Source organism: Kitasatospora sp. NPDC036993 (genome assembly GCF_055607525.1).
Window position 1 is genome coordinate 1 of sequence record NZ_JBVJRP010000022.1, and the last position, 57,671, is coordinate 57,671.

Annotated in this window: 42 protein-coding genes, 2 tRNA genes, 1 pseudogene and 1 riboswitch (1 of these 46 running past the window's edge); of the genes and pseudogenes, 11 read left to right on the forward strand and 34 right to left on the reverse strand. The window is 73.7% G+C overall.

The features are described from left to right. Window positions 1-97: pseudogene (locus ACZ7C5_RS33330) on the forward strand (ABC transporter ATP-binding protein); the annotation flags it as partial. A 56-nt stretch (window positions 98-153) separates the two neighbouring features. Then, a complete protein-coding gene (locus ACZ7C5_RS33335) occupies window positions 154-2,712 on the forward strand; it encodes an ABC transporter permease (RefSeq protein ID WP_401091481.1) in 2,559 nt (852 codons plus the stop codon). Window positions 2,713-2,912: 200 nt separating this feature from the next. Here the strand turns inward: ACZ7C5_RS33335 and ACZ7C5_RS33340 are convergent, their stop codons facing one another. From ACZ7C5_RS33340 to ACZ7C5_RS33370, 7 genes are all read right to left on the reverse strand, one after another. Beyond that, window positions 2,913-4,280 carry an NAD(P)/FAD-dependent oxidoreductase gene (locus ACZ7C5_RS33340; protein WP_401091483.1) on the reverse strand — a complete coding sequence of 456 codons (1,368 nt, stop codon included), beginning with the start codon at window positions 4,278-4,280 and terminating at the stop codon, window positions 2,913-2,915. A gap of 429 nt (window positions 4,281-4,709) precedes the next feature. After that, window positions 4,710-5,651 carry a Ppx/GppA phosphatase family protein gene (locus tag ACZ7C5_RS33345; RefSeq protein WP_401091485.1) on the reverse strand — a complete coding sequence of 314 codons (942 nt, stop codon included), beginning with the start codon at window positions 5,649-5,651 and terminating at the stop codon, window positions 4,710-4,712. Next, window positions 5,648-6,316 (reverse strand): DUF501 domain-containing protein, encoded by a 669-nt coding sequence (locus ACZ7C5_RS33350; RefSeq protein WP_470324121.1) that lies wholly within the window; start codon window positions 6,314-6,316, stop codon window positions 5,648-5,650. The genes ACZ7C5_RS33345 and ACZ7C5_RS33350 overlap by 4 nt, the downstream gene beginning before the upstream one ends. Further along, a complete protein-coding gene (locus ACZ7C5_RS33355) occupies window positions 6,288-6,785 on the reverse strand; it encodes an FtsB family cell division protein (protein WP_470324122.1) in 498 nt (165 codons plus the stop codon). Before ACZ7C5_RS33355 ends, ACZ7C5_RS33350 begins: the two co-directional genes overlap by 29 nt. Before the next feature lie 203 nt (window positions 6,786-6,988). Next, complete coding sequence (gene eno, locus ACZ7C5_RS33360; protein WP_401091491.1) at window positions 6,989-8,275, reverse strand: phosphopyruvate hydratase; 1,287 nt, start codon at window positions 8,273-8,275, stop codon at window positions 6,989-6,991. A 254-nt stretch (window positions 8,276-8,529) separates the two neighbouring features. Further along, window positions 8,530-9,423, reverse strand: coding sequence for a LysM peptidoglycan-binding domain-containing protein (locus tag ACZ7C5_RS33365; RefSeq protein WP_470324123.1), 894 nt, complete (start codon window positions 9,421-9,423; stop codon window positions 8,530-8,532). A gap of 5 nt (window positions 9,424-9,428) precedes the next feature. Then, window positions 9,429-9,594, reverse strand: a riboswitch (cyclic di-AMP (ydaO/yuaA leader). 220 nt (window positions 9,595-9,814) lie between these two features. Next, window positions 9,815-11,155, reverse strand: a complete 1,341-nt coding sequence (locus tag ACZ7C5_RS33370) for a cytochrome P450 family protein (RefSeq protein WP_470324124.1) — start codon at window positions 11,153-11,155, stop codon at window positions 9,815-9,817. Window positions 11,156-11,411: 256 nt separating this feature from the next. On the opposite strand from ACZ7C5_RS33370, the gene ACZ7C5_RS33375 reads away from it, so the two are divergent. After that, the gene (locus tag ACZ7C5_RS33375; RefSeq protein ID WP_188301758.1) at window positions 11,412-11,834 is read left to right on the forward strand and encodes an SDR family NAD(P)-dependent oxidoreductase; all 423 of its coding nucleotides are present in this window, start codon (window positions 11,412-11,414) and stop codon (window positions 11,832-11,834) included. Between the two features lie 11 nt (window positions 11,835-11,845). Here the strand turns inward: ACZ7C5_RS33375 and ACZ7C5_RS33380 are convergent, their stop codons facing one another. The 4 genes from ACZ7C5_RS33380 to ACZ7C5_RS33395 form a co-directional block, all read right to left on the reverse strand. Beyond that, window positions 11,846-12,868 (reverse strand): nucleoside triphosphate pyrophosphohydrolase, encoded by a 1,023-nt coding sequence (locus ACZ7C5_RS33380; protein WP_401091496.1) that lies wholly within the window; start codon window positions 12,866-12,868, stop codon window positions 11,846-11,848. A 347-nt stretch (window positions 12,869-13,215) separates the two neighbouring features. Beyond that, the gene (locus ACZ7C5_RS33385) at window positions 13,216-14,862 is read right to left on the reverse strand and encodes a protein kinase domain-containing protein (protein ID WP_470324125.1); all 1,647 of its coding nucleotides are present in this window, start codon (window positions 14,860-14,862) and stop codon (window positions 13,216-13,218) included. Continuing rightward, on the reverse strand, window positions 14,859-15,575 hold the full coding sequence (locus tag ACZ7C5_RS33390; RefSeq protein WP_470324126.1) for a hypothetical protein: 717 nt from the start codon (window positions 15,573-15,575) through the stop codon (window positions 14,859-14,861). Before ACZ7C5_RS33390 ends, ACZ7C5_RS33385 begins: the two co-directional genes overlap by 4 nt. Window positions 15,576-15,729: 154 nt before the next feature. Next, on the reverse strand, window positions 15,730-17,952 hold the full coding sequence (locus tag ACZ7C5_RS33395) for an N-6 DNA methylase (protein WP_470324127.1): 2,223 nt from the start codon (window positions 17,950-17,952) through the stop codon (window positions 15,730-15,732). A gap of 206 nt (window positions 17,953-18,158) precedes the next feature. Between ACZ7C5_RS33395 and ACZ7C5_RS33400 the strand changes: the two genes are divergently transcribed. Further along, entirely contained in the window at window positions 18,159-18,803 is a 645-nt protein-coding gene (locus tag ACZ7C5_RS33400; RefSeq protein ID WP_470324128.1) for a DUF4352 domain-containing protein, read from the forward strand. Window positions 18,804-19,015: 212 nt separating this feature from the next. Here the strand turns inward: ACZ7C5_RS33400 and mfd are convergent, their stop codons facing one another. The 6 genes from mfd to ACZ7C5_RS33430 all read right to left on the reverse strand — a co-directional run bounded on the left by mfd (window position 19,016) and on the right by ACZ7C5_RS33430 (window position 31,561). After that, window positions 19,016-22,675 carry a transcription-repair coupling factor gene (mfd, locus tag ACZ7C5_RS33405; protein ID WP_470324129.1) on the reverse strand — a complete coding sequence of 1,220 codons (3,660 nt, stop codon included), beginning with the start codon at window positions 22,673-22,675 and terminating at the stop codon, window positions 19,016-19,018. Between the two features lie 832 nt (window positions 22,676-23,507). Next, a complete protein-coding gene (locus tag ACZ7C5_RS33410; RefSeq protein ID WP_470324130.1) occupies window positions 23,508-25,010 on the reverse strand; it encodes a coiled-coil domain-containing protein in 1,503 nt (500 codons plus the stop codon). Window positions 25,011-25,277: 267 nt separating this feature from the next. After that, window positions 25,278-28,037 carry an SUKH-4 family immunity protein gene (locus ACZ7C5_RS33415; RefSeq protein ID WP_470324131.1) on the reverse strand — a complete coding sequence of 920 codons (2,760 nt, stop codon included), beginning with the start codon at window positions 28,035-28,037 and terminating at the stop codon, window positions 25,278-25,280. Between the two features lie 76 nt (window positions 28,038-28,113). Beyond that, entirely contained in the window at window positions 28,114-29,115 is a 1,002-nt protein-coding gene (locus tag ACZ7C5_RS33420; protein WP_401091510.1) for an SMI1/KNR4 family protein, read from the reverse strand. A gap of 113 nt (window positions 29,116-29,228) precedes the next feature. Beyond that, window positions 29,229-30,371, reverse strand: coding sequence for a DegT/DnrJ/EryC1/StrS family aminotransferase (locus ACZ7C5_RS33425; protein ID WP_401091512.1), 1,143 nt, complete (start codon window positions 30,369-30,371; stop codon window positions 29,229-29,231). Between the two features lie 29 nt (window positions 30,372-30,400). Beyond that, window positions 30,401-31,561: a Gfo/Idh/MocA family protein gene (locus tag ACZ7C5_RS33430; protein WP_401091514.1), complete on the reverse strand. Its 1,161-nt coding sequence runs from the start codon at window positions 31,559-31,561 to the stop codon at window positions 30,401-30,403. A gap of 374 nt (window positions 31,562-31,935) precedes the next feature. Between ACZ7C5_RS33430 and ACZ7C5_RS33435 the strand changes: the two genes are divergently transcribed. Next, window positions 31,936-32,397, forward strand: coding sequence for a YwqJ-related putative deaminase (locus ACZ7C5_RS33435; protein WP_401091516.1), 462 nt, complete (start codon window positions 31,936-31,938; stop codon window positions 32,395-32,397). 60 nt (window positions 32,398-32,457) lie between these two features. After that, window positions 32,458-32,985, forward strand: coding sequence for an SUKH-3 domain-containing protein (locus ACZ7C5_RS33440; RefSeq protein ID WP_470324169.1), 528 nt, complete (start codon window positions 32,458-32,460; stop codon window positions 32,983-32,985). A 64-nt stretch (window positions 32,986-33,049) separates the two neighbouring features. Here ACZ7C5_RS33440 and ACZ7C5_RS33445 read toward each other — a convergent pair whose 3' ends face one another. Beyond that, window positions 33,050-34,318: a sensor histidine kinase gene (locus tag ACZ7C5_RS33445; protein ID WP_401091518.1), complete on the reverse strand. Its 1,269-nt coding sequence runs from the start codon at window positions 34,316-34,318 to the stop codon at window positions 33,050-33,052. A 269-nt stretch (window positions 34,319-34,587) separates the two neighbouring features. Here ACZ7C5_RS33445 and ppc point away from each other — a divergent pair, with 269 nt between their 5' ends. Next, window positions 34,588-37,386: a phosphoenolpyruvate carboxylase gene (gene ppc / locus ACZ7C5_RS33450; RefSeq protein WP_401091520.1), complete on the forward strand. Its 2,799-nt coding sequence runs from the start codon at window positions 34,588-34,590 to the stop codon at window positions 37,384-37,386. A 67-nt stretch (window positions 37,387-37,453) separates the two neighbouring features. Here the strand turns inward: ppc and ACZ7C5_RS33455 are convergent, their stop codons facing one another. The 6 genes from ACZ7C5_RS33455 to ACZ7C5_RS33480 all read right to left on the reverse strand — a co-directional run bounded on the left by ACZ7C5_RS33455 (window position 37,454) and on the right by ACZ7C5_RS33480 (window position 42,330). Then, window positions 37,454-37,777, reverse strand: a complete 324-nt coding sequence (locus ACZ7C5_RS33455) for a hypothetical protein (RefSeq protein ID WP_401091522.1) — start codon at window positions 37,775-37,777, stop codon at window positions 37,454-37,456. A gap of 145 nt (window positions 37,778-37,922) precedes the next feature. Next, the gene (gene pth / locus ACZ7C5_RS33460; RefSeq protein ID WP_188294707.1) at window positions 37,923-38,501 is read right to left on the reverse strand and encodes an aminoacyl-tRNA hydrolase; all 579 of its coding nucleotides are present in this window, start codon (window positions 38,499-38,501) and stop codon (window positions 37,923-37,925) included. A 116-nt stretch (window positions 38,502-38,617) separates the two neighbouring features. Next, window positions 38,618-39,205, reverse strand: coding sequence for a 50S ribosomal protein L25/general stress protein Ctc (locus ACZ7C5_RS33465; RefSeq protein WP_188294708.1), 588 nt, complete (start codon window positions 39,203-39,205; stop codon window positions 38,618-38,620). Window positions 39,206-39,481: 276 nt separating this feature from the next. Further along, on the reverse strand, window positions 39,482-40,459 hold the full coding sequence (locus ACZ7C5_RS33470) for a ribose-phosphate diphosphokinase (RefSeq protein ID WP_188294709.1): 978 nt from the start codon (window positions 40,457-40,459) through the stop codon (window positions 39,482-39,484). A gap of 202 nt (window positions 40,460-40,661) precedes the next feature. Beyond that, window positions 40,662-42,116, reverse strand: coding sequence for a bifunctional UDP-N-acetylglucosamine diphosphorylase/glucosamine-1-phosphate N-acetyltransferase GlmU (glmU, locus tag ACZ7C5_RS33475; protein ID WP_470324132.1), 1,455 nt, complete (start codon window positions 42,114-42,116; stop codon window positions 40,662-40,664). A gap of 143 nt (window positions 42,117-42,259) precedes the next feature. Continuing rightward, a tRNA-Gln gene (locus ACZ7C5_RS33480) sits at window positions 42,260-42,330 on the reverse strand. Between the two features lie 248 nt (window positions 42,331-42,578). Between ACZ7C5_RS33480 and ACZ7C5_RS33485 the strand changes: the two genes are divergently transcribed. Further along, the gene (locus tag ACZ7C5_RS33485) at window positions 42,579-43,640 is read left to right on the forward strand and encodes an acyl-CoA desaturase (RefSeq protein ID WP_470324133.1); all 1,062 of its coding nucleotides are present in this window, start codon (window positions 42,579-42,581) and stop codon (window positions 43,638-43,640) included. A 212-nt stretch (window positions 43,641-43,852) separates the two neighbouring features. Next, window positions 43,853-44,455 carry a TetR/AcrR family transcriptional regulator gene (locus ACZ7C5_RS33490; protein ID WP_030259955.1) on the forward strand — a complete coding sequence of 201 codons (603 nt, stop codon included), beginning with the start codon at window positions 43,853-43,855 and terminating at the stop codon, window positions 44,453-44,455. Window positions 44,456-44,527: 72 nt separating this feature from the next. On the opposite strand, the gene ACZ7C5_RS33495 is transcribed toward ACZ7C5_RS33490, so the two are convergent. Next, complete coding sequence (locus ACZ7C5_RS33495; RefSeq protein WP_470324134.1) at window positions 44,528-45,319, reverse strand: methyltransferase domain-containing protein; 792 nt, start codon at window positions 45,317-45,319, stop codon at window positions 44,528-44,530. A 111-nt stretch (window positions 45,320-45,430) separates the two neighbouring features. Here ACZ7C5_RS33495 and ACZ7C5_RS33500 point away from each other — a divergent pair, with 111 nt between their 5' ends. Further along, window positions 45,431-45,928, forward strand: coding sequence for a MarR family winged helix-turn-helix transcriptional regulator (locus tag ACZ7C5_RS33500; RefSeq protein ID WP_401091531.1), 498 nt, complete (start codon window positions 45,431-45,433; stop codon window positions 45,926-45,928). 96 nt (window positions 45,929-46,024) lie between these two features. Here ACZ7C5_RS33500 and ACZ7C5_RS33505 read toward each other — a convergent pair whose 3' ends face one another. The 9 genes from ACZ7C5_RS33505 to ACZ7C5_RS33545 all read right to left on the reverse strand — a co-directional run bounded on the left by ACZ7C5_RS33505 (window position 46,025) and on the right by ACZ7C5_RS33545 (window position 56,244). Continuing rightward, complete coding sequence (locus ACZ7C5_RS33505; RefSeq protein ID WP_401091532.1) at window positions 46,025-47,038, reverse strand: LuxR C-terminal-related transcriptional regulator; 1,014 nt, start codon at window positions 47,036-47,038, stop codon at window positions 46,025-46,027. 373 nt (window positions 47,039-47,411) lie between these two features. Next, window positions 47,412-48,374 carry a UDP-glucose 4-epimerase GalE gene (gene galE / locus ACZ7C5_RS33510; protein ID WP_470324135.1) on the reverse strand — a complete coding sequence of 321 codons (963 nt, stop codon included), beginning with the start codon at window positions 48,372-48,374 and terminating at the stop codon, window positions 47,412-47,414. Between the two features lie 234 nt (window positions 48,375-48,608). Continuing rightward, window positions 48,609-49,277 (reverse strand): LuxR C-terminal-related transcriptional regulator, encoded by a 669-nt coding sequence (locus tag ACZ7C5_RS33515; RefSeq protein WP_188294716.1) that lies wholly within the window; start codon window positions 49,275-49,277, stop codon window positions 48,609-48,611. A gap of 171 nt (window positions 49,278-49,448) precedes the next feature. Further along, window positions 49,449-49,524: transfer RNA gene (locus tag ACZ7C5_RS33520), tRNA-Thr, on the reverse strand. 120 nt (window positions 49,525-49,644) lie between these two features. Further along, window positions 49,645-50,979 (reverse strand): MFS transporter, encoded by a 1,335-nt coding sequence (locus ACZ7C5_RS33525; RefSeq protein ID WP_401091536.1) that lies wholly within the window; start codon window positions 50,977-50,979, stop codon window positions 49,645-49,647. 198 nt (window positions 50,980-51,177) lie between these two features. Further along, window positions 51,178-52,500, reverse strand: coding sequence for a S8 family serine peptidase (locus ACZ7C5_RS33530; RefSeq protein ID WP_470324136.1), 1,323 nt, complete (start codon window positions 52,498-52,500; stop codon window positions 51,178-51,180). 70 nt (window positions 52,501-52,570) lie between these two features. After that, window positions 52,571-53,962, reverse strand: coding sequence for a S8 family serine peptidase (locus ACZ7C5_RS33535; RefSeq protein ID WP_470324137.1), 1,392 nt, complete (start codon window positions 53,960-53,962; stop codon window positions 52,571-52,573). A 99-nt stretch (window positions 53,963-54,061) separates the two neighbouring features. Continuing rightward, window positions 54,062-55,672 carry a WXG100 family type VII secretion target gene (locus ACZ7C5_RS33540; protein WP_470324138.1) on the reverse strand — a complete coding sequence of 537 codons (1,611 nt, stop codon included), beginning with the start codon at window positions 55,670-55,672 and terminating at the stop codon, window positions 54,062-54,064. A gap of 95 nt (window positions 55,673-55,767) precedes the next feature. After that, complete coding sequence (locus tag ACZ7C5_RS33545) at window positions 55,768-56,244, reverse strand: hypothetical protein (protein ID WP_401091544.1); 477 nt, start codon at window positions 56,242-56,244, stop codon at window positions 55,768-55,770. A 391-nt stretch (window positions 56,245-56,635) separates the two neighbouring features. Between ACZ7C5_RS33545 and ACZ7C5_RS33550 the strand changes: the two genes are divergently transcribed. After that, a protein-coding gene (locus ACZ7C5_RS33550) for an FUSC family protein (RefSeq protein ID WP_470324139.1) crosses the window boundary here: on the forward strand, window positions 56,636-57,671 show its 5' portion. It continues 962 nt past the right edge of the window; 1,036 of the gene's 1,998 nt are visible here — the first part of the coding sequence; the start codon lies at window positions 56,636-56,638; the stop codon falls past the right edge of the window.

Here is a 57,671-nt window from a genome sequence, read left to right on the forward strand (position 1 = left end):
CGCCGACGGCCGCATCGTCGACGAACTCCACCACCCCACCGCCGACACCGTCCTGGACCGCATGCGCCGCTTCGACGCCAAGGGCCGCACCAGCTAGAGCCAGCACCAGCCAGGGCCCGGCAGCCCGCTCTCCGACCCTTCCCAGGACACCCCATGTATCGCACCGCACTGCGCAACGTGCTGGCCCACAAGGGCCGACTGCTGATGACGGCACTGGCCGTCATGCTGGGCACCGCCTTCGTGGCGGGCACCATGGTCTTCTCCGACACCTTCGGCAAGGCCATGCGGGACAGCAACTCCAAGAGCTACACGGACATCTCGGTCCAGGTGGTGGACCGCGCGGCCGGCTCCAACGCCTCCGCCCGGCAGAAGAGCGAGGCCGGCTCGGCCGCCCTCACCGACGCCACCGTCCAGCAGCTGGCCGCCCTGCCGGGCACCGCCGCCGCCCGCGGCGTGGTCAGCGGCTTCACCGGCGTGGCCGACAAGAAGGGCAACCTGATCGGCCAGGTCTGGGCCGCCAAGGGCGCCAACTTCGCGCCGGGCCAGGACGGCAGGGACCCGCGCTACCCGATGGCCGAGGGCCAGGGGCCGAAGAACGCCAAGGAGGTCGCGCTCGACCGCAAGACCGCCGACAAGGCGGGCTACAAGGTCGGCGACACCGTCAGGGTCGCCGCCAACGGCCCGGTCGTCGAGGCGAAGCTCACCGGCGTCTTCACCACCGACGACCCGGTGGTGAACACCGGCGGCACGCTCACCCTGTTCGACCGGGCCACCGCCCAGCAGACCCTGCTGGAGCCCGGCCGCTACAGCAGCATCGTGCTCACCGCCAAGCCCGGCACCAGCCAGGACGCGCTGCTCGCCGAGGCCCGGCCCAAGGTGCCCGCCGACGACCGGTTCGAGGCCGAGACCGGCGCCAAGCTGAACGCCGACGAGCAGGAGATGATCACCAAGGGCACCAGCAACATGCGCACGATGCTCCTGGTCTTCGCCTTCATCTCGCTCTTCGTCGGCATCTTCATCATCGCCAACACCTTCACCATGCTGGTCGCCCAGCGCACCAAGGAACTGGCCCTGATGCGCGCCATCGGCGCCAGCCGCAAGCAGGTCACCCGGTCCGTCCTGATCGAGGCCCTGCTGATCGGCACCGTCTCCGCCGTGGCCGGTCTGCTGGCCGGCATCGGGATCGGCGCCGGGATGCAGTCGCTGATCGGCGCGATGGACGAGAACATGCCGAGCAGCTCGCTGGTGATCAAGCCGCTCACCGTCGCGGTGACGGTCCTGGTCGGTGTCGTGGTGACGGTCATGTCGGCCCTGCTGCCCGCCATGCGCGCCTCCCGGATCGCCCCGGTGGCCGCGATGAGCAGCGGCGACCAGCCGGTCTCCCAGAAGAGCCTGGTGGTCCGCAACACGATCGGCTCGGTGCTCGCCGGCGGCGGTCTCGCCCTGATCGGCTACGGCGCCTCCACCGGCGACGACAGCGGCCGGATGCCGGTCGGCCTGGGCGCCTTCCTGGCCCTGATCGGCGTGTTCGTCCTGCTGCCGCTGCTCTCCCGCCCGGTGGTCGCGCTGGTCGGCCCGCTGCTGCGCGGCCTCGGCGGAATGCCGGGCAAGCTCGCCCAGCAGAACGCGGTGCGCAACCCGCGCCGCACCGCGGCCACCGCGGCCGCACTGACCATCGGTCTGACCCTGGTCACCGGGCTCACCGTGATCGGCGCCTCGGTGTCCGACACCATCGACCGGGCCGTCACCAGCTCGATGAAGGCCGACTTCATCGTCGGGGCCGCCAACGGCATGAGCCTGTCCGAGCAGGTGCCCGCGCAGATCGCCAAGGCCCCGGGGGTGGCCGCCTCCTCGGCGAGGACCACCTCGTACTGGGAGCTCAACGGCACCACCAAGGCGGTCAGCGGCGTGGACGCCGCCGTCCTGGAGCAGCTCTCCGACGTCGAGCTGACCAGCGGCTCCGCCGCGGGCTTCGGCAAGGGCCAGCTGCTGGTCGACGAGGACGTCGCCAAGAAGCTGGGCATCGCCGCCGGCTCGGTGCTGAAGGTGTCCTTCCCTGACGAGTCCACCGGGCAGCTCACCGTGGGCGGCGTGTACAAGACCGGCGGCATGCTCGGCCCGGTCCTGCTGGCCAGCAGCGAGGTCGTCAAGCACGAGCCCAAGCCGTACATCTCCGACGTCCTGGTCAAGGGCAAGAACGGTGCCACCGACGGCCTCAAGCAGGCCATCAAGGACGCCACCGGCGCCAACCCGGTGATCGAGGTGAACTCCAAGCAGGACGTCAGGGACGAGTTCAGCCAGACCATCACCTTCGCGCTGAACCTGATGTACGGCCTGCTGGGGATGGCGGTCCTGATCGCGATCCTGGGCGTGGTCAACACGCTGGCGATGTCGGTCTTCGAGCGCAAGCGCGAGATCGGGATGCTGCGGGCGATCGGCCTGGACCGCGGCGGCATCAAGCGGATGGTCCGTCTGGAGTCCGTGGTGATCTCGCTGTTCGGCGCCGGCATCGGCCTGCTGCTCGGCTGCTTCATCGCCTGGGCGATCAACGGCACCCTGAAGTCCAGCCTCTCCGGCCTGACCACGGTCCTGCCGTTCGGCCAGCTGGCGCTGTTCCTGGCGCTGGCCGGGGTGGTCGGCCTGGTGGCCGCGATCTGGCCGGCCCGCCGGGCGTCCAAGCTGGACATCCTGGAGAGCATCAAGACCGACTGACCGACGTTCCGGGACCGGCCGACCGGTCCCGGAACGAGAGAGGTCCCCTGCCGGAGGGTTTCGGCAGGGGACCTTCTACTTCTGTACTCCGCCCGGTCGCACGGCCGGCTGAGCACCACGGAGGTCGTGGTCCGGCAACGCTGCCGGGCGGAGGGCCTCCGACTCATACCCCGGTGCTCCCACACCGGGGTCTCAGCCGCCTACTTGCTCGCGAGTTCCTTGTCGGCGGCCGGCTTGGCGGCCTCGACGGGCTTGGTGGGCGGAGTGACCTCCTGGATCGGCAGCTGCGGCTTCTCCATCTGGGCCAGGCCGACCATCTCGCGCTTGAGGAACATCGCGAGGGTCCAGTCGGTGAAGACCCGCACCTTGCGGTTGAAGGTCGGCACCATCGCGCCGTGGTACAGGCGGTGGAACCACCAGGCCGGACGGCCCTTCAGCTTGTACTTGCCGAAGAGGATCGCCACGCCCTTGTGCAGGCCGAGACCGGCGACCGCACCGAGGTTCTTGTGCTTGTACTCCTTCTGCGGGAAGCCGCGCATGCCGGAGATCACGTTGTCGCCGAGGACGACGGCCTGGCGGCAGGCGTGCTGCGCGTTCGGCGGGCACCAGGCGCCCTCGCCGGCGGCGAGGTCAGGCACCTGGGCGTTGTCGCCGGCGGCCCAGACGTAGTCGAAGCCCTGGACCTGGAGGGTCGGCGCGGTGTCGACGTGGCCGCGCGGGCCCAGCGGCAGACCGAACTCGGACAGCACCGGGTTCGGCTTCACGCCGGCCGTCCACACGATGGTGGAGGCGTCCGCCTCCATGCCGTTCTTCAGCACGACGTGGCCGTCGACGCAGGAGTCCATGGAGGTCTCGATGTAGACCTCGATGTTCCGCTCCTCGAGCTTCTCCTTGGTCCACAGACCGAGGTCCGGGCCCATCTCGGGGAGGATGCGGTTGGCCGCCTCGACGACGACGAAGCGCATGTCGTCGCGGCTGACGGTCTTGTACAGCTTGGCCGCGTCGCGGGCCATGTCCTCGATCTCGGCGACCGTCTCGATGCCGGCGAAGCCGCCACCGATCACCACGAAGGTCAGCGCCTTGCGGCGGATGTCCTCGTCCGTGGTGGACTCGGCCTTGTCGAGCTGGGCCATGACGTGGTTGCGGAGGCCGATGGCCTCCTCGACCGTCTTCATGCCGATGCCGTTCTCCGCCAGACCCGGGATCGGGAAGGTGCGGGAGACCGAGCCGGTCGCGACGACCAGGTACTCGAAGGGCAGCTCGTAGCTGTCGCCGGCCGCGGGCTGGATGGTGGCGACCTTGCGGGCGTGGTCGACGCCGGTGACGGACCCGGTCAGCACCTCCGCCTGCTTGAGGGCGCTGCGCAGCGGCGCGACGAGGTTGCGGGGCGCGACGTTGCCGCCGGCCGCCTCGGGGAGGAAGGGCAGGTACGTCATGTACGACCGCGGGTCGACGACCGTGACGGTCGCTTCGCCGTAGCGCATCTTCTTGAGGATGCGCATCGCGGCATACAGGCCGACGTAACCACCGCCGACAATGAGGATGCGAGGACGCTCCGTGGTGCTCATATCCGAAAGTATCCAGCACCGTCCGGAGCAGCCTTCGTGAGCCCGGTCACAAGTTGACGGACCCCCCGTGCTACACTGCGCGGCCACAAAATCGGGCCCGGCACGGGAACCCGCACCCCTGGGCGGCCCCGCGCGAACACGCGCCGGAGCACTACCGGCCTGAGCAGCAACGATCCGCACAACGCCCGGGTTCCCGCACGTGATTTCGATTTTCAAACCTCGGGCGAGGCCTGACCTGCGATCCCATGGGCCGGCCCGCCACCAGGCCTTCGGTCCCACATTTCGGACGTAGCGGGCCGACCTGTACGACGAATGACCGGATCGCCATGTGAAGAAATTCACGAACTTTTCCGCCCCCACCCGGGCGCGCCCCGGCCCCGGCCCCCCGAAAGGGGTGCCGGGGCCGGTTCGGGTCATCCCCGAAAGGGGTCAGGAGGCAATGCCCCAGGCGATTCCGTCCAGGATGTCGTGCTCGCTCACGACCACCTCGGCGGCGCCGGTGCGCTCCATGATCTCCAGCAGCTCCAGCGCCCCGGCCGCGATCACGTCCACCCGGCCCGGGTGCATCGACGGGATGGCCGCCCGCTCGGCGTGGGTGGCGGCGAGCAGCTCCCGGGTGATCCCGGCGACCCGCTCCCGGCTGATCCTGGAGTGGTGGATCGCCGCCGAGTCGTAGCCGGGCAGGTCCTGGGCGATCGCGGAGACCGTGGTGACCGTCCCGGCCAGGCCCACCAGGGTGGCCGCCCCGGTCAGCGGGACGACCTCCTCGGCCCGGTCCAGCTCGGCGCGCACGTGCTCCCGCGCGGCCGCGATCTGCTCCGCGGAGGGCAGCTCGGCGTCGCCGAAGTACCGCTCGGTGAGCCGCACGCAGCCGATGTTCACCGAGCGCGCCGCCCGCACGTCGTCCGCGCCGAGCACGAACTCGGTGGAGCCGCCGCCCAGGTCGAACACCAGGTAGGGAGCGGGGAACTGACCGCCGGCCAGCTCCTTGGTGGCGCCCACGAAGGAGAGGTGGGCCTCCTCCTCGCCGCTCACCACCTCGGGCTCGACGCCCAGGATGTCGCGCACGCCCTTGACGTACTCGTCGCTGTTCTCGGCGTCCCGGGAGGCGCTGGTGGCGACGAAGCGCAGGCGCTCGGGGCCGACGCCGAAGCCGGAGATGATCTCCTGGTACTCCCGGCAGGCCGCGAAGGTGCGGGCCAGCGCGTCCGGGTGCAGCCGGCCGGTCTGGTCCACGCCCTGGCCGAGCCGGTTGACGATCATCCGGCGGTCGAGGTCGGCGATCTCCCCGGTCGCCGGGTCGAGGTCGGCGACCAGCAGACGGATCGAGTTGGTGCCGCAGTCGATCGCGGCCACGCGGGTCGTGCTCACTCGGACTCCTGCTCCGCCCCGGCCTCCCCGGCGGCGCGCTTCGCGGCGCGCTCGGCGGTCTTCTGCTGCTTGGCCGCGATCACCGCGTCGTGGTCCTGCTCCTTGGCGCGGTTACGGGCGACCCGCTCACCGGCGGCCTGGACCTCGGCCGGGGACACGCACGGGCCCTTGGCCCACCAGTCCTCCAGCATGCCGATCGCCTCGTCGCCGAGCGGATTGACGCCCTCACCGGCCGCCAGCGAGTGGCCGACCAGCACGTGCAGGCACTTCACCCGGTCCGGCATGCCGCCGGCGCTCGGGAAGCCCTCCAGCACCTCGATCGCGTCGCGCCGGGCGATGTAGTCCTCGTGCGCCTTCTGGTAGGCCGCGGCCAGCTCCGGGTCCTCGGCGAGCCTGGCGGTCTGCTCCTTCATCACGCCCTCCGCCTCCAGGGTGCCGATCAGCGAGGCGGCCTTGGGGCAGGTCAGGTAGTAGAGCGTGGGGAACGGAGTGCCGTCCGGCAGCCGGGGGGCCGTCTCCACGACGTCCGGGTTGCCGCAGGGGCAGCGGTGGGCCACGCCGCGCAGGCCGCGCGGTACCCGGCCGAGCTGGGCGGCGATGGCCGCGACGTCGGCGTCGGAGACGGCGGGGTGGTTCTCAGTGGTCATGGGGGGAGGTGTCTCCAACGGGGGACGGTGGGAGCGGAACGGGGGTGGCGTGGGGCGCCGCGGCGGTGTCGGCGGCGTCCACCGAGTCCCAGATGCCGGCGTACCAGGGCTTGGCGGCGTTCGCCCGGCCGGCCGCGGTGCTTCCGGGAACTACGTTCGGGGAAGCCGCCGCGCCGACCGTGGAGGAGGAGGGCGGGGCGCCCTGGCGGGCCGGATCCACCGCGATGTACGGGGTCTCCCCCGGCACCGCGTAGTGCAGCCGGGCGCGGGCCTGCGCCTTGACGTACTCCGGGTCCTGCCAGCGGGCCTTCTCCCGGCGCAGCTGCTCGACCTGCTGGCGGGCGTGGTCGGCCTTCGCCCGCTGGGCGGAGATCTCGGCGCGCTGGGAGATGAACTGCCGCGTCGGGTAGGCGAGGATCGCCACCAGCGAGCAGAGCACCAGGACGAGGACGGTCGCCCGGCTCGTGAACCGGGGCCGGGCCGCCAAGCCCGGGATCCTCCAGCCAGCCATCTCCCGTATCCCCTCCTGGTCGCGACGGTGCCCCGCCGTCCACCCTACGGGGTGAACGGCGGGGCACCGGTCAGGCGTGCGCTACCGGGAGCGCGCGGCCCTCGTGCTCGCCGTGCCGACTGCTTGATTGCTCCGCAGCGCGGCTGTGCCTGATTACTCCGCGGAGCGGCTGTGCCTGATTACTCCGCGGAGCGGAACCGCGGGAAGGCGCCGCGGCCGGCGTACTCGGCGGCGTCGTCGAGGATCTCCTCGATGCGCAGCAGCTGGTTGTACTTGGCGACGCGCTCGGAGCGGGCCGGGGCACCGGTCTTGATCTGGCCGCAGTTGGTGGCGACGGCCAGGTCGGCGATGGTGACGTCCTCGGTCTCACCGGAGCGGTGCGACATCATGCAGCGGTAGCCGTTGCGCTGGGCCAGCTCGACGGCGTCCAGGGTCTCGGTCAGCGAGCCGATCTGGTTCACCTTCACCAGCAGCGCGTTGGCGGTGCCGGTCTCGATGCCGCGGGCCAGGCGCTGCGGGTTGGTGACGAACAGGTCGTCGCCGACCAGCTGGACCTTGTCGCCCAGCTTGACGGTCATGGCCTTCCAGCCGTCCCAGTCCGACTCGTCCAGCGGGTCCTCGATGGAGACCAGCGGGTAGGCGGCGACCAGCCCGGCGTAGTACTCGATGAGCTCGGCCGCCGAGAGGGCCTTGCCCTCGAACTGGTAGGCGCCGTCCTCGTAGAACTCGGAGGCGGCGACGTCCAGGGCCAGCGCGATGTCGCGGCCGGGCACGTAGCCGGCCTTCTGGATGGCCTCGGTGATGAGGTCCAGGGCCTCGCGGTTGCTGTCCAGGTTCGGCGCGAAGCCGCCCTCGTCGCCGAGGCCGGTGGACAGGCCGCGCTCCTTCAGCACGCCCTTGAGGGTGTGGTAGACCTCGACGCCCCAGCGGACGGCCTCGGAGAAGGACTCCGCGCCGATCGGGGCGATCATGAACTCCTGGATGTCGACGTTGGAGTCCGCGTGCGAGCCGCCGTTGAGGATGTTCATCATCGGGACCGGCAGGACGTGCGCGTTCGGGCCGCCCAGGTAGCGGAACAGCGGCAGGTCGCTCGCCTCGGAGGCGGCGTGGGCGACGGCCAGCGAGACGCCCAGGATGGCGTTGGCGCCGAGCGAGGACTTGTCCGGGGTGGCGTCCAGGTCCAGCATGGCCTGGTCGATCAGGCGCTGCTCGGTGGCGTCGTAGCCGACCAGCTCCGGGCCGATCTGCTCGATGACGGCCAGGACGGCCTTCTCCACGCCCTTGCCGAAGTAGCGGTTCTTGTCACCGTCGCGCAGCTCCAGCGCCTCGAAGGCACCGGTGGAGGCACCCGACGGAACAGCGGCACGACCCGTGCTGCCGTCGTCGAGGCCGACCTCGACCTCGACCGTGGGGTTGCCGCGGGAGTCGAGGATCTCACGGGCTACGACGACATCGATGGACGGCACGAGGCATCTCCTTGCGGAAGCAGGGTCCGGTCTGACGGGGGGTGCTGTCAGCAGGACGATTGCGGAGTCGTTTACGACCAGAGCCTAACCGCCCGGGCTCCCGGGACCACGTCGACCTGGGTTCCGTCTCAGCGTGTGGCCCTCCTACCCGCCGGTAGTTCACCTGCTTGTCCCAGCTTGTCCCCCTGGAGCGGGCGAATACGGACGAAGGGGACCGGTAGGACCGGTCCCCTCCGCGCGTCGGGCGTGGCGGCTCAGCCGAGGTGCAGCACCTGGCCGGGCATGATCAGGTTCGGGTTGCCGCCGACGGTGGCGTGGTTCTGCTCGTACAGCGCGCTCCAGCCGCCGGACACGCCCTGGGCGGAGGCGATGGTCGACAGGGTGTCACCGGCGCGGACGGTGTAGTCGTGGCCCGCGGCCTGCGCGGCCGGCTGGGCGGCCCGCGGGGCGGCCTGCGGCTGGGCGGCGGTCTGGCCGGCGTACTGCTGGTAGACGCTCTGGTGGCTGGTCCAGTACCAGCCGCCGTTGTTCTGGTACCAGTACACCTTCGCGTCGGCGTCCCAGCCGGCCTTGCCGGAGAAGCCCTGGGCCTGCGGCTGCGGGGCGGCCTGCTGGACCGGCTTCGCGGCGGGCTTCGGTGCGGCCTGCTGCTGGGCGGCCGGCTTCTCGGCCGGCTTGGCGTGCTTCGGGACCTGCTGCTTCGGGGCCTGCGGCTTGGGAGCCTGCTGCTGCTTGGCGTCCGAGGAGGTGTCGACCGCGGCCGGGGCGCCGCCCTTGGTCAGACCGGCCTTCTGGGAGCAGACCGGCCAGGCACCCGGGCCCTGCGAGGCGAGGACCTTCTCGGCGACCGATATCTGCTGGGCCTTGCTGGCCTGGTTGGCCTGCGCCGCGTAGGCGTTGCCGCCGTACGCCTTCCAGGTGCTGGAGGTGAACTGGAGGCCGCCGTAGAAGCCGTTGCCGGTGTTGATGCTCCAGTTGCCGCCGCTCTCGCACTGCGCGACCGCGTCCCAGGTGGAGACCGGTGCGGCGGAGGCGCCGGTGGCGGTGAGGAGCGGCATCGCGAGTCCGACGCCGGCCACACCGGCGACGGCGATGGCCTTCTCGGCCTGGGTGCGACGACGGTGACGGCCAGTTCCAACGAGCAGCATGAAGAGGTCCCTCTCCGTACGCCTGCGAGGTGAGCTGTCGGGTTCGGACCGGGAGGTGGCCCGGCCGCCGTGTGCGGAGAGATCCCGCTCGGGCGGCTTCACCCCAAGCCGTGGGGACGGCAACAAACCTGGTTCCCCCGCCCCTGCCCAGGGTTCTGGTCGGTTTCCCGTGACGCGGCGGGCAGGATTCGGCGTTCCGCGTACGAGGTCCGCAGCTGCGAACTCCAGGGAGAGTAGACAGATCATCAGACCAATCACAAGCTCATATCGCCGATATCACACATAAATTACGGCGCGTGTCCGACCGCCTACCAACGGCGGCGATATGTCCTGATTGATGGCTGTTCACACCACCGCCGAGGGCGATCGACGACGTCCCGTCAGCGTGACCTCAGGGCATCGGCGGCTCGGCGGGGGCGTGCGGAGGGGCGTGCGGGGAGCGGCTCTCCGGACTGAATTCCACCGGGAGTTCGCGCAGCCCACGCATGATCAGGCCACCTCGCCACCGCAGATTCTCCGGGCTTTCCGCGAGCCGCAGATCGGGCAGCCGGGAAAGCAGGGTGGCCAGTGCGGCGCGCCCCTCCAGCCGCGCGAGCGGGGCGCCGATGCAGTAGTGGATGCCGTGCCCGAAACCCAGGTGGGGATTGTCCGTCCGGGCCAGGTCGAGGGTGTTCTCGTCCGCGAACCTGGCCGGGTCGCGGTCCGCCGCGGCCAGCACCACCAGCACCGGGTCACCGACCGGGATGTCCACCCCGCCGACGGTCAGCGGCTGCGTCGCGAACCGCCAGGTCGCCATCTCCACCGGCCCGTCGTAGCGCAGGAGTTCCTCGATCGCGGTGTCCAGCAGCGCGCTCTCCCCGCGCGCCACCGACTCCTGCAACAGCCGGCGCTGCCCGGGGTTGCGCAGCAGCGCGTAGGTCCCGTTGCCGATCAGGTTCACGGTCGTCTCGAAGCCGGCGAAGAGGAGGATGAAGGCCATCGCCGCGGCCTCGTTCTCGGTCAGGTGCTCACCGTGGTCGCTCGCCCGGATCAGGCCCGAGATCAGGTCGTCCCCGAGGTCCGCGCGCTTGCGGTGGATCAGCTCCAGCAGGTACGCCCGGATCCGCTTCACCGCCCGGCCCACGCCGCCGCGCTGACCGCCGCCCTGGCCCGGCTTCGTGTGGCGCACCATCATTCCGGCCCAGTCGCGGAAGTCGTCCTGGTCCTCGGCCGGCACGCCCAGCATGTCGCAGATCGCGTAGATGGGGAGCGGGAAGGCGAACTCGTGGATCAGGTCCGCCGAACCGCGCCGCGCGAAGCCGTCGATCAGCCGGTCGGTGAGCTGCTGCACCCGCGGCTCGAACTCGGCCACCCGGCGCGGGGTGAACGCCTTCGACACCAGTCGGCGCAGCCGGGTGTGGTCCGGCGGGTCGATGTTCAGCAGGTGGGTCATCAGGTCCGCCTGCCGCTCCCCCGGGATGCCCACCCGGCCGGTGCGGTGCGCCTGCCCGCTGTGGTGCGCCGGGTTCTTCGACAGCCGGCCGTCCGCTAGCGCCTGCCTGGCGTCCGCGTACCGCGTCACCAGCCAGGCCTCCACGCCGCTCGGCAGCGTGGTGCGGTGCACCGGGGCGTGCTCCCGCAGCCAGGCGTAGGCGGGGTACGGATCGGAGGCGAACTCCCAGGTGAACAGCTGGGGGCCGGTGGCGTCGGACGGCGCGGCGGCGGGCCTGGCGGGGTCGGGCTGAGCTGGCATGGACCGACCGTATCCGGTGCGCCGGGCACGCCCCTCCCCGACGGCGCGCGCCTGCCCGCGGACGGTGCGCCGCCGGGGTGCCGGCCCGGGGTGCCGACCCTCCGTGGACGGCTCTTGGACAGCTCTTGTCCGGAGCGTGGGCGTGAGCCTGGTCACCTGAGGGGTAACCACTGTTGCGGAGGGTCAGGACGTGCCTACGATCCTCCGCAATACGCGTGGGCGCCGGTGCGGTGTCGCCCACAGGGAGGAGCAGGCCATGCGGATCAGCGGGTCAGTCATCGTCATCGCGGTCCTCGACGGCGGGTCGGGCGCGGGCCTCGCCCGTCGGTTCGCCGCGGCCGGCACCGCCGGAATGCTGATCGCGGACCAGCACGTCGGCATCGCCGAGGACCTCGCCGCCGAACTCGACCGGCCCGGCTGCCCCGTCGTCGGCGTCTGCGGCGACATCCGCCGCCCCAGCGACGTCGCCGCCCTCGTGGACACCGCCGAGAAGCACCTCGGGCCGATCGACCTGTTCGCCGTGGCCGGCCCCGGCGGCGAGCGAATCGTCTCGCTCGCCGACCTGCCCGCCCACCTCGACCTGGAGCGCCTCGCCGAACTCGTCGTCCTCGTCGGCGAGGCCATCGGCGAACTCGTCCCGCCGCAGCGGCGCCCGGCGAGCGCCGCCACCGCGGCCTGAGACCCGCACCGTCACTCCGGCTTGAGGCCCTCGGCCGCGCGCACCGCCTCCCGGTACCCGCGCGCGGCCGACCGCAGCGCGGCGTCCACGTCCACCCCGGCGTCGTGCGCCCGCTGCGCCACCGCGAGCAGCAGCCGGCCCGCCGAGTCCGCGGTCAGCTCGGCCGGCAGCTCGTACGACTCGTCCGGCACCTCCGTGAAGCCCGCCCGGCGCACCCGGGACACCAGCTTCGCCGCGTACGCCAGCGCGGGCAGCCCGGCCGGCACCCCGTCCAGCACGGACTCGCGGTCCGCCTTCTCGGCCGCCTTCAGCTGCTCCCAGTTCGCCTCCACCTCGGCGGCGCCCTCGGCCTCGACGTCCCCGAACACGTGCGGGTGCCGGTACACCAGCTTGTCGACGATGTCGCCGGCCACGTCGTCGATCGTGAACGGCCCGGTCGGGTGCTCCTCGGCGATCCGGGCGTGGAAGAACACCTGGAGCAGGACGTCGCCCAGCTCCTCGCGCAGCGTCTCCCGGTCCCCCTCCTCGATCGCCTCGACCAGCTCGTACGCCTCCTCGACCAGGTACTTCACCAGGCTCTCGTGCGTCTGCTCGGCGTCCCAGGGGCAGCCGCCCGGGGAGCGCAGCCGGTCCATCACCGTCACCAGGTCGAGCAGCCGGGACCCGGGCAGGTCGTACGAGCCGGGCAGCACCTCGATCTCGGGCACCTCGCCCGCGTGCTCCACCGCGAGGCGCGCCAGCGCGTCGGTCAGCCCCGGATCGCCGTCCGGGCCGCCCAGCCACACCGTCGGCCCGGCCCCGTCGGGCTGCCCGGTCAGCAGCCGCGCCAGCCCGGGCGCCGACCCTGGCTCCACCACCTCCACCGTCACCCCGGCCTGCCGCACCGCGGCCACCTGCGGGTGCCCCTCGTCCCCCACCAGCACCCGCCCCGCCGACCGCAGTGCCTCCCAGGCCGGCCACGCCAGCAGGCCGGGAGCCACCCGGTGGGTGGTGGTCAGCAAGATCAACTTCGCGCCCGGAACATTCGTCGTCACACCCCGAACCTACCCCCGGCCCCCACCCCCGGGGCCGCGGGACGGCGGCCCGGCCGACTTCCCGGTCCTGGACGGCGGCGACCCCGCGGCAGCGGCGGCGGCAGGCGTGTTCAAGAGGAGGCCCCGACGACCGGGACACGACGGCTGGGGCTCGTCTTCAAACCCTCGTCGTCCGCCCGTAGGGCGGGCGGGGCGGCGTTGGGGTGCGTGCATCGCAAGGCGGAGGTGGGGGCACCTCCCGGCCGAAGGCTGGGGGCGGAGTCCATGCGGAGCATCGGCGACCGACGACAACGCGGCGAGGTGCGTGCCCTGGCGTCGCCCCGCAGGCGGGGGTTTGAAGACGGGCCCTAGGGGCGGGCCGGGGGCCAGGGGGTGGAGGCGGGGGTGAGGGTGGCGAGGGACTGGCGGAGGCGGCGGACGGCGGGGTGGTGGGGGCCGTCGCGGCGTTCGCGGTCGAGGAGCAGGGGCAGCAGCCACTGCCAGGCGTTCTGCGGGTCGCCGGCGGCGGCGAGGTGGAGGCCGATGCGTTCGCGGAGGTCGTGGCTGCGCTCGGGGTCGGTGTCGAGGCCGGATTCGAGGCGGGCGGTGTGGGCGGCGAGGAGGGCCTGGTACTCGGCGAGGGCCTCGGGGCCGTGGCCGAGGCGGTCGAGGCAGATCGCGGCGCGGTACCGGTGGTCGAGGCCCTGGGGGCCGTGCGGGCCGCCGTCGGCGGTGGCGGCGAGCCGGCGGTACTCGGGCAGCGCCTGCCGGAGGTGGCCCTCGTGCAGGAGGGTGCGGGCGTAGATGGTGCGGATGGTGCGCACCAGGGGCGCGGCGTCGCCGAGTCCGGCCTCGGCCCGGGGCAGCAGGCGGGCCGCGAGGCCGAGCACCTCCGGGTGGCGGCCGGCGTCCACCAGGTCGGAGAGGTGGGCGCACTCCGCGCCCAGGTCCGGGCCCGCGGGGACGACCGGCGGTGCCGAGGGGGCGGGCGGGAGGAGGAAGGGCCTCGGCTCCGAGCGGACCACCGGCGCCGCGGTGGCCACCGCGGCCACCGCGGCCATCACCGCCGACGGCTGCGGCTGGTGCGGGAAGCGGTACGGCCGGGCCGGGTCCGGCAGCGGGGCGTAGCGGGGCTGCGGGGCCCGTTCGGCCGGGGGCAGCAGCGGGAGCAGCCGCGCGTACACGGTCTGGGCGTCGGCGGGACGGTCGGCGGGCTGCTTGGCGAGCAGGTCGAGCACCAGCCGTTCCAGCGGCTGCGGCACCTCGGGCCGCAACTCCCGCAGCGGAACGGGCGGTTCGTCGACGTGCCGGCGCAGGACGCCGAGCGCGGTGGGCGCCCGGAAGGGCTCCTCGCCGGCGAGCATCTCGTGCAGCAGGCAGCCGAGCGCGTAGAGGTCGCTGCGCGGGTCGGTGGTGGCGGCGAGCGCCTGTTCGGGGGCCATGTAGGAGGGACTGCCGACGGGCACGCCGGTGAGGGTCAGCCGGGTGGTCTCGGTGTCGAGGGCGGTGGCGATGCCGAGGTCGAGCAGGACGGTGCGGCCGTCCTCGCGGACCATGACGTTGCTCGGCTTGAGGTCGCGGTGGACCACCGGGATGGCGTGGACGGCGGCCAGCGCGGTGCACAGCTGCGCCGCGACGGCCGCCGCGCGTTCGATCGGGAAGGGCGCGTCCTCGGCGATGAGGTCGGCCAGGCTGACGCCGGGGATGCGCTGCATGACGAGGTAGAGCTCGCCCGCGTCCTCGCCCGCGTCGAAGACGGTGACCAGCCCGGGGTGGTCGAGCGCGGCCGTGACCCGGCACTCGCGCAGGAAGCGGCGGCGCAACTCGTCGCCCTGGCGGGCCCGTTCGCCGCCGGAGCCGGTCCCGCCGGGGAGCAGGTGCTCGGGTCGGAGCAGCTTGACCGCGACCGGGCGGTGCAGCCGCTCGTCCTGGCCGGCCCAGACCTGGCCCATGCCGCCGTGGCCGATCTTCTCGGTGAGCCGGTAGCGGCCGGCGATCAGCCGGGTGACGGTCACGGGCGGTCCTCACGGGCCTGGCGGCGCAGCAACTCGCCCAGCTCGCGCAGGTCGTGGGCGGTCTCGGGGGCCGTGGCCGACGGGGCGCCGGTCTGGGGAACAGCAGCCGGGGGAACAGCGGCCGGGGGCGGCACGGGTCCGGCCGGAGCGGGTGCGGGCGCGGGCACCCCGTACCCGGGCACGGTCGCCCCGTACGGCGAGGCGTTCGGCACCGCGTACGGCGAGGCGGCCCGCGGCAGGACCGGCGGCGCGGCCCGCGGCCCGGTCGGCCCGGCCAGCCAGACCGCGCGGCTGTCCATCGCCAGGAAGTGCGGCGTCGGCAGGAACCACAGCACGGCCAGCGTGATCTGGCCGGTGGTGTCGGCGGCCGGGTTCTTCAGGCTGCCCGCGACCCCGGCGGAGACGATCAGGGTCAGCAGCAGCGCGCAGAACACCACGGCGCCGACGACGTCGTACGCCCGCCGGCGCCGGACCGCCAGCAGCAGCGAGGGGACGGCCCCGAGCAGACCGAAGGAGAGCAGCGGGGCCAGCGCGCACAGCACCCGCGGGACCGTCCCGAACCGGCCGGGAACCGGCACCTGCCGCGGCACCGCCACCGGCCCTGGGACCGCACCCGGCAGCGGGCCGCCCGGCAGCGGGCCTGGACCGTACCCCGGCCCGTACGGCGTTGCGCCGGGCGGCGGCCCGAACTGCCCGGGGTACTGCCCTGACATGCGCGCTCCTGAGCTGGTGAGGACCGGCACCGAGGGCGGTGCGAGCGGTACCGCACACCGTACCGTCCGGCCAGGCCGGTCCGGAGGCCTTCCGTCCGCCCGCCGCCGCATCGGTATCGCACCGCTACTGAGCCGCTGCTGAGCCGGGATCACCTCAGCCGGCCGGCGGCGCCAGGGTGCCCGTCGCCAGGGCGTCGGTGGCGCCCTGGGCGAGGCTGCGGCCGAGGGCGGCGGCCTGGCCGAGGGCGGTGTCGAAGGCGGCGAGGCGGGCGAAGGCGGCGCCGAGCCGCTGCTGGGCGGGGAGCGGGAGGCGGGGCAGCTCGACCCGGCGGATGTCGAGGCGGGCGGTGGTGGTGGCGTGGCTGGCGGCGCGCCGGGTGCCGGCGGTGGAGCGGAAGTGGCCGGCCAGGAACTCGGGGTCGAGGACGGCCGGGTCGGGCCGCAGCAGGTGGAGCTGACGGCCGAGGGCGGCGCCGACCAGCGGGCCCTCGGCGGGGACGACCCTGGCGGTGCCGCCGCCGAGGGCGGGGACCAGGACGTCGCCGGGGCGGGTGCGGACGTCCCCGGCCGGACCTGCCCCGGTCGCACCGGACCCGGCCTGACCCGACCCGATCGAACCCGGCCCGGCCTGACCCGACCCGGCCTGCCCCGACCCGGCGGCCGGGACGGCACCGGGCACGGCACCGGTGGCGAGGTCCTGGTCGGTGACGACGCGGGTACCGCCCGCGCCCGCACCGGACGGCCTGGTGGCGGCGCCCGTGCCGGAGGAGTACACCTCCAGCGCGCCGCCCCGGACCAGTTCGCCGATGGTGACCACGCCGGCGGGGGTGGCGCCGAGCTCGTCACCGGGCCGCGGCAGCAGCGTGGCCGGGTCGGGCAGGCCGGCCAGCAGCTCGGCCAACCGGCCGCCGAGGTGGGAGAGTTCGGCCGCGCCGCCGAGCGGGGCCGCGGGCGGCACGTGCCGGGCCGGGGAGAGGTCGGTCTCGTCGTCGAGCAGGTCGATGGCGGCCATGGCCCGGTGGACGCCGGGGCGGTCGGCGGGGACCGGCAGGCCCTCGCGCGCGGCCAGGTCGAAGCCGCGCCAGGCCTCCAGGACGGTGCGGCGCAGCTCGGGCCAGTCGACCTTGTCCCGGCCTCCCTCGGCGGTCGGCGCCCCGGCGGCCCCGGCCGGGGCGGAGAGCGCCGCCCCGGCGTCGAGCAGCAGCACCTGGCGGAAGTCGCTCCCCGGCTCGGGCGCGCGCAGCACCCACAGGTGCAGCGGGACGCCGTACGGCGGGGCGGCGCCGGCGGGCAGCGCGATGACGGCCCGCAGCGCTCCAAAGCGGAGCAGTTCGGCCCGGATGCGGCGGCCGGCCCGGCGGGCGGCGACGGTCGGGGGGAGCAGCAGGGCCGCGAGGCCGCCCGGCCGGGTGTGCGCGAGGCAGTGCAGCACCCAGGCGAGTTCGGACTCGCCGCGCGGCGGGACGAGCCCGCCGGGCCAGCGGGTGTCGAACTGCAACTCGTCGTGGCCCCAGTCGCGTTCGTTGTACGGGGGCTGGCAGAGCACGGCCTCGAAGGTGTCGCCGGGGAAGCCGTCGGCGCGCAGGGAGTCGCCGGACCGCAGGTCGAGCGGGAGCGGCCCCGGCTCGTCGGCGGGGGTGTGCAGGGCGAGCCGGAGCCGGGCGAGGGCGGCGGTGACCGGGTCGGCGTCCTGGCCGTAACGGCCGGTGGTCGGCGGGTGGGCGAGCAGGGCGGCGCCGAGGCCGACCGCCGGGTCGAGCACGGTGGCGGGGACGCCGGCGACGGCGGCCAGCAGCTCGGCGGCCTCCGGCGGGGTGGGGCTGAGCTGTCGGGTGTTGGCCTCGGCGTACCGGGTGAGCAGCTGCTCGTACGCGCCGACCGGGCCGGCCTGGGCGGCGAGTTCGGCGAGCAGCCGGGCGAGGTCCAGCTGGGTGCTGCCGAGCAGGCCGGGGAGGCCGAGGGTGCGGGCGCCGTCCGGGCCGAAGGCGTGCACGGCGGTGCCGGCGACGGCCCGGGGCAGCGCGAGGGCGAGCCGGGTGTCCGGGCGGCCGGCGAGGTCGGCCCAGTGCCCGGGCTCGCGGTGCAGCAGCAGGAGCAGGGCGCCCGCCTCGACCAGCGGGGCGGCGGGGTGGCCGGCCGGATCGCGGAGGGTATCGAGGAGCTGCCAGGCCCGTTCCAGCAGCGGGAGTTCGGCGATCTTGCCCTGCGCGCGCAGCCAGGACTCGACCTCGGCGAGCGCGAAGGCCGGGCTGGCGTCGGTGCCGCCGACCGGGCGCGGGAAGTCGGGGTGGCGGCGGCGCCAGTTGCTGACCGCGGCCCGGCCGACGCCGGCCAGCCGAGCGATCTCGGCGGCGGTCACTTCGGGTCGGTCCGGCACGGGGGCTCCTTCGGTGGGCTGCGACCGCACAGCGGGGCACTGTGACCGCACAGCATAGCGATGCGTCTCGCGACCCCAGTTCACATGTGAACAGAATTCTTTTGTGAAATCGCATTGACATGATTCACGGCCGAGTGGTGTGATCTCTCCGTCGCCACCGAGCGAGGGGCGGCACAGGGAGCACCACCGATCACCGGGAGACACCCATGTCCGCGAACGCCCGTCGCACCGCCGTCCGCCACACCGCCGCCCGCCGCGGCACCACCCGTCGCGCCGCCGTCCTGCTGCTGGGCGCCGCACTGGTCGCCCTCGGCGCGACGGCGTGCGACTCCCCCGACGGCTCGACCGTCTCGACCGAGGCGAAGCAGACCGCGGCCGGCACCGGCTCCGAGGCCGCCAAGCCGGCCGACGCCGCCAAGGCCCCCGCCAAGGCCCCCGCCAAGGCCGGCGACACCATCGCGCTCAAGGGCAACGACCCGGCCGACACCGCCGACGTGACGCTGGTGAAGGTGGTCGACAACGCCGAGGGCGAGGACGAGTTCACCCACCCGGCCGACGGCAAGCGCTTCGTCTCGGTCCAGTTCCGGATCAAGGCGAGCGGCAAGAAGGCCTACAGCGACGTCCCCGGCAACAGCGCCAAGGTGGTGGACGCCCAGGGCCAGGCCTTCGGCAGCACCGTCGCGAACACGAAGGCCGGCCCCGGCTTCCAGATCCCCGCCAACATCGCCCCCGGGGAGAGCGCCCTCGGCTTCGTCACCTTCGAGGTCCCCAAGGACGCCAAGCTCGACAAGGCCCAGTTCGGCCTCGACAGCGGCTTCGCCCCGCAGACCGGCCAGTGGAAGCTCGGCTGACCCGCGCACCGGCCGGTCGCCGGCGCCCCCACGCCGGCACCCCCGCACCCCCGTCGGCCTCACCGCCCCGCCGGCCTCGCGCCGCCGACACCTCCGTTCACAGCCCCGATGGTCGCGATGCGTACGTCAACCGCCGCGACCGCCCGTACACACGGAACGGCGGCCCCGGGCCGGGCCCGAGACCGCCGTGCACCGCCCCGGGCGGGCGGACGCTACTTCTTCGCCCCCGCCAGGTCGTCGAACATCGCCGACAGGAACTCCCTGCACCAGCCCAGCAGCTCCCGCCCGACCAGCGGCTTGCCGCCGATCCGCCCGGTGCTCGGGCGCGGCACCAGCAGCTGCCGGGCCGCCGCCTTCACCTGGCTGCGCGGGTAGAGCCGGTTCAGCCGCAGCTGCTGGGACTCCCGCAGCTCCACCGGCCCGAAGCGGACGTTGGTGCCCTGGAGGGTGATGTCCGAGATCCCGCACCGCCGGGCGTACAGCCGCAGCGCCGCGACCAGCAGCAGGTTCTCCACCGGCTCGGGCAGCTTGCCGTAGCGGTCCACGAGCTCGTCCCTGACCTGCTTGATGTCCTCCTCCGAGTTGACCGCGGCGATCGAGCGGTACGCCTGCAACCGCAGCCGCTCGCCGGGCGCGTAGTCGTGCGGCACGTGGGCGTCGACCGGCAGCTCGATCTTCACCTCCAGCGGCTCCTCCTCCGGCTCCCCGCCGCCCGCCAGCGACTCGCGGAACTCCGCCACCGCCTCGCCGACCATCCGCATGTAGAGGTCGAAGCCGACGCCCGCGATGTGCCCGGACTGCTCGCCGCCGAGCAGGTTGCCCGCCCCGCGGATCTCCAGGTCCTTCATCGCGACGTACATGCCGGCGCCCATCTCGGTGTGCTGGGCGATGGTGGCCAGCCGCTCGTGCGCGGTCTCGGTGAGCGGCTTCTCCGGCGGGTACAGCATGTACGCGTAGCCGCGCTCGCGACCGCGCCCGACCCGGCCGCGCAGCTGGTGCAGCTGGGAGAGGCCGAAGGTGTCGCCGCGCTCCACGATCAGGGTGTTGGCGTTGGAGATGTCGATGCCGGACTCCACGATCGTGGTCGACACCAGGACGTCGAACTCCTTCTCCCAGAAGTCGACGACGACCTTCTCCAGCTGGGTCTCCCCCATCTGCCCGTGCGCGGTGGCGATCCGCGCCTCGGGCACCAGGTCCTTCAGCCTGGCGGCCGCCTTGTCGATCGACTCGACCCGGTTGTGGATGTAGAACACCTGGCCCTCGCGCAGGAGTTCACGCCGGATCGCGGCCGAGATCTGCTTCTCGTCGTACGGCCCGACGAAGGTCAGCACCGGGTGCCGCTCCTCCGGCGGGGTGGTGATGGTGGACATCTCGCGGATGCCGGTGACCGCCATCTCCAGGGTGCGCGGGATCGGGGTCGCGGACATGGTGAGCACGTCCACGTTGGCGCGCAGCTTCTTCAGCTGCTCCTTGTGCTCGACGCCGAAGCGCTGCTCCTCGTCGACGATGACCAGGCCGAGGTCCTTGAACCTGGTCTCGGAGGAGAACAGCCGGTGGGTGCCGATGACGACGTCCACCGAGCCCTCGAACAGCCCCTCCAGCACGGCCTTGGCCTCGGTGTCGGTCTGGAAGCGGGACAGCGCCTTCACCGTCACCGGGAAGTTGGCGTAGCGCTCGGCGAAGGTCGAGAAGTGCTGCTGCACCAGCAGCGTGGTCGGCACCAGCACCGCTACCTGCTTGCCGTCCTGCACCGCCTTGAACGCGGCCCGCACGGCGATCTCGGTCTTGCCGTAGCCGACGTCGCCGCAGATCAGCCGGTCCATCGGGACGGACTTCTCCATGTCCGACTTGACCTCGGCGATGGTGGTCAGCTGGTCCGGCGTCTCCGCGTACGGGAAGGCGTCCTCCAGCTCGCGCTGCCACGGGGTGTCCGGGCCGAAGGTGTGGCCCGGGGCGGCCATCCGCGCCGAGTAGAGCCTGATCAGGTCGGCGGCGATCTCCTTGACCGCCTTCTTGGCCCGCTGCTTGGTCTTCGCCCAGTCCGCCCCGCCGAGCCGGTGCAGCGTCGGGGCCTCGCCGCCGACGTACTTGGTGACCTGGTCGAGCTGGTCGGTCGGCACGAACAGCCGGTCGCCGGGGTGGCCGCGCTTGGCCGGGGCGTACTCCAGCACCAGGTACTCACGGGTGGCGCCCTGGACGGTGCGCTGCACCATCTCGACGTACTTTCCGACGCCGTGCGCCTCGTGGACGACGTAGTCGCCAGCCGCCAGCGCCAGCGGGTCGATCGCGTTGCGGCGACGCGAGGGCATCCGGCGCATGTCCTTGGTGGAGGACTTCTGGCCGGACAGGTCGGTCTCGGTGATGACCGTGAGCTTCAGGGCCTCGTCCACGAAGCCGTGCTCGATCGAGCCGCAGGAGACGTGCACGACGTCCCGGGTGGGCGCCTCGGCGAGGTCGGCGACCAGGCGGGCCGGGATGCCCTCGTTGCCCAGCACCTCGGCCAGCCGGGAGGCCGGGCCGTGGCCCTCGGTCACCATGACGACCCGCCAGTCGGCGGCCAGCCGCTCCTTGGCGTCGGCGATCGCCCGGGCGGTGTCGCCCCGGTAGGCCTCGACGGCGTGCATGCCGAGGGTCAGGGTGTTGGCGTCGAACTCCAGCACCTCGTTCACCGAGGACTCGCTGGTCGCGAACGGGCTGACGGACCACCAGGGCAGCCCGATATCGGCGGCGTGCTCGCGCACCTCGGCGAGCGAGCGCAGCGAGGCGGCGGAGACGTCGATCGCCTCCAGGTCGATCGGCCGGTCCCCGCCCGAGGCGGCCGCGACCCAGGAGGCGTGCAGGAACTCCTGGCTGGTCGCGACCAGGTCGGCGGCCCGGGTGCGGACCCGCTCCGGATCGCAGACCACCGCGACCGAGCCGAGCGGCAGCACGTCGACCAGCAGCTCCATGTCGTCCACCAGCACCGGCGCCAGCGACTCCATGCCCTCGACCGCGATGCCCTCGGCGATCTTGTCCAGGATCTCGGCCAGCCCGGGGTGCCCGGCGGACAGCTCGGCCGCCCTGGCCCGCACCTCGTCGGTGAGCAGCAGCTCACGGCAGGGCGGCGCCCACAGGCCGTGCTCGGCGATCTCCAGCGAGCGCTGGTCGGCGACCTTGAAGTACCGGACCTCCTCGACCTCGTCGCCCCAGAACTCCACCCGCAGCGGGTGCTCCTCGGTCGGCGGGAAGACGTCCAGGATGCCGCCGCGGACGGCGAACTCGCCGCGCTTCTCGACCAGTTCGACGCGCGCGTAGGCGGCGGCGGAGAGCCGGCGGGCGATCTCCTCCAGGTCGTACGACTCACCGCGGCGCACGGCCACGGGCTCCAGCTCGGCCAGCCCCTTCACCTGCGGCTGGAGCACCGAGCGGACCGGGGCGACGATCACCTGCACCGGCCCGGCCGCCGGGTCTGCCCCAGCCTCCGACTGGGAGGTGCCCCCGTCGAGCCGCGGGTGCACGATCCGGCGCAGCACGGCCAGCCGGCGCCCGACGGTGTCCGAGCGGGGCGACAGCCGCTCGTGCGGCAGGGTCTCCCAGGCCGGGAACTCGGCGACGGCGTCGGCGGGCAGCAGCGAGCGCAGCGAGGCCGCGAGGTCCTCGGCCTCCCGGCCGGTCGCGGTGACGGCGAGCACCGGTCGGCCCCGGTCCCCGGCGGACTGCCCGGCGAGCGCGCGGGCCAGCGCGGCGATGGCGAACGGCCGGGCGGCGGGCGGCCCGACCAGGTCCAGGTGGCGGCGTCCGCCGGCCGCGGCGCCGACGGCGGTGGCCGCCTCGATCGCCTCGGCGAGCGCCGCGTCCCGCGCGACGACATCGAGCAGTCCGGTCAGACTCATCTGGGGTCTCTTCTTCGTCCCGTGGCTGGTGCTGCCCCCGGGCGGCGAAGGCCCGCCGGGGCAACGCGAACGGCCCGGCACGCCGAGCGGCCGGGGGTCTCCAGCCTACGCCGCGGCACGGGCACACACGTGGTCCTCGGCGCCCGCGGGGCCCGGCCGGGGCTTCGGCGGAGCCCGACCAGGGCATCGGCCGGGGTTTCGGTGGGAGCTTCGGCGGGGCTTCGGTGGGGCTTCGGTGGGGCTTCGGTGGGGCTTCGGTGGGGCTTCGGTGGGGCTTCGGTGGGGGGGGGACCGGGGGCTCCGATGCGGCCCGCCCGGCCGGCCTCCCGCCCGTCGCGCCGCCGATTCTGTCAGGAGCATGTCCGGGAACGAACCACCGGACCGGACACCGGACCGGCCGGTGGACGAACCAACGGGGAGCCGCACCGAACCGGGCACGGCTATCCGCCACGAACTGGACATACTCCTGTCACTGGCCGTCCATGGAGATCGCGCACCATGGTGAACGTGCCCGCCGCACCCAACCGTGGGGGATGGCTGTGGGGGCACTGTCGCACCCCCGATGGGGGTCGGAGGTGCGAGGCCGGGCGACCCTGGGTGGGGGCGCCCGCCCAAGCGCCGGGAACCGTGGCGCCCTTTCCTGGAGGGCGCCACGGGTCTCGGCCTCTTTCGTCTGCGGGGGCTTACCCCGCCGGGCGCCGTCCTATCCCGCGGACCCGTCCGTTTTCCCGGCCGCCCGCTCCACAAGCTTCGGCGCCGGACACGGCGCGAGGGCCCCGGCCGCCCGGGGGAGGCGGTCGGGGCCCTCGCGACGCGTGGTCGGGCGGCCGGGTCAGCGGCGGCGGTAGCTCACCGTGTGGGGGGTCGCGTAACCGCTGCCGTCGTCCACGATGATGATCTTCGGGACGATCCGGGTCTCGTCGTCCGACCGGCCCTCGGCGGCCTTCCCGTCGGTGACGTTCTCGTCCGCCGCGTTCCCGTCCACGACCCGCTCGTCCGCTGCCGCCTCGTCCACGGCCTTCCCGTCGACCGCCTTCGCGACGACCGCCTTCGCGACGACCGTCTCCTCGGCGGGCGGTGAGGCCGGCTTCGGCGGCACCGGGCCGGTCGCCACGGGCCCGCCGATGGCCTTGGCGGCACTGCCGCCGACCACCGGCGTCCGCAGCACGGGCGCCGGCTTCTCCCGGGCGAGAGCCTTCTCACCGGCGGAATCCGCCACGGCGGGCGCCTGGGCCGAGGCTTTGCGCAGGTTCGTCACCGGGATCTCCCCGGTGTCCGCCTCCGAGTCCACCGGCACCGGGTCGACAACGGCGTCCGCGACCGCGTCGGCGACGGCGTCCTGCGGAGCGGCGGCCTGAGCGGGCGGCTGAGCGGCGGCGGGCGCGGCGCCCGGGAAAGCCCGGGCGGAGTCCCGGGAGACCCTGGCCGCCGCCGCGGCGAGCTCCCCGGGCTCGATCTGGCCGACCGCCGCCCCGGTGAGCGAGGCCAGCGTGGCCTTGATGTGGTCCAGGTGCTGCTGCACCGTCTCCAGCCGGGTGTCGAACTCGCGCTGCTCGCGCTCGCTCGCCGTGTTGATCTTCTCGGCCTCCCGGCGGGCCTGGTCGATCAGCTGGTCGGCCTTGGCCTGGGCGTCCGTCTCCAGCTGCTTGATCCGGTTCAGCACGGTCTCCCGCTGCTGCTCGGCCTCCTTGACCCGGCGCTCGGCCGTCGCGGAGACCTCGGCGTCCTCGGCGTCGGCCTTGGCCTGGGCGGCGGCGAAGGTCTCGTCGGCCTTCCGGCGCCGGGCGGCCAGCTCGGCCTCGGCCTGCTCGCTGGCCTCGGCCGCGGCCACCCGCACCTTGGCGGCGTAGCCGGTGGCGGCGTCCCTGGCCGAACGGCTGTCCCGGTCGGCGTCGGACCTGATGCCCTCGGCCTCGGCCCGGGTGCGCTCCTCGGTGCGGCGGGCGGCCGAGTCGGCCTCGGTACGGGTCCTGGTGCCGTACTCCTTGGCGGCGCGGTCGGCGTCCTGCCCTGCCTCGTAGACCTCGTCCCTGAGGTCCTCGGCGAAGCGCTCGGCCTTCTCCCGGACGGCGCGGGCCTCGTTCTCGGCCATCGCGGCCAGGCCGGAGGCCTGTTCGCTGAGCACCTGGTAGTCGGGCTCGGGGGCCTCCTCGGCGGTCCGGCGGATGTCGGCCAGTCTGGCCTCCATCTGCCGGATGCCGGCGCCCAGGACGCTCAGCCGCTCCCACGCCTCGTCACGCTGCGCGGTGAGCGCGGCGAGGGCTCGGTCGACCTGGTCGGGCACGTAGCCACGGCGGGCCTGGGTGAAGCCGTACTGGGGGACGGCGTCGCTCATGGGCTCTTCCCCTCATTTCGCGGGCTGCGGAGCCCATGATCGGACGGAACGGACGGATCCGGAACCGGTTCGGAGCCCGGGGCCGGAATCCGCCGTCCTACGGACCGGAATTGTGTCGAGGACCGGACGAATAGACCCATCCTCTTGACCTATTTTGCGCAGATCCGGGCGAAACCCCAACGAGGCACAGCCGTGGCGGCATGCCGGAGGGGTCGTTCCGGACTCCGGAACGACCCCTCCCCACCTGCGAGGATCGGCGACGGCCCGCTACAGCAGGCCGTCCCAGAACTGCTCCAGCAGCACGGCCCACCAGGTGTCCGCGTTCTGCAGGGCCGCCGGGTCGATCGCGGCGAGCTGGGCCTGGAAGTCGGTCGTCCAGCGACCGGCCTGGTCCGGCGTCAGCCCGTACCGGAGCCGCCACATCCGGCCCAGCAGGGCCAGCGAACGGACGAACTCCGGTACACCGCTGTTGACGAACCGGGGCGGCCGGCCGGTTCCATCGACCTCCACGGCCACCACGTGCGCGGTGCCGTACTGGACACACAGCTGCCGGCCGTAGTCGTTGCCCAGCACCAGGTAGCCGCCGAAGTCCGGGCCCGTGGCGAGACCGCGCTCGGCGGCCAGCTCGGCGAGCGTCGGAATCGGCCGGCCCTCCTGCGCCTGCGCCCAGAAGAACGGCCCGAAGTCGCGCGGCAGCCCGGCCCACATCAGGGTCTGGGACACCGGCTCGGGCACGCCCTGGCGGGAGACGGCACGCTGCTCGTAGCGGAACAGGTTCTGCCCGAAGGCGCTGCCGGTCTCCTGGGCGAGCTGCTGCGGCGGGAGCGGCGGCAGCGCCTGGACCGTCCCCGGCGCGGGCGGCGGCACCCGGAACGGGCGGACCCGCTGGGTGCCGGAGGCCAGCTGGGCCAGCTCGTCCAGGTGGTCGAGCAGCTCGGCCATCCCGGCCTGCCTGGAGGCGTGGTCACGGCCGTACGGGGCGGTGTGGGTGAGCCGGACGTTCGGCCAGGACGCGGCGATCATGCGGTTGCAGTAGCCGCCCGGAAGGTCGCACGACTCCAGCTCCGTGTAGAGCTCCAGCACCTGCTCCGGCGGCACGTTCAGCCGGCGCAGGTCCTGGAGGATCTTCCACTCCGGGTGCGGGGTGCCGGGCTCGCTGCGGTGCAGCAGCTTCTGCTCCGAGCCGTCCGGGCCCCGGTAGCTGAGCGCGGCGAAGTACCCGGGGCCGACCGCGGGCACGCCCGGGGGCACCGACACGGGCTGCGGCGAGCCGGGCACCGCGGCCGGCGGGACGACCCCGGCGCCACCGCCCGCGTTCGGGTAGCCGTAGCCGGCCGCCGGCGCGGCGGGGGCCGACGGACCACCGGGCGGCGGGACGGCCGGGCCGCCGGACGGCGGGGTGCCCGGATCCGCCGGGCCGCCCGGCAGCGCCGGGTCGATCGCGCTCGCCAGCTGGGTCGCCTCGTACGCCGTCCCGGACGCGGGCGCACCGGCGGGCGACGCGCCCTGGGCCGCCGGGGGCCCGCCGGCGCGCAGGCCCGCCGGGGGCGGGGGCGGCGGGGCGGAGCCGGTGCCGCGGCCCGCGGGGGCGGCGGCGGGCGCGGCGGAGCCCGGGGTGTTCCTCAGCCCGGCGGGCGGGGGCGGCGGCGGGCCCGAACCCGCGCCCCGCCCCGTCCCGGCCGGGGCGGCACCCGCGCCGGAGGAGCCGGCGGGGCCGCCGCGCAGCGCGGCCGGCGGGGGCGGCGGCGGGCCGGAGCCCGCACCCCGGCCGAGCCCTGCCTCCGGCGCACCGGGGGCCGGGGCGGCGGGGGCACCGGGGACGGGGGCGCCGGGCAGGCCGGACAGCCCGGGGGCACCGCCGGGCTGGGCCAGCATGGTCGGGGCGTGCTCCACCTGCGGACCACCGGTGGGCGGGACGGCCGGAGCTCCCGGCAGACCGCCGAGGCCGGGGACACCGCCGGGCTGGGCCAGCATGGTCGGGGCGTGCTCCACCTGCGGACCACCGGCAGGCGGGACGGCCGGGGCGCCGGGCAGGCCCATCAGTCCGGGCACGGCGTCCGGCGACGCGAGCAGCGTGGGCGCGGGTTCGGCAGCCGGTACGTCCACCGGGGCCGGGATCGGGGCCGGGATCGGCGGGCCGACGGGCTGCTCGGCGGCCGGGGGCTGCGCGGCGGCCTGCGGGACCGGGGGCATGCCGTGGCCCCCGCTCGCCGGCGGCATCAGCATGGTCGCGGCCTCGGCCCCGGCCGGGGCGGGGGCCTCGGGCAGGTCCGAGCCGGTCGTCCGCAGCCCGTCGGGCATCAGGACGGTCGCCGCCTCGGCCGGAGGCTGGGGCGGCGCGACCGGCGCCACGGGCGACGGCACCGGCACGGCGGCCTGCGGCTGCGGCATCGACGGCGGCAGCGGAGCGACGGCCGGCTCCTCGGGCCCGGGCGGCGGCGCGAGCATGGTCGGCGCGTCCCCGGCGGGCCGGTCGGAGACCGGCGGCTCGGTCAGCACGGCGGCCGCGGGCCGCGGCGCCGCGGGCGGCTCCCCGACCGGCGCGGCGGCAGCGGCAGCGGAAACACCCGGAGCCTCGACCGGCGCGGCAGCCTGCGGTACGGCCGGAGCCGCCCCGAGCCGCTCCGCCTCGGCCGCGATCGCCGCGGCCCCCGCCTCCTGGAGCCACTGCGGCGGGCTGAGCAGGAAGGAGGTCGCCTCCACCGGCCCGGGCGCGGGCTTCGCCGCACCCGCGGGATTGGCCGCCACCGGCCGCCCGTAGGCCTCCTCGTACTGCCGGACCACCTCGTTGACGGGCAGCGCGGGCCACAGCGTGCTGGCGCCCGAGTCCCGGGCGATCACCAGCCGCGCCTCCCCCGAGCCACCGCCCGTACCGCCCGCACCGTCGGCCGTGCCCAAGGGCGCCACCGCCCAGCAGACGAAGCCCAGGTCGAACTCCCGGACCCGTACCTCACGCTGCTGCGAGCGCGGCACCCCGCCGTTGATCCACTCCTCGGCGAGCTCCTGCGCCTGCGCGTACGTCACCACGCCCGGTTCACCCCTGTCCGCATCCTCTTCGTCCCCCGTTCCACCGACACCACAGCCATCACCGCGACCACGCGCCTCAGCCCAGCGGGACGGCCCGGGCGAACCCGCCGTCCACCATCAGCTCCGCGACCGTCTCCAGCTCCGGCGGGCTGCCGGCCAGCCGCAGCAGGAAGGCGTCGAAGTCCTCGCCGCAGGGCAGCAGCAGTCGCGCGCAGCGGTCCTCGGGGGACTCCTGGGCGCCGGAGTCGCGGGCGTCGTCGTACAGGTGGAACCAGACCGAGCCGGCCCGCTCGCCGCGCACCTTGAGCGCGACCAGGCCGCCCTGGGCGTAGGCGATGCCCAGGTAGTCCTTGGTCAGGTGGTCGCGCAGGCACTTGTTGGCGTACACGACGTCCTCGGTGCCGTACTCCTCGGTGAGCGTCAGGAACGGCTGGTCGAGCAGCAGTCCGAGCTCGGTGTCCAGCCCGACGCCGGCCGGGGCCCGGCCGCCGCCCAGCTTGAGGAACGTGCGGTAGGCGTCGGGGAGCCGGTAGCCGAGGCGTTCCTCGGCGCGCTGCACCAGGTCCTCGGGGACGCCGATCGGGTCGCCGCCGTCCCTGGCCAGCGAGAAGTGCACCGCCCGGCGCTCCTGTAGGGGCCGGGTGCCGCGGCGGTTGTGGTCGGCGGCGGAGACGGCCAGGCCGCCGTGGTGCCGCAGCAGCGCCTTGACCTCGACCGGGACGAGCTCCATCCGCCGCCAGCCGGGGGCGGCCCGGCCGACCGCGTGGTGCCAGGTCCAGCCGGGCGGGGTGGCGACGGCGGTCGCCAGGTCGGCCCAGAGCGGGTGGCCCTGGGTGTAGAGCGCGGCGTTGGCCGAGACGTAGTCGGTCAGCCGCAGCTCGTCCACGCCGAAGCCCTCCGGCGGGTCGGCCACCTCGGCCGCGGCGGCGGCGTACGGGCCGAAGTCCGGGTAGCCGTACTCGTCCACCCTGACCCCTCCGGGGTGCCGCTCCGCGCGGACCGGATCCGGGAACTGCACCACCTGACCTGCGTACGCCGCGTTCGGTGCGGCGGCGACGCCGGGCCGACCTGTCGTCATCTGGGAGCCCCCACTGGCTGCTGCAAATACGGTGCCTGCTGGGCACCAGCCTAGGGCCTGCCCTCAACCCCCCGTCGGCCAGGCGGCCCTACAGCCCGGGCCCCGCCCGGGAGTCACGACCGGCCGCCCAGCGCCCGCGCCAGTGCCTCCGCCACCCGCAGCTGGCGGGCCTCGGTGAGGTGCGGGTGCAGCGGCAGGCTGAGCAGTTCGCGGGCGGCCCGTTCGGCGACCGGGAACGCCCCCTCGCGGTGGCCGAGGTGACGGAACGCGGGCTGCAGGTGGACCGGCAGCGGGTAGTGCACCCCGGCCCCGATCCCGGCGGCGTGCAGCGCGGCCAGCACCGCGTCACGGTCCCGGCCGGGGCCGATCCGCACCGGGTACAGGTGCCTGACGTGCTCGTTGCCGGGGGCGGTGCGCGGCAGGACGAGCCCGTCCAACCCGCCCAGCAGCGCGTCGTAGCGGGCGGCGGCGGCCCTGCGGGCGGCGTTCCAGGCGGGCAGCCGGCGCAGCTTGGCGCGCAGCACGACGGCTTGCAGGGCGTCCATCCGGGAGTTGAAACCGAACCGTTCGTGCCGGTACTTGTCGCGCGCGCCGTGGTCGCCGAGCAGCCGGACGGTGTCCGCGAGGCCCTCGTCGTCGGTGAGCACCGCCCCGGCGTCGCCGTAGGCGCCGAGGTTCTTGCCCGGGTAGAAGCTGGTGGCCGCGATCCGCCCGTACCCGGTGCGCCCGTGCTGCCTGGCCCCCTGGGACTGCGCCGCGTCCTCCACCACCGGCCGCCCGTCGGCCGCCTCCAGCAGCGGCCCCATCGGCGCGAGTTGGCCGAAGAGGTGGACGGGCAGCAGCGCGGCCGCGCCGGGCAGTGCGGCGGCGGCCCGCTCCGGGTCGATCAGCAGGTACACCGGGTCGGCGTCGACCAGCACCGGGCGCAGCCCGGCCCGCAGCACCGCCTCCGCGGTGGCGACGAAGGTGTTGGCGGGCAGCACCACCCCGCTGCCGGGCGGCAGGTCCAGGGCGCGCAGGGCCAGTTCGAGCGCGTCGGTGCCGTTGGCGGTGCCCACGCAGTGCCGGACACCGGCGAAGGCCGCGTACTCCCGCTCGAAGGCGGCCACTTCGGGGCCCTTGACGAAGGCTCCCGAGGCGAGCACCCGGTCGAAGCCGGCCCGCACCTCGTCCGCCACCTCGGCGTGCGCCGCCGCCAGGTCCACCAGCGGGATGCCCTCGTCGGCCGGGCCCCCGCCCACGGCCTCAGTGCTCACCGGGCCTGCGCCCGCCGCCGGAACGGCGCTCACCGGACCTCCGCCCCGGCCCGGACCCCCGCCCCCACCGGGACGGTGACGCCGCCGAGTCCGAGGCTGAGCGAGGCCGCCTCCAGCAGCTGGAGCACCCGCATCCCGGCCCGCCCGTCGGTGAGCGGGGCCCGGCCCTCGGTGATGGCGGCGGCGAACTCGGCCATCACGTTGCGCAGCGCCTCCTGCTCGACCAGGGCCGGCGCCACCATCTCGCCGACCCGGTAGGAGATCAGCGCCCGGTGCCGGATCGCGTCGGTCAGCTGGTCGGGCGGGGTGAGGTCGACCCCGCGGTCGTGCACCGCCAGCCGGGCCTGGGGGTTGAGGTCGTCCCAGACCAGGGTGCGCCGCGAGCCGCCGATCAGCGTGGTGCGGACCTTGGTCGGGGAGAGCCAGTTGACGTGGCAGTGCGCGAGCGCGCCGTTGCTGAGCCGGACGGTCAGGTAGGCGACGCAGGCCCGGCCGGCCCCGATCGGGTCGGCGCCCTGGGCGGACACCCCGACCGGTTCGACCCCGGGCGGCAGCACGAAGTCCAGGATCGACAGGTCGTGCGGGGCGAGGTCCCACAGCACGTCCACGTCCGGCTGCACCAGGCCGAGGTTGATCCGCACCGAGTCGAAGAACTGGACGTCCCCGATCTCCCCGCCGTGCACCAGCTCGCGGATCCGCCGCACCACCGGGGTGTAGCAGAAGGTGTGGTCGCACATCAGCACCAGCCCGCGCCGCTCGGCCAGTCCGACCAGTTCCCCGGCCTCGGCGGCGGAGGTGGTGATCGGCTTCTCCACCAGCACGTGCTTGCCGGCCTCCAGCGCCGCCCGCACCAGCGCGTAGTGCGCGCCGGCCGGCGTGGCCACCGCGACCGCGCCGACCCGCTCGTCCGCCAGCACCCGCCGGTAGCTGCCGGTCACCCCGACGGTGCTGTACTCCCCCAGCACCGCGCGGGCCTTGGCCTCGTCCAGGTCGCACAGCCAGTGCAGCCGCAGCGCCGGGGTGTGCTGCGCGTTGCGGACCAGCTTCGGGCCCCAGTAGCCGGCCCCGACCACGGCCAGCCCGACCGGGTGCTCGGGCACCGCCCCGGGCGGCTCGTCGGGTGCGGGCACGTGGCCGCCGGGTGCCTGGTTGGCGGCCTGCCAGTGGTCGTCCGCCGGTTTCGACGTCATCGCACGAGCCCCTTCGCTCAGCGCCGGGGCGGGCGGCAGGCCCTTCCCGGCAGCCTCAACGTCCGACGCGGGCACCGGAGCCGGCCCCGTCGGCGGCTGCCCCGCACGGTCGGCCGCGTCCCCTTCGGCTCGCTGCCGGAACGGTACCGGCCGCGGACCGGCTCCCGGGGCCGTTTCGGTAGATCGGCGGACAAGTCGTGACGAGGGCGTACGTGTTCGGCCAAGATCGGGTGACCGCCCGGCCGGTCCGTCGCGGCCCCGACCGCCACCGCACCCCGGTTGTGCGGTTGTCGGTGTCGTTTGACAGGCTTGCCCCGGACCGGACCGGCCCGGCCACTCCGACCGACGCCGGGTGACCAGGAGGAGGACGACGGATGACCACCGGTGAGCCGGCGGGCCCTCCCGTGCTGCGCCACCACCGCGACAGCCTGCTGCCCGCCGTCGCCGCCGCGCTGTCGCTCAAGGGCGGCGAGGTGCACACCCTGGCGGGCGACAAGGACCACCGCCGCCCTGCCCTGCACCAGTTGGTCACCGACTTCCTGGACACCCTGCCGGTGGAGGCCCGCGAGCGGTTCACCGGGCGCTGCCCCGAGGCGGTCCTGCTCTCCCAGTACCTGACCACGGTCGACGGCAGGCGCTCCAAGCGCGCCGCCCGCAAGCCGATGACCCTGCACGAGGCCCGCAAGGCGCTCAAGGGCTCCCGGATGACGACCGTACGGATCCGTGAGGAGGGCGACCCGGCGCACGGCAGCCACGCCCCGCCCTGCCGCTCCTGCGCCCCGATGCTGGAGCACTTCACCGTGCGGAGCGTCGCCGTCGCCCCGCCCGTGCACTGACCGGCCGAGCGCCGGCACGTCCCCCGTCCCCCAGCCCTGGAGCCCGTCCTGAATCCGCCCATCCCGCCCGCACCGGCCACCCTCTCCTCCGCCGGCCCGCGGACCCGCCCGCGCTTCCCCGCGGACGTCGCCGCCGAGCTCAAGACGGCCGGCTGGCACCCCGGCCGCTGGCAGATCCGGCAGGCCGAGGAGTGGGCCGACGCCCTGGTCGGGTTCGGCGCTCCCACCGGCGTGCGGCACGCGGTGTTCCCGGCGGCGGTGGAGGCCTGGGCCGAGTTCGGCGGCCTCGCCTTCGACCTGTCGGGCCCCGGCCGTCAGCTGGCCCGCACCCCGTTCCTGATCGACCCGCTGTGCGGCCTGCACCAGCCGCGCACCCTGCTCGACCTCGGCCGGGCGCTGGGGACGCAGCTGGCCCCGCTCGGCGAGGAGGCGTACGGGCAGGCACTGCTGGCCGTCGACGAGGAGGGCCGGGTCTACAGCCTGGACCACGCCGGCGAGTGGTTCCTCGGCCACGGCATCGACCAGGCGATCTCCGCGCTGGTCCTGGGCACCGTCCCGGAGCGGCTGCGCACCCCGGACGAGCACTGAGCGGCCGGGGGCGTCCCCGGACCGGGCGCTGAGGGCGGCTCAACCAGCCGCTCGGCCCGGCCGGTCAGCCCAGCCGCTCGGCCCGTACCGTCAGCCGGGACGGCAGCACCGCCTCGATCCGGAACCCGCCGTCCGCCTCGGGCCCCGAGGAGAAGGTGCCGCCCAGGGCGATCACCCGTTCCCGCATCCCGACCAGCCCGTTGCCCCCGCTGGGCAGCTTCGCCGCGCCCCGCTCCCCGCCCGGGCAGGCGTTCACCACGGCCACCCGCACGCCGTTCGGCGCGTACGAGAGCAGGACGGACACCTGGGCGCCGCCCGCGTGCTTGTGCGCGTTGGTCAGGCCCTCCTGGACGACCCGGTAGGCGGTCTGCTCGGCCTCGCCGGTGAACTCCTGCCGGCTGCCGCTGACCGTCAGCGTGACCGCCATCCCGGCCGCCCTGGACTGGTCCACCAGCCGGGGCAGCCCGGCCAGCGAGTCCGGTTCCGGCTGCCGCGCGTCGTCCATCCGCAGCACCCCGAGGATCTCGCGCAGCTCGTTCAGCGCCTGCCGGCCCACCTCGCCCATCAGCTTGGCGCTCTGCGCGGCCCTCTCCGGGTCCTTGGCGACTATCCGCTCCAGCGCCCCGGCGTGCACCACCATCAGCGAGACCCGGTGCGCCACCACGTCGTGCATCTCCCTGGCGATCCGGGTGCGCTCCTCCAGCCGGGCCCGGCGGGCGCGCTCCTGGGCCTGCTCGGCCAGCAGGTCCAGCTCGGTCTCCAGGCCGTGCGCGCGGTCCTTGAGCGACTCGATCAGCCGCCGCCGCGCGCCCACGTACAGCCCGGTCACCACCGGGGCGACGGTCAGCCCGACCGCGACCAGCAGCGCCAGCAGGATCAGGCCCCACATCGGCGGCCGCTCCACCAGGGTGTCATCGGGCGTCATCAGTGTCACCGTCATGACGGCGGCCGCCTCGGCGAAGGCGAGCGCGGACAGCGCCACCACCCGGCGGCGCCGCGAGGGCCACTCCCAGGTCGACGACAGCGTGTACAGCGCCACCACCAGCAGCACCACGCCCAGCATTCCCGGCATCACCAGCAGCGTCACCAGCACCGGGACGGCCGGCCAGCGCCGGCGCACCACCAGGGAGCCGCCGGCCAGCGTGCCCAGCACGGCGATCCCGACCGTGCCGGCGGCGCTCACATGGATCCTGGCGGAAAGGAAGCCGACCGTGCTGACCGTGCACTCCAGGGCGGCGAGCAGCGCCAGCCCGATGTCCAGGAAGGCGCTGCGCGGCCGCTTCCACCACCAGAACGACCGGACCGGCATGCGCTCCCCAGGCGACTTGCTCATGCCCCACAGCCTAAGCGGTGTCCTGCGGCAACCCCCTCCCCTCCCCACCGGGATTGCCCGGCACACCCGCCGAAGCCGCCAAGTGGTCCAGACCACAAGTCGTTTTCGGCAGCCCTGTCCGCCATCCGGCCACCTCGCGGACAGCACCGGCCCCGACACCTATGCTGGTCGCGTCGGACAGCGCGGTCCGCACGCGTCACGCCCGCCACACCCGTGTGGACCTGTGACGATGAGCCGTTGCCGAACCCCACCACCACAGGGAGCCAGCCGTGACCGCTCCGGTCCCCACCCCGGCGGACAGCCCCACGCCCGTCACCGCCGACAACGCCGCCCTGCGGGCGGACATCCGGCGCCTCGGCGACCTGCTCGGCGAGACGCTGGTCCGCCAGGAGGGCCCCCAGCTGCTGGGCCTGGTCGAACAGGTCCGCCTGCTGAGCCGCACCGACGGCGAGGCCACCGCCGAACTCCTCTCCGACATCGACCTGGACACCGCCGCCAAGCTGGTCCGGGCGTTCTCCACCTACTTCCACCTCGCCAACGTCACCGAGCAGGTGCACCGCGGCCGCGAGTTCGCCACCCGCCGCGCCCGGGAGGGTTCGCTGCTCGCGCAGACCGCCGACCTGCTCGCCGAGGCCGACGCCAAGCACCTCCAGGACACCCTGGCCCACCTCGCGGTCCGCCCGGTCTTCACCGCGCACCCGACCGAGGCCGCCCGCCGCAGCGTCCTCAACAAGCTGCGCAGGATCGGCGAGCTCCTCGACCGCATCCACCGCGACGAGGTCACCTCCGGTCTGGCCGCCGCCGACCAGGCCCGCACCAGCAGCGCCAAGCGCTCCGCCGACCGCCGCCTGGCCGAGGTCATCGACCTGCTCTGGCAGACCGACGAGCTGCGCATCGCCCGCCCCGAGCCCACCGACGAGGCCCGCAACGCCGTCTACTACCTGGACGAGCTCTACCGCGAGGCCGTCCCCGAGGTCCTGGAGGAGCTGCACGAGGAGCTCGCCCGGGTCGGCCTCGGCCTGCCCGACGGCGTCCGGCCGCTCACCTTCGGCACCTGGATCGGCGGCGACCGCGACGGCAACCCCAACGTCACCCCGCAGGTCACCTGGGACGTCCTCAACCTCCAGCACGAGTACGGCATCAAGGACGCGCTCGCCGCGATCGACGACCTGCGCAGCACCCTCTCCACCTCCGAGCGGCTGGCCGGCGCCTCGGTCGAGCTGCTCGCCTCGCTCAACACCGACCTGCACCTGCTCCCCGAACTCAGCCCGCGCTACAAGCGGATGAACGCCGAGGAGCCGTACCGCCTCAAGGCCACCTGCATCCGGCTCAAGCTGGAGAACACCCGCGAGCGGCTGGCCGGCGGCACCCCGCACGTCGAGGGCCGCGACTACCTCGGCACCCGCGAGCTGATCTCCGACCTGCGGCTGATCCAGGACTCGCTGCGCGCCCACCGCGGCGAGCTCATCGCCGACGGCCGCCTGGCCCGCGCCATCCGCACCATCGAGGCGTTCGGCCTCCAGCTCGCCACCATGGACGTGCGCGAGCACGCCGAGGCCCACCACCACGCCCTCGGCCAGCTCTTCGACCGGCTCGGCGAGGAGGCCTGGCGCTACGCCGACATGCCCCGCGAGTACCGGCAGAAGCTGCTCGCCAAGGAGCTGCGCTCGCGCCGCCCGCTCGCCCCCACCCCGGCCCCGCTGGACGAGGCAGGCACCAAGACCCTCGGTGTGTTCAACACCATCCGCCAGGGCTTCGAGCGCTTCGGCGACGAGATCGTCGAGAGCTACATCATCTCGATGTGCCAGGGCGCCGACGACGTCTTCGCCGCCACCGTGCTGGCCCGCGAGGCCGGCCTGCTCGACCTGCACGCCGGCATCGCCAAGATCGGCATCGTGCCGCTGCTGGAGACCACCGACGAGCTCCAGCAGGCCGACCGCATCCTCGACGAGATGCTCTCCGACCCGTCCTACCGCCTGCTGGTCTCGCTGCGCGGCGACATCCAGGAGGTCATGCTCGGCTACTCCGACTCCTCCAAGTTCGGCGGCATCACCACCTCCCAGTGGGAGATCCACCGCGCCCAGCGCCGGCTGCGCGACGTCGCCCACCGCTACGGCATCCGGCTGCGCCTGTTCCACGGCCGCGGCGGCACCGTCGGCCGCGGCGGCGGCCCCTCGCACGAGGCCATCCTGGCCCAGCCCTGGGGCACCCTGGAGGGCGAGATCAAGGTCACCGAGCAGGGCGAGGTCATCTCCGACAAGTACCTGCTCCCCTCGCTGGCCAGGGAGAACCTGGAGCTGACCATCTCCGCCACGCTCTCCGCCTCCGCGCTGCACACCGCCCCGCGCCAGGCCCCCGAGTCGCTGGCCCGCTGGGACGCCGCGATGGACCAGGTCTCCGAGGCCGCCCACACCGCCTACCGCGGCCTGGTCGACCAGGAGGACCTGCCGAAGTACTTCTTCGCCTCCACCCCGGTCGACCAGCTGGCCTCGCTGCACCTGGGCTCCCGCCCGTCCCGCCGCCCCGACTCCGGCGCCGGCCTGGACGGCCTGCGGGCCATCCCGTGGGTGTTCGGCTGGACCCAGTCCCGGCAGATCGTCCCCGGCTGGTACGGCGTCGGCTCCGGCCTCGCCGCCGCCCGCGAGGCCGGCCTCGGCGACGTGCTGGACGAGATGTACGGCGAGTGGCACTTCTTCCGCAACTTCCTGTCCAACGTCGCCATGACGCTGGCCAAGACCGACCTGCGGATCGCCCGGCACTACGTCGAGCAGCTGGTGCCCGGCGAGCTGCGCCACGTCTTCGACCAGATCAAGGCCGAGCACGCCCTCACCCTGCGCGAGGTGCTCCGGCTCACCGGCGAGAGCGAACTGCTGGAGCACAACCCGGTGCTGAAGCAGACCTTCGGGGTCCGCGACGCCTACCTCGACCCGATCTCCTACCTCCAGGTCGCGCTGCTGCGCCGCCAGCGCGAGGAGCTCTCGGCCGGGCGCCAGGACGACCCGCTGCGCGCCCGCGCACTGCTGCTGACCGTCAACGGCATCGCCGCCGGTCTGCGCAACACCGGCTGACGGCCGGTCCGGAGAACGACCGAGGGGCCGGTGTCCAGGACACCGGCCCCTCGGTCGTGAGGTTCAGCTACTCCACGGCCTCGCCCGCGCGCTTGCGCTTCAGCCACAGCGCCGCGCCGCCGGCCGCCACCACCAGGCCGCCGCCGACCGCCAGCAGCCCCGCGTCGGGGCCCACCGAGTCGCCGAGCACCGGCCCGAACTGCGCCGCCGCCGGCTCCGGGGAGGCCCCCGCGTCCGGCTCCGCGACCGAGTCGGCGTGCGCCACCGCACCGCCCGACAGCAGGACCCCGGCCGCCCCCAGCGCACCGGCCGTGCCGACCCGCCGTCCGAGCTGCTTCAGCCGGACCACCCGGCTCCACCGCAGCCGGCGGAGCGGACGCAATCTCCGCATCGAGAACTCCCCAGGACTCGTTCGCGTACCGGGCCGACGCTATCCGATCCCGCACGGGGTTCTCACACCGATTCAGGTCCGGGCGGGCAAGCGTTGTACGACTGTTGCGTACTCCGCACACGGTCCTGACGAACGGTCAGGACGGTCAGGAGTTGTACGTCCCCTGGGCCCGCTCCAGCCCCTCGGACAGCAGCGCCTCGACCGCGTCCGCCGAGCGGTCGACGAACCACTCCAGCTCCTTGCGCTCGGTCGAGGAGAAGTCCTTCAGCACGAAGTCCGCGACCTCCATCCGGCCCGGCGGGCGGCCGATCCCGCAGCGCACCCGGTGGTAGTCGGGGCCCAGCGACTTGGTGATCGACTTCAGCCCGTTGTGGCCGTTGTCCCCGCCGCCCAGCTTCAGCCGCAGCGCCGCGTAGTCGATGTCCAGCTCGTCGTGGACCGCGACCAGCGCCGAGGCCGGCGCCTTGTAGAAGTCGCGCAGCGCCGTCACCGGCCCGCCGGAGAGGTTCATGAAGGTCATCGGCTTGGCCAGCACCACCCGCCTGCCCGCCAGCCGTCCCTCGGCCACCTGCGCCCGGCTCTTGTGCGCCTTGAACCTGGCGCCCATCCGCTGCGCCAGCAGGTCCACCACCATGAAGCCGATGTTGTGCCGGTTCCGGGCGTACTGCTCGCCCGGGTTGCCCAGCCCCACCACCAGCCACGGGCCCTCGTACTCGTCCGCCATGGTCCTTCCTCTCCCTCGGGGCGTGTCCGCCCTCGTCGTCATCATCCCGGACACACCGCTGCCCCGGACGCTCCGACGGGAGCGACCGGGGCAGCGGTCCAGACTGGCGGGGAGGCTCAGGCCTCGGTGCCCTCGGCCTCGGCGGCCTCGTCCTCGGCCGGGGCGGCCTGGGCGCCGATGACCTGCAGCACGACGGCGTCGGCCTCGACGGCCAGGGTGACGCCGGCCGGCAGGACGATGTCCTTGGCGAGGATGGAGGCACCGGCCTCCAGGCCCTCGACCGAGACGGTCACGGACTCGGGCAGGTGGGTGGCCTCGGCCTCGATCGGCAGGGCGTTCAGCACGTGCTCGAGCAGGTTGCCGCCGGGGGCCAGCTCGCCCTCGGTGAGGACCGGGATCTCGACGGTGACCTTCTCGCCGCGCTTGACCAGCAGCAGGTCGACGTGCTCGATGGTGCGCTTGATGGCCTCGCGCTGGACGGCCTTCGGCAGCACGTACTCGTCGGTGCCCTCGATCGGCACGACCAGCAGGGCGTTCGGGGTCTTCAGGGCCATCATCAGGTCGTGGCCGGGCAGGTTCAGGTGAACCGGGGCGTGGCCGTGGCCGTAGACGACACCCGGGACGAAGCCGGCACGGCGGGCGCGACGGGCGGCACCCTTGCCGAACTCGGTGCGGGTCTCAGCGGCAATACGGATCTCGGACACGACTGCACTCCTCGTGGGAACTGGCGCGGGGGTGCAGGCAACGCGAAAAACCGCCGGGACCACACCCTCAGTACGGGGGTCACTCGGCGGCAACGGCCTGCCGGCGGACGGGAATCCGGCACCGGCAGCGCGTCGATCACGGAGCGGGCGCCCGTCGAACAGGCGCACGGCATCCCTCGCCGAGCAGTTTCACGAGTCTAACCGCACCGACGCCCTCCCGCGAAATCGGCGGCGGCCCCGGTCCGTCCGGACCGGGGCCGCCTGCACGGGCCTTCGTCAGTGCACGCCCTCGAAGAGGCTGGTGACCGAGCCCTCCTCGAACACCTCGCGGATCGCGGCGGCGATCGACGGGGCGATGGACAGCGTGGTGATCTTGTCCAGCTGGATCGACGCCGGGGTGGGCAGCGTGTTGGTGAACACGAACTCGCTCACCCGCGAGTTCTTCAGCCGGTCCGCGGCCGGGCCGGACAGCACACCGTGGGTGGCCGCCACCACGACGTCAGCGGCGCCGTTGTCGAACAGCGCGTCGGCCGCGGCGCAGATGGTGCCGGCGGTGTCGATCATGTCGTCGACCAGGACGCAGACCCGGTCCTTGACGTCACCGACGACGTCGGCCGACAGGATGGTGTTGGCCTGGGTGATGTCGCGGCGCTTGTGGATGATCGCCAGCGGGGCGTCCAGCCGGTCGCACCACTGGTCGGCGACCTTCACGCGGCCGGCGTCCGGCGAGACGACGGTGAGCTTGGAGCGGTCCACCTTCCCGCCGATGTAGTCGGCCAGCAGCGGCAGCGCGAACAGGTGGTCCACCGGACCGTCGAAGAAGCCCTGGATCTGCGCGGTGTGCAGGTCCACGGCCATCAGGCGGTCGGCACCGGCCTGGCGCAGCAGGTCGGCGACCAGGCGGGCCGAGATGGGCTCGCGACCGAGGTGCTTCTTGTCCTGGCGGGCGTAGCCGTAGAACGGCAGGATCGCGGTGATGCTCTTGGCGGAGGCCCGCTTCAGAGCGTCGATCATGATCAGCTGTTCCATGATCCACTGGTTGATGGGAGCCGTGTGGCTCTGCATCACGAAGCAGTCCGCACCGCGCGCGGAGTCCAGGAAGCGGACGTAGATCTCGCCGTTGGCGAAGTCCAGGGCCTTGGTGGGGACCAGTTCGGTCCCGAGCGCCTCGGCCACCTCCCTCGCCAGCTCCGGGTGGGCACGGCCGGAGAAGAGTTTCAGCTTCTTCTCACCCGACGTCGTGATCCCGCTCACTGCACCGTCTCCTCGCGTTGCGAACGCTGAACCCTCGACCCGGTGCGGGCAGGCAGGGCCCGCTCGCGGCATGGGTTGGGGAAATGTCGGTACGCCTGGACACGGGCGGTAAGCCCAGTGGCGCACGTATGTCCCCCAGGTTACGCGCCCGCGCAGAAACCGTCCGCCTCGGGACCCCGGCCCCGGGCCCCGCCCCGCCCGCTCAGGCCCGCCCGGCCCCGTCCGCCGCCGCCTTCGCGGCCTGCGCGGATTCCGTCCCGGGGCGCTTGCGCTCGACCCAGCCCTCGATGTTGCGCTGCGTCGAACGGTTCACGCCGAGCGCGCCGGCCGGAACGTCGGTGGTGATCACCGAGCCGGCGCCGGTGTAAGCGCCGTCACCGATAGTGACCGGGGCGATGAACATGTTGTCCGAACCGGTTCGGCAGTGCGCGCCGATGACCGTGCGGTGCTTGTTCACGCCGTCGTAGTTCACGGTGACCGAGGCCGCGCCGACGTTGGTGCCCTCGCCGATCGTGGCGTCGCCGATGTAGGACAGGTGCGGCACCTTGGCGCCCTCGCCCAGCTCGGAGTTCTTCACCTCGACGTAGGTGCCGACCTTCGCCTTGCGGGCCAGCCTGGCCCCCGGCCTGAGGTAGGCGTACGGGCCCACGGAGGCCTGCTCGCCCACCTCGGCGCGGTCGGCCGTGGTGTTGCTCACGCGGGCGCCGGCGCCGACCCCGGTGTCCCTGAGGGTCGAGTTCGGGCCCACCTCGCAGCCCTCGCCCAGGTGCGTGGCGCCCTGGAGCTGGGTGTTGGGCAGCACGACGGCGTCCGGCTCGTACGTCACCTGGACGTCGAGCCAGGTGGTCGCCGGGTCGACCACGGTGACGCCCGCGCGCATCGCCCGCTCCAGCAGGCGGTCGTTCAGCAGCCGGCGGGCCTGCGCCAGCTGGACCCGGTCGTTGATGCCCAGGATGTCCCGGTGGTCCTCGGCCACCACGGCGCCGACCCGGTGGCCCGCCGTGCGCAGGATCTCCAGGGTGTCGGTCAGGTACTCCTCGCCCTGTGAGTTGTCCGTGGTGAGCTCGCCCAGCGCCTCGGTGAGCAGCTTGGCGTCGAAGGCGAAGACGCCGGAGTTGATCTCGGTGATCGCGCGCTGGGTGGCGGTGGCGTCCCGCTCCTCGACGATCGAGGCGACGGTGCCGTCCTCGTCGCGCAGGATGCGGCCGTAGCCGAAGGGCTCCGGGACGACGGCGGTCAGCACGGTGACGCCGTTGCGCTGCGCCGTGTGCGCGTCCGCCAGCCGGCGCAGGGTCTCGCCGGTCAGCAGCGGCGAGTCGCCGGCGGTGACGATGACGGTGCCGTCCAGCTCCACGCCGTCGGCGGTCAGCGACTCCAGCGCCGTGCGCACGGCGTGCCCGGTGCCGTTCTGCTCCTCCTGCACCGCGGTGCGCGCGGCCGGATAGTGCTCCGCCAGGTGCGCCACGACCAGCTCGCGCTGGTGGCCGACCACCACGACCAGCTGGCCGGGCGTCAGTTCCCGGGCCGCCGAGACCGCATGACCCACCAACGAGCGCCCGCACACCTCGTGCAGCACCTTGGGCAGCTTGTTCGACTTCATCCGGGTCCCGCCACCGGCGGCGAGCACGACAACGGCGGCAAGCGAATTGGCACCCATGGGGGGAGGCTCCTCGGTAGGTTCACGGAGAGGGCAGAGCAGGCCCGGCCGGGACCCAGGCCGGTCGCCATTCGCACAGTCCGCCGAGCAGCACCGACAATACCGGCGCGGTCGAAATCGCCCGAACCAGAGGCGCGCAGAGGCTCCGCCGCTAGGATTCGAACCCAGACAAAGGCCTCCAAAGGGCCCTGTGCTGCCATTACACCACGGCGGACAGTCGTGTCAGACCCTACCCGAGAGGGCCCTGCCGTGGGTATCGACTTGCACCGATCCGCGGGCCCGTTTCCGGCCTCCGCGACCGGCCCGGCGCGCCCACGGTTCATCCATCCAGTCGGGTGAATTCACTCAAGCGCCGCGCTGCGATGTGTTCCCCTGGACACGGAGCGCAACCTACGATGCCGTAGGTTACGCAACCGTAGGATCCGCTTCTCTCCCGTTCCGGGACGCCGCAAAGGGACGCCCATGACCATCCAGGCAGGCGAGGCGCGCGCGGGGAACACGTCCCCCACTCCGTCTCCCGACACCGATCCCGCCGAAGCCGGCGAGACCACCGATTCCGACGACACCGCCGGCACCACCGGCCCCGACGCCACCGGTCCCGACGCCGCGGCCACCCGGCTGTCCGCCACCCGCGGCGGCGAGAAGCAGGGCCTCGCCGAACGGATCGCGCTCGGCCTGTTCATCCTCGTGCCGTTCACCGCCCTGGTGGCCGCCGTCCCGGTGGCCTGGGGATGGGGCCTGGGCTGGACGGACCTCGCGATCGCCGTCACCATGTACTTCCTCACCTGCCACGGCGTCACCGTCGGCTACCACCGCTACTTCACCCACGGCGCGTTCAAGGCCAACCGCCCGGTGCGCCTGGCCCTGGCGGTCGCCGGGAGCCTCGCGGTCGAGGGCCCGCTGGTGCGCTGGGTGGCCGACCACCGCAAGCACCACCGGTTCAGCGACAAGGACGGCGACCCGCACTCCCCGTGGCGCTACGGGGAAAGCCTCCCGGCGCTGATGAAGGGCCTCTGGTGGGCCCACATGGGCTGGCTGTTCGACGAGGAGCAGACCTCTCAGCTCACCTACGCCCCGGACCTGGTGCGCGACCCGGCCATAAGGCGGATCTCCCGGCTGTTCTGGCTCTGGACCACCCTCTCGCTGCTGCTGCCCGCGCTGGTCGGCGGCCTGGTGAGCCTCTCCTGGGAGGGCGCGCTGTCCGCCTTCTTCTGGGGCTCGCTGGTCCGGGTGGCGCTGCTGCACCACGTCACCTGGTCGATCAACTCGATCTGCCACGCGGTGGGCCGGCGCCCGTTCCGCTCCCGGGACCGCTCCGGCAACGTCTGGTGGCTCGCCGTGCTCTCCTGCGGGGAGTCCTGGCACAACCTGCACCACGCCGACCCGACCGCGGCCAGGCACGGGGTGCTGCGCGGGCAGATCGACTCCTCGGCCCGGCTGATCCGCTGGTTCGAGCTGGCCGGCTGGGTCCGGGACGTCCGCTGGCCGGACGCGGAGCGGATCGCCGCCCGCCGCGCCGCATGAGGCGGCGCTTCCAGCATGATGTAGGGGTGAACGGGAGCAGCGCAGACAGCACAGGCGGTCACCACGGCACGCGGACGGACGCCGCGCCCGCTACGGCGCCGGCCCGTCCGCGGGCCGCTGCACCGGCGGCCGGCTCCGCCGACGGAGGCCCCGCCCGGGGCGCCGGCGGCGGCTCGACCCCGACCCCGCGCCGCCGGGGCGGCCGGGTCCGGATGACCGGCAAGCAGCGGCGCGAGCAGCTGCTGGAGATCGGCCGGACGGTCTTCGCGGAGCGCGGCTACGACGGCACCTCGGTGGAGGAGATCGCCGAGCGCGCCGGGGTGTCCAAGCCCGTGGTGTACGAGCACTTCGGCGGCAAGGAGGGGCTGTACGCGGTCGTGGTCGACCGCGAGATGCAGCTGCTGCTGGACATGGTGACCGGGGCGCTGACCGGCGGCCACTCCCGCGAGCTGCTGGAGCAGGCCGCGTTCGCGCTGATGGACTACATCGACACCTCGACGGACGGCTTCCGGATCCTGGTCAGGGACTCCCCGGTGGCCCAGTCGACCGGCACCTTCGCCTCGCTGATCAGCGACATCGCCACGCAGGTGGAGGACATCCTCGGGCTGGAGTTCAAGTCGCGCGGCTTCGACGCCCGGCTGGCCCCGATGTACTCGCAGATGCTGGTCGGCATGGTCGCGCTGACCGGGCAGTGGTGGCTGGAGGTCCGCAAGCCGGACAAGGCGACGGTGGCGGCGCACCTGGTGAACCTCGCCTGGCACGGGCTGGAGGGCCTGGAGCGGCACCCGAGGCTGGTCGGCGACCGCAAGGGCTGAGGCCCGGCCGCCCCAGGGTCCCGGTCTGACGCCGGGCGCCGGCCCGACAGCGGCCTGACGCCGCGCGCGGACCTACCGCCGGGTGCCGACCGCGAAGATCCGCCGGAACGGGAACACCGTCCCGTACGGCCCCGCCGGGTACGCCTCGCGCAGCAGCCGCCCGTACTCGGTGAGGAAGGCGGCCCGGTCGGCCGGGTCGGTGAGCCTGGTGAGGACCGGGCGCAGCGCCGTGCCCTTGACCCACTCCAGGACCGGGTCGGGCCCCGGCAGCAGGGTGCGGTACGTGGTCTCCCAGACGTCGGGGAGGCAGCCGGCCGCGGCCAGCGCGTCGAGGTAGCGCTCGGGCGGGTGGACGCCGGCCCTGACCGCCTCCCCACCGAGCACGTCCCGCCAGCGGGCGCCGCGGCGCAGCCCGGCGAGCAGGGTGTGGCTCGGGGCGTCGAAGTTGCCCGGCACCTGGAAGGCGAGCACCCCGCCGGGTTCGAGGGCGTCCGCCCAGCGCGGCAGCAGCGCCAGGTGCCCGTCCACCCACTGGAGGGTGGCGTTGGAGACGATCAGGTCGGGCCGGGCCGGGGCCGGGTCGTAGTCGCGGGCGTCGGCGAGCAGGTAGTCGGCGCCGGGCTCGCCCTCGGTGCGGGCGGTGGCGAGCATCGGGGCGGAGTTGTCGACGCCGGTGAGGCGGGCGTGCGGCCAGCGTTCGCACAGCACGGCGGTGGAGTTGCCGGGGCCGCAGCCGATGTCCAGGATCACCTCGGCTCCGGGGTGCGGAAGGGCGGGGACGCGGGCGAGCAGGTCGTGCAGCGGGCGGGTGCGTTCGTCGGCGAAGCGCAGGTACTGCGCCGGGTCCCAGACGGGGCTGGTCATGGTTCACCTCGCAGGTATCTCGACATCAAGATATCTCGCGGTAGCCTTGCTGGCACATTTCTCGATGTCAAGAGACTTCACATCGACACATCCACCGATACACTGATCGTCATGGAGGACGAGGTCGACAGGCTGGTCGCAGCATGGCGCCGGGAGCGCCCCGACCTCGACGTGGAGCCGCTGGAGGTGCTCAGCCGGGTCAGCCGGCTCGCCCGGCACCTGGACCGCGCCCGCCGCACCGCCTTCGCCGAGCACGGCCTGGAACCCTGGGAGTTCGACGTCCTGACCGCCCTGCGGCGGGCCGGCTCCCCGTACCAGCTCTCCCCCGGGCAACTGCTCACCCAGACCCTGGTCACCTCCGGCACCATGACCAACCGGATCGACCGGCTCACCGGCAAGGGCCTGGTCAAGCGCCTGCCCGACCCGGACGACCGGCGCGGCGTGCTGGTCCGGCTCACCGGCGACGGCCGCGACCGCGCCGACCAGGCGCTCGCCGGACTGCTCGCCCACGAACGCGAACTGCTCGCCCAGCTCACCGGCGGCCAGCAGACCGAACTCGCGGCGCTGCTGCGGCGGCTGGTCGCGCCGTTCGACAACATCCCGGGCTGACGGGCCTCCGGACGACTCCTTCTCGGACGGTCTTCCGCGGGCGGCTCTCCCGTGGGCGGCTCCTCCCCGGGCGGCCCCTCCGCGGGCCGGGTTCCGTCAGGGGCGCTCGACGGTGCTGGCCACCGAGGGCGGCGGGGGCACGGCCGGTTCGGCGGGGCTGACCCCGGCCCGGCGGGCGACCGCGACGGCCGCCAGCGTGGAGTGCACCCCTAGCTTGCCCAGCACGTTCTGCATGTGCGTCCGGACGGTGTGCGGCGACAGGTAGAGCCGCTCCGCGACGGCCTGCCGGCCGAGGCCCGCGACCATGCAGCGCAGGATCTGCTTCTCCCGCGGGGTGAGGGTGTCCACCAGCCGCTCGCTCTCGGTGCGGTCCCGCCGGGCGGTGGTGAGCTCCCGGATCACCCCGGTGAGCAGCGCGGGCGGCAGGTGCGTCTCGTCCCGCAGCACGCCCCGGATCACCGCGAGCAGCCGGGCCAGCGAACTCTCCTTGGCCACCCAGCCGGTGGCGCCGGCGTGCAGGGCGCGGGCGGCACGGTGCGGGTCGTCGGCGATGGCCAGGACCACGGCGCGCAGCCCGGGGTGGGCGCGGCGGAGCCGGGCGAGCAGGGTGATGCCGTCGGGCGGCGGGGCCGCGGGTCTGAGCTGGTCACCCCGCAGCGGGTCCATCGCGGGACGGACACCGGGTGACAGCCCACCCGACAGCGGGACCGGCGGCACCGCCGGGCGGCGCGGCTGCGGCACCGGCGGGGTCCCCCTGCGCCGGGCCTCGTCGCCGTGCTCCGCGCCGGGTCGCCTGCGGGCGGCGGCGGGCAGTCCGTGCACTCCGGGCGTCCCCGGACCGCCGGTCACCCCCGAACCACCGACAGTCCCCAGGCCTCCGGCCGCTCCCGCCGGGCCGGCCGCCTCCGCACCGAGGGCGCCGAGGTCGGCGTCGATCAGTGCCACGTCGTAGGCCCGGCCCTCACCGGCCGCCCGTTCCAAGGCCCGCTCGGCGGCGGCGGCACTGCCGGCCGCCCCCACCTCCACGTCCGGCTCGGCGGCGAGCGCCGCGGCCAGTGCCTCGGCGAAGATCCGGTGGTCGTCGACCACCAGGACGCGAATCCGCGCCATCGTCCCTCCCCCTGCTCAGACCGCCCGAGCCCGGGGGCGGGTACCGGCCCGGCATCCGTGTCCCGGACCTGCGGCTCCGCCCGCCCACCGATGGTCGGTGAGACCGAAAGGGCGCCGGCCCCCACCGGTACCGCACTCAGCGTACGGGGCGGGAAACGCGCTCGTGGCGATATGGTGAAGTTTCGTCAGAAGACGCGTGAGTGGCCGGACTTGACCCCTCGGGGGCCGCCCGGGGGCCGCTCCCGGAACGTCCGGGAGCGGCACCCCGCGGTGGTCGGGCCGGCGGCTGCCGGCCTTCGCGTACCAGCGTGTTGCTCACCGGCCTTCGCGTACCAGCGTGTTGCTCACCGGCCTTCGCGTACCGGCGTGTTGCTCACTCCCCGTTGTTCGCCAGGGTGAACTTCCAGGCGTCGGAGACGATGTCGTCCAGGTTCGCGCGGCGCGGGGTCCAGCCGAGCGCCTCGTGGGCACGGGCGGCCGAGGCCACCAGCACCGCCGGGTCGCCGGCCCGACGGCCGGCGACCTGCACCGGGATCTCCCGCCCGGTGACGCGCTTGACCGACTCGATCACCTCGCGGACCGAGAAGCCGCTGCCGTTGCCCAGGTTGCAGATCAGGTGCTCGCCCGGCTTGGCCGCGTCCAGCGCCAGCAGGTGCGCCTCGGCCAGGTCCGCGACGTGGATGTAGTCGCGGATGCAGGTGCCGTCCGGGGTCGGGTAGTCGTCGCCGTACACCGCGATGTGCGGGCGCTTGCCCAGCGCGGCCTGGAAGACCAGCGGGATCAGGTGCGACTCGGGGTCGTGCCGCTCGCCGTACGCGCCGTACGCGCCGGCCACGTTGAAGTAGCGCAGCGAGACGGCGGCCAGGCCGTGGGCGACGGCCTCACTGGTGATCAGGTGGTCCACGGCGAGCTTGGTGGCGCCGTAGGTGTTGGTCGGCGCGGTGCGGGCCGTCTCGGCGATCGGCACGGCCTCCGGCTCGCCGTAGGTGGCGGCGGTGGAGGAGAACACCAGCTTGCGCACGCCGGCCGCGCGCATCGCGCTGATCAGCTCCAGCGAGCCGGCCACGTTGTTGCGCCAGTACTTCTCCGGGTCCGCGACCGACTCGCCGACCTGCGAGGAGGCGGCGAAGTGCAGCACGCCGTCGAAGGAGCCGTCCAGCACCTTCCCGGCCTCCTGGATCCTGCCCTCGACGAACTCGGCACCGGCCGGGACGCCCTCACGGAAGCCGGTGGAGAGATCGTCCAGGACGGTCACCTGGTGCCCCGCCTCCAGCAGGTGAGCGGCGACCACGCTGCCGACGTAACCGGCGCCACCCGTGACCAGGTACTTACTCATGTTGCGACCTCCAGCGAACGACGGTCCGCCCGGCGGGCGGGAGCCATCGACGGAATGCGAACGACTGGGCTCATTCTCCCAATCCCATCGGGGTGCTCAGGACCACCCGGGCGACCGCTTCCGGCCTCTTCACCCGGTCACCGGCCCCCGGACACCCGCCGTCTCCCGCGGGTCGCCTCCGCCAGCTACCCGTCGCCGGCTCCGGCGGTTCCGTCCGGGCTCCTCCCGCGGCCCTCAGCCCCCGGCCATCCGCTCCAGCAGACCGGTGCGCGCCGCCACCGCGGCCGCCTCCAGCCTGGTCCGCGCGCCGAGCTTCATCAGCACCCGCTGGACGTGGGTACGGGCGGTGCTGGCGGCGATCCGCATCCCGGCGGCGATCGCCGCGGTGTCCTCGCCGTCCGCGATCCGGGTCAGCACCTGCACCTCACGGCGGGTCAGCAGCCGCAGCAGCCGGACGGCCTCGTCGTCCGGTTCGGCCACCGGGCGCAGCAGTTGGTCGAAGGCCCCGCGCAGGATGTCCACCGCGACCGCGGCCTCGCCCGCGCGCGCCCGTCCGATCGCCCGCTCGACCACTTCGATCCGCTCGTCGCTGGGCACGTAGCCGGCCGCCCCGGCCGCGAACGCCCCTGCGACACCGCGTAGTTCACCCACCGGGCCGAGCACGATCACAGCCACCTCCGGGCGTTCGCGACGGATCCGGCGCAGCCCGTCGAAGGCCTCCGACTCCCCCGGAGCGGCCACCCCCAGCAGGCACACCTCGGGCCGCCGCCCGACCACCAGGTCCGCGGCGACGCCGGCCGGCGAGCCGACCGCGAGCACCCGGTGTCCGCGCAGCTGAAGTGCGGTGGCCAGCGCCTCGGCCAGCAGCCGGTGGTCGTCCACCACCACGAGTCGAACGCCCATGACGCCCTCCCGGTCGGGGTCCGGCTCGCGCCCGCACCCCTCGGGCCGGGCGGCCGATGACGCACCATCACAGCGCATTCCGTACCCGACCCGCTAGGCCGTGGCGTGTCGCCGGTGCGGAACAGGCCGGAGAACGCGAAAGACCCCCGCCGCGAGGCGAGGGTCTTTCTGTGGAGCCCCCATGCGGAATCGAACCGCAGACCTTCTCCTTACCATGGAGACGCTCTACCGACTGAGCTATAGGGGCTTGCCGGGCTTTTCGCCGGGCCGGTCGAACAAGGAAGACATTACACGGCTCCGGGTCCGGAAGGGAAATCGGTCCTCCGGGCCGACCGCGCCCGCGCCGCCGGCCGGGCCGCGCACGCTCCTACGCCGCCGGGTCCGTCCCCAGCAGGGGCGTCCGGCGTCGGCCGCCGTCCACCGGCCCGAGCTCCGCGCCGAGGGTCTCCGGCAGCAGCCGCAGGCACCCCAGGGCCAGCAGGCCCAGCGCCGCCAGGTACCAGCCCACCGGCTGCGCCGTCCCGTACGTCCCGGTCAGCCGGGTGGCCACCAGCGGCGTCGTCGCACCGCCGATCACCCCGCCGAGGTTGTACGTCAGCGCCGCGCCCGTGTAGCGCACCCGGGTCGGGAACAGCTCCGGCAGGAACGCCGCCACCGGCCCGAACACGCAGCCCAGCACGGCCATCGCCCCCGCCAGCGCGACGAACATCAGCGGCCGGCTCACCGTCTCCAGCAGCGGGAACAGCGCCGGCGACCAGACCGCGGCCAGGCCCGTCGCCCACCGCAGGGTCCGCCGCCTGCCCCACCGGTCACTGCGCGAGGCGCTCAGCCACACCGTCGCGGCCATGCCCACCGCGCCGGCCAGCAGCATCGACAGCATCAGCGTGCTCGGCACCCCGAGCCCGGTCGTCGCGTACGCCAGCGCGTACGTCGTGGTCAGGTAGAACAGCGCGTACCCCACGGTGATCGCCCCACCGCCCGCCAGCACCGGGCGCCAGTGCCCGCGCAGCACCTCCAGCACCGGCAGCCGCTCCCGGGACTCCTCCGTCCGGAACAGCGGCGACTCCTCGATCCGCAGCCGTACGAACAGCCCCACCGCGACCATGACGAACGAGGCCAGGAACGGCACCCGCCAACCCCAGGCACGGAACGCCCCCTCGTCCAGGCCGAGTTGCAGCGCCAGGAACACCCCGTTCGCCAGCACGAACCCGATCGTCGGCCCCAGCTGCAGGAACCCCCCGTACCGCCCCCGCCGCCCCGCCGGCGCGTTCTCCGCGATCAGCAGCGCCGCACCGCCCCACTCCCCGCCCAACCCGACGCCCTGGCACACCCGCAGCACCACCAGCACCGCCGGCGCCCACCAGCCCCACACCGCGTACCCCGGCAGCAGCCCCACCGCCGCCGTCGCCAGCCCCATCAGCAGCAGCGACACCACCAGCGTCGCCTTCCGCCCCACCCGGTCCCCGAAGTGCCCGAACACCACCGCCCCCACCGGCCGGGCCAGGAACGCCACCGCGTACACCGAGAACGCCGCCAACAGCGCCCCCACCGTGCCCAGTCCGGGAAAGAACACCGGCCCGAACACCAACGCGGCGGCCGTGCCGTAAATGAAGAAGTCGTAGAACTCGATCGCCGTCCCGATCAACGCCGCAGTCGCCGCCCGCCGCAACTGCCCGGCCTGCCAAGCACCCTCCGCATCCATACCACCACCCTCGCCACCCCATTCGGCCCTGGCCAGCCCCCACCCGAGTGACCCCGGCGCACACCCCACCACCCCACGCCGCCCCGCACTCCCCGCTCGCCGTCCGCCGTCCGCCGCCCGCCGACAGCCGCCCGCCGACACAGACGAGGGCGCCGGGATGAACCCGACGCCCTCGTGCCCGCTGTCCCGCCAACGCACCTACCGCGCGTACGGGTTGTCCTCCGGCGGCACCGGCGGCCGATACGACGGCGGAGGCGGCGCCACCGCCCCCAGCGGCTGCTGCGCCGACACCGGCGGGGCCTGGACCTCCGGCCGCACGACCGGCTTCCGCCGACGCCGCACCACCGCGAACACCACACCCGCCACCAGCACCAGACCCGCCACCACACCCGCCACGATCGGCACCGCACTGCCCGAACCCGACGCCCCCTCCGCCTTCGGCTGCGCCGTCGACCCACCGGCCGCCACATCGGTCGGACTCTCGGTCGGCACCGGCGCCGCCGACGCAACAACAGACGAACTTGCCGAAGGCAACCCCACGGGCGGCGTAGCCGTGTTGACGGGAATCGGCGACACGTCCGCCGGCCCGGGATCACCCGGATCCGTCAACGCGATACGCGGCCGCACCGCACCGTAGCCGACGATGTCGTTGCGGGGTGACCCGTCATTCGGCTTTCCCGCAGTGTTGATGAGAACCCGCAGGACCTGGTTCCCCGTCCAGTCCTTGTGGACGGCCCAGACCAATGCCGCCGAGGCCGACACCAAAGCGGTCGAGTCCGAGGTCCCATGGCTCTTGCAGTAACCCGTGGCACCGGTGCAGGCGGACATTACGTCCTGACCAGGTGCGATGAACGCTACTTGCGGGCCCCGTTCGGACTCCGCCGTGACGGTGCCGTTCTGGTCCGAGGCCCCGACGCCGACCACACCCGGAAGTGCCCCCGGATACTCGACCAGATTTCCCTTGTCGGCCCCGTTCCCGACGCTGGCAAATACCAGAACGCCCTTCGCGCGGGCTCCTGCGATGATCCCATTCAGTTTCGCCACATCAGCCGGGAGGGCCGTTACCGCCTCGATGCCCTGCGAGATGTTGATGACCTTCGCCCCTTGGTCCACCGCATAAGTGATGGACTGGCCGATCTGATCAAGGAAGTCGGTCGATACGAGCGATCCGACCTTACCGGTGTTGATCTTCAACGGAAGGATCTTGGTGCCGGGCGCCAGCCCCTGCGCGCCGGTCCCCCCGTTTCCCCTGCCAGTACCGGCGATGAGGCTGGAGATGGCAGTACCGTGGCCGTCCGCGAACGACCCCACACCACCAGGGCTTCCACTGAAGTCCTTGCCCGGCAGGAACTGTCCATCCAGGTCTGGATGATCGAACTTGAACCCGCTGTCGATCACCGCGACAGTGACGCCCTGCCCCTTGGTCACCTGCCACATCTCCGCAGCGCGCATGGCCTCCAGATGCCACTGCTGCTGCCGAATCGTGTCCTCGGCAATGGCCGGCGTCACCACAGTCCCCACCGCACACAGACTCACAGCCCCAAGGCACACAAACCTACGAGCCCACATCCAGCGCCCCCACCAACTCGACCTACTTCGCGTACGGGTTGTCCTCCGGCGGCACCGGCGGCCGATACGACGGCGGAGGCGGCGCCACCGCCCCCAGCGGCTGCTGCGCCGGCACCGGCGGGGCCTGGACCTCCGGCCGCACGACCGGCTTCCGCCGACGCCGCACCACCGCGAACACCACACCCGCCACCAGCACCAGACCCGCCACCACACCCGCCACGATCGGCAACGCGCTACCCGAACCCGACGACTTCTCCGCCACCGGCTGCGCCGTCGGCGCACCCACCGCCACATCCGTCGGATTCTCAACGGGAGTCGGCGCCGACGACCCGGCAGGCGAACTCGCCGCAGACGACGGGGCGGTAGAAGGGGCGGACTGGACGATCGGGATCGGCGGGACATCCGCCGGGCCAGGATCGCCGGGATCCGTCAAGGCAATGCGAGGCCGAGCCGCACCGTAACCGGCGTCGTCGGTGCGACTCGATCCGTCAGTCGGCTTTCCCGCGGTGTTGATGAGAACTCGCAGAACCTGATTCGCCGTCCACTCCGGGTGAACCGACCAGACCAGCGCCGCCGAGGCGGAAACCAAAGCGGCGGAGTCCGAGGTGCCGTGACTCTTGCAATAGCCGGTGGACGAGGTGCACGCCGCAACCACATCCATCCCCGGGGCGACAAGGTCCACCTGCGGCCCGTGCTCGGACTCCGCCGTCACCTTCCCGTCCCGGCCCGACGCCCCCACACCGACCACGCCCGGCAGTGCACCCGGGTACTCAACCGGATTGCCCTTCTGCGCCCCGTTTCCGACACTCGCCACCACGAGGGCGCCCTTCGACCTCGCAGCCGCGATGATGCCGTTCAACTTGGCCACCTCTTCCGGCAGCGGAACCACCGCGTTGATTCCCTGCGAGATGTTGATGACCTTGGCCCCCTGATCGACCGCATACGTCACGGCCTGGCCGATCTGGTCGAGGAACTCGGCGGAAATCGATGCCTCGACGGACCCATTGTTGATCTTCAACGGAAGAATCTTCACGCCCGGAGCCAACCCCTGAGCTCCCGTTCCGCCCATGCCCCTTCCAGTGGAGGCGATCAGGCTTGCGATCCCCGTGCCGTGCCCGTCGCCGTAGGAACCCACTCCACCAGGGGTTCCGCTGAAGTCCTTGCCGGGAAGGAACTGCCCCGCCAGATCCGGATGCTCCAGGTTGAATCCGCCGTCGACCACCGCAACAGTGACGCCCTGCCCCTTGGTGATCTTCCACATCTCCGAGGCATGCATCGCCTCCAGATGCCACTGCTGCTGCCGAATCGTGTCCTCGGCAACGGCTGGCGCCGCGACCGGGCCGACCACGATTCCCGCTGCCAGAAGCGCCGCCGCAGCAGCCCGCCAACGCGCTCGCGCGTTCGTCCGCCCCATCACAACTCCTCGTCAATCTCGCCGTCGACCGGGAAGCGCGCCCCGAACAAGCCTGCCCGGCCACTGGGGAAGCCCAGTGGCCGGGCAGTCGCTGCCGTCCTACTCAATCACGTCCGGGTTGCTGTGCGGCGTACCGCTGGTCCAGGTCTCCTCGTCCTCGTGCAGGTAGTCGGCCCGCTTGCGGCGGTCGCGCTCGTTCCGGCCGCCGTGGCCCGCCATGCCGGGGGCCATCATGCCGCTCTGCCGAGCCTGGGCACCGCCCTCGGGAACGCTCGCCGCACGGTTGCGCAGACCCGTACCGCCAGGCGTGAACTCCCCGCCCGCGACAGGTCCCTTGCGGCCGCCGACCGCACCGCCGGTCGTCGAGGACAGGCCCCGGCCACGTGAGCCGCCGCCGGCACCGGCACCGATCGCACCCCCGTGGGCTCCGCCCATACTGGGGTGCATGCCGCCCGCGCCGTTCGGCCCGCCGACCCGGCCGCCGCCAGGCCCCGCCTCGCGGTTGCCGAAGACCGTTCCGCTGGGCAGTCCCGGAGTGCCGCCCTTGCCCTGCCCGGGGCCGCCGCCGAACGGCGCCGTACGCGGCTGGACCTGGCCACCGCCCCCGCCCCTGCTCTGGATCTGTCCGCCGCCCGGTCCGATCGGGATACCCGGCACCGGCACACCGGGGACGCCGGGTCCGTTGGTCTGGCCGCTCGGCCCGTTCGGGTAGCCGGGAAGGGTGGTCGGCCCGTCCGGCGGCAGCTGGCCGCCGCCGGGCCCGTACGGGCCTGTCTGGGTCGGGAGAGTGGGCAGGGTGGGCAGGCTGTTGAGGTCGGTGCCCGGACGGTTGACCGGGTCCGACGGGTAGGACGACGGGATCGAAACCCCCGGGTCCTGCGGTGCGGACGGCAACTGGCCACCGCCGTGCGGAGGGGCCGGGGTGTAGCCCGGGCTGCCCGGGCCGGGGCCTCCCGCTCCCGGGTCGTGGGGCAGGACCGTGCCGCCGCCATAGCTTCCGGCGGACGGGTTGGAGCCGCCGCCCACGCTTCCACCACCCGAACGGGGGCTGCGCACAGAGCCGCCAGAGCCTGCCGAGCCACCACTACCACCCGAGACTGCGGTCGAGTCGTAACGGTTCCTGCCCGAGTCGGGCGTCCCGGGCAACACCAGGCCGTCGCCCAGCCCGTTGAGCGTCGTCGTCGCCGCGACGTATGCCTGCGCCAGCTTCTCCATCTGATGGATGGCTTCCTGGTGCGCCATGTAGATCTCACGCGTCCCGGCCATGGCCTGCGTTTCGGTGACCCACTTGTCGCCGACACTGCGCCTCATCGCAGCGTCGATCTCCGACGCGCTGGGGCTGCTGTCCGGCTTGATGGAGACAAGCTGCATTTGCTTGATCACCACGGGATCAGGCTTCTGCGTCTTGCGCCCCTCCACCCAGTTGAGGGCGTCATGCGGTTCCGGCGGCATAGCGGCCTTGGCAGTGCTGAGTGCTTCCCCGGCCTGGTGCATGGCATCACCCGCGCTCGCCGAATAGCCGCCCAGCTTCTCGGCGGACAGTTGCAGGTTGCCGGCCCAGGTCTTGAAACTCTCGGCAGCCGGGCCTTCCCAGGCGACGTTGCCGACATGCGACTTGAGTGCCGCGCTCAGCTCCTTCAGAACACGGCCCGCCGACTGGAGCTGAGTGCCACGGGTCAATACGATCGCGGGATTGGTCTTCTCGACCATCGCAATGAGCGCCTTGTGGCTGCTGCTCTCGAAATCAGTTCCGCCTGACAATGCCTACTCCCCGTCTCCCCGTATCTCTCTCGCCCAGGACACCGTCAGTAGCTGACTTCGGTCCGCTTGGACGAGGACCCGTTGGCCGCAGCCGCGACCGCGTTCTGCGCGGACGTCGTGTGGTCCTCGTTGGTCGCGTACTGGCTCGCCGACGTCGCGACCGCGTCCTTCATGGCCTGGATCTGAGAGACGAAATCCTTGTGAAGCTTGACGAGCTCTGCGTGCACCCGGCCGTAGGCGGTGGTCAGGTCGGTCGCTTCGATGAACGTCGCACTGGCAAGGTGCTGCCCCTGCAACTTCTGCTCCTGCACGTTGTACGGTGCAGCCGCCGACCCCTCCATCACCAGGAGCAGGGCTTCGATCTTCCGTGTGAACTCGGTGAGCGTGTCGATCTCGACCTGGACGTCCTGCTTCCCGAAGGCCGCCACCAGGTCGCCGGCGCTGACGTTCGTCTGCGCGGTGCTGACGAAGGGAGCGATGTTGACCCCGCCGAAGGGCCACGGGAGCTTCTTCTCCAGCACGAACGGCGTCGTGTCCCCCGAAGGGTTCGCCGGTGCAGGAGTCCCCGACCCGTTACCGTCGCCTTCTGCCACAGCAGTTCACCTCTCCCCCGTACGCCGCCCGCGCGCCCGGGGCGCCCCGGGCGACCTCGGGCCGCAACACACCGTCAACTTCTGGGTCGTACCGTCCTGGTCGGTTCACCGCCCGCCCTGTGGACGGTTTCCGCCTCCGTCATCGTAGCCACCACCCCTGTCGGACCGGCAGGGCCCTTGGCCCGGCCGAAAGCGATCGGTACGAACTTGACACGTACGGGGCCGCCGATGCGGCCCTGGGTAGACTGACCCGGTACGCCCCATCTGCCGCGCAATGTCGCACAGCAGCGACCCAAGGCCGCAGAACGGACGTGTCCCCATGAGCTCCCCCGGCTCCCCCGACTCGGCTGCCTGGTGGGCCCGCGCCGCGCGGCCGGCACGGCCGCCCCTGCCGGTGGCGCTGATGGTGCGGGCGGCGGCGGGCATGGCGGTGCCGTTGACGGTGGGGCTGCTGACACACCGGCTGGACCTGGGGGTGTTCGCCGGGCTCGGGGCGATGCACGCGACGATGAACGACCGCGCCGAGCCGACCAGGCTGCGGGCCGCCCGGATCGGGACGGCCGTCCTCGCCTCCGCGTTCGGCATGCTGATCGGCACCGCCCTCCAGCACGCCGACGCGGACGGTCTCGTCCTCGGTGTCGTGCTGACGCTGACCGCCTTCGCCTCCGGCGCGCTGAGCGCGACCGGTCCCCGCGGCTCGGCGGCCGGGATGCTGCTGCTGGTGTCGGCCGCGCTGGGCAGCGGGATGCCGCTGCCGCAGCCGTGGTGGGCGGCGGCGCCGATGATGCCGCTCGGGGCCGCGTTCGTGGTGCTGCTCGGACTGCTCCCGGGCACGCCGAAGCGGTCCGCCGCCGATCCGCGGAACCGGGCGCTCGCCGCCGCGTACGACGCGCTCGGCCGCACCCTCGCCGACCTGGGCGGCCCGCGGGCGGCCGCCTCGCGCCAGGTGCTGACGGCCCGGCTGAACCGGCTCCAGGACCTCCTCCCCCGCGAGGGCCGCCGGGACCACCGCCGCGGCCGGATGTACGAGGCCGCCCTCGCCGCCACCGAGGCCGCGACCGGCCTGCTGTGGGCCCGGCGCCCCGTCCCCCCGGAGGTGGCCGAGGTGCCGAACCTGCTGGCGGCGGCCGTGCGGCGGGGCGGCGGCGAGGTCGTCGTCCCCGACTGGCGGCCCGACACCCCCTCCCGGCAGGCCCTGGACGTGGCGCTGCGCGCCGCCGCCGACACGGTGGCCGGCCGCGAGGTGCGGCTCGGCACCGCCCCCGCGCCGCCGCCGGACCCCTGGCGGCTGCGGGCGCGGCTGCTGTCCCGGGGGTCGGTCCGGTACGGGCTGCGCGTCGCGCTGTGCATCGCGG

Bases quoted from the DNA above. Each gene is read 5' to 3' on its own strand.
- ACZ7C5_RS33335 (WP_401091481.1), top strand. From the start codon at position 154: ATGTATCGCACCGCACTGCGCAACGTGCTGGCCCACAAGGGCCGACTG.
- ACZ7C5_RS33340 (WP_401091483.1), bottom strand. From the start codon at position 4,280: ATGAGCACCACGGAGCGTCCTCGCATCCTCATTGTCGGCGGTGGTTAC.
- ACZ7C5_RS33365 (WP_470324123.1), bottom strand. From the start codon at position 9,423: ATGCTGCTCGTTGGAACTGGCCGTCACCGTCGTCGCACCCAGGCCGAG.
- ACZ7C5_RS33370 (WP_470324124.1), bottom strand. From the start codon at position 11,155: ATGCCAGCTCAGCCCGACCCCGCCAGGCCCGCCGCCGCGCCGTCCGAC.
- ACZ7C5_RS33375 (WP_188301758.1), top strand. From the start codon at position 11,412: ATGCGGATCAGCGGGTCAGTCATCGTCATCGCGGTCCTCGACGGCGGG.
- ACZ7C5_RS33390 (WP_470324126.1), bottom strand. From the start codon at position 15,575: ATGTCAGGGCAGTACCCCGGGCAGTTCGGGCCGCCGCCCGGCGCAACG.
- ACZ7C5_RS33400 (WP_470324128.1), top strand. From the start codon at position 18,159: ATGTCCGCGAACGCCCGTCGCACCGCCGTCCGCCACACCGCCGCCCGC.
- mfd (WP_470324129.1), bottom strand. From the start codon at position 22,675: ATGAGTCTGACCGGACTGCTCGATGTCGTCGCGCGGGACGCGGCGCTC.
- ACZ7C5_RS33410 (WP_470324130.1), bottom strand. From the start codon at position 25,010: ATGAGCGACGCCGTCCCCCAGTACGGCTTCACCCAGGCCCGCCGTGGC.
- ACZ7C5_RS33420 (WP_401091510.1), bottom strand. From the start codon at position 29,115: ATGACGACAGGTCGGCCCGGCGTCGCCGCCGCACCGAACGCGGCGTAC.
- ACZ7C5_RS33430 (WP_401091514.1), bottom strand. From the start codon at position 31,561: ATGACGTCGAAACCGGCGGACGACCACTGGCAGGCCGCCAACCAGGCA.
- ACZ7C5_RS33435 (WP_401091516.1), top strand. From the start codon at position 31,936: ATGACCACCGGTGAGCCGGCGGGCCCTCCCGTGCTGCGCCACCACCGC.
- ACZ7C5_RS33445 (WP_401091518.1), bottom strand. From the start codon at position 34,318: ATGAGCAAGTCGCCTGGGGAGCGCATGCCGGTCCGGTCGTTCTGGTGG.
- ACZ7C5_RS33455 (WP_401091522.1), bottom strand. From the start codon at position 37,777: ATGCGGAGATTGCGTCCGCTCCGCCGGCTGCGGTGGAGCCGGGTGGTC.
- pth (WP_188294707.1), bottom strand. From the start codon at position 38,501: ATGGCGGACGAGTACGAGGGCCCGTGGCTGGTGGTGGGGCTGGGCAAC.
- glmU (WP_470324132.1), bottom strand. From the start codon at position 42,116: ATGGGTGCCAATTCGCTTGCCGCCGTTGTCGTGCTCGCCGCCGGTGGC.
- ACZ7C5_RS33485 (WP_470324133.1), top strand. From the start codon at position 42,579: ATGACCATCCAGGCAGGCGAGGCGCGCGCGGGGAACACGTCCCCCACT.
- ACZ7C5_RS33490 (WP_030259955.1), top strand. From the start codon at position 43,853: ATGACCGGCAAGCAGCGGCGCGAGCAGCTGCTGGAGATCGGCCGGACG.
- ACZ7C5_RS33495 (WP_470324134.1), bottom strand. From the start codon at position 45,319: ATGACCAGCCCCGTCTGGGACCCGGCGCAGTACCTGCGCTTCGCCGAC.
- ACZ7C5_RS33500 (WP_401091531.1), top strand. From the start codon at position 45,431: ATGGAGGACGAGGTCGACAGGCTGGTCGCAGCATGGCGCCGGGAGCGC.
- ACZ7C5_RS33505 (WP_401091532.1), bottom strand. From the start codon at position 47,038: ATGGCGCGGATTCGCGTCCTGGTGGTCGACGACCACCGGATCTTCGCC.
- galE (WP_470324135.1), bottom strand. From the start codon at position 48,374: ATGAGTAAGTACCTGGTCACGGGTGGCGCCGGTTACGTCGGCAGCGTG.
- ACZ7C5_RS33515 (WP_188294716.1), bottom strand. From the start codon at position 49,277: ATGGGCGTTCGACTCGTGGTGGTGGACGACCACCGGCTGCTGGCCGAG.
- ACZ7C5_RS33525 (WP_401091536.1), bottom strand. From the start codon at position 50,979: ATGGATGCGGAGGGTGCTTGGCAGGCCGGGCAGTTGCGGCGGGCGGCG.
- ACZ7C5_RS33535 (WP_470324137.1), bottom strand. From the start codon at position 53,962: ATGGGGCGGACGAACGCGCGAGCGCGTTGGCGGGCTGCTGCGGCGGCG.
- ACZ7C5_RS33540 (WP_470324138.1), bottom strand. From the start codon at position 55,672: ATGGTCGAGAAGACCAATCCCGCGATCGTATTGACCCGTGGCACTCAG.